Source organism: Pseudovibrio flavus, assembly GCF_009711345.1.
Taxonomy (GTDB): Bacteria; Pseudomonadota; Alphaproteobacteria; order Rhizobiales; family Stappiaceae; genus Pseudovibrio; species Pseudovibrio flavus.
Map to the genome: position 1 here is coordinate 110,000 of NZ_SMMA01000058.1, position 57,671 is coordinate 167,670.

Genomic DNA, 57,671 nt, shown 5'->3' on the forward strand with positions numbered 1-57,671 from the left:
TAGGCTGACGTGCAACTGGATGAAAGATTAGGAGCGTCTGTAAGTCAGGATGCCGGATCAGGTCCGGCATGACACCCGTTGCTGGTACTAGAGGAGTTGTAGTCACCACGCCGCTTCTTTTTCAGCATTTAGGAATAAGCCCCACTGTCATACCGGACAAGCGCAGCGATGATCCGGTATCCAGAAACGTTGTAGTTTCGGGTGACAGAGTGCCTTGCCCTTCAGGCCCTCCCCCAAACAAAAAAGCGGGCCCGAAGACCCGCTTTCCAATCTCTAACGAGACGCTTTTAGTCGACTTTGCGGACCGCGCCTTTATCAGCACTGGTGGTCAGCGCTGCGTAGGCTTTCAGAGCCGTTGTGACCTTGCGGGTGCGCTTCTCAACCGGTTTCCAAGCGTCTTTGCCCTTGGCTTCCATCTTTGCACGGCGCTCTGCGAGAACCTCATCAGAAACGTCTACGTTGATGGTACGGTTTGGAATGTCGATCTTGATGATATCACCTTCTTCAACCAGCGCGATTGCGCCGCCTTCAGCAGCTTCAGGGGAAGCATGGCCGATGGAAAGACCAGAGGTACCACCAGAGAAGCGGCCATCGGTGAACAGCGCACAGGCTTTACCGAGGCCCTTGGACTTCAGGTAGCTGGTTGGGTAGAGCATTTCCTGCATACCCGGACCACCGCGAGGACCTTCATAGCGGATAAGAACCACGTCACCTGCTTCGATCTTGCCGGTAAGAATTGCAGAAACCGAAGAATCCTGAGACTCAAAGATGCGGGCACGACCGGTGAAGGTGAGGATGCTGTCATCCACGCCTGCGGTTTTTACGATACAGCCGTTTTCAGCGATGTTACCGAACAGAACCGCCAAGCCGCCGTCCTGAGAGTACGCATGTTCTTTAGCGCGGGTAACACCGGTTTTACGGTCATCATCCACGCCTTCAGCATAGCGGCTGTCTTGGGAGAATGCTGTCTGTGTTGGAACTCCGCCCGGCGCTGCGGAGAAGAACTTGCGCACTGCCTCGCTGTCGGTGCGCATGATGTCCCAGCGCTCCAGAGCGTTGCCGAGCGTACCGGAATGGATGGACGGAACGGAGGTATCAAGTAGGCCAGCACGGTCCAGCTCACCCAAAATACCGAGGATACCACCAGCGCGGTGCACGTCTTCCATATGTACGTTCGGTACAGATGGGGCGACCTTACACAGGCATGGGGTGTTGCGTGACAGACGGTCGATGTCTGCCATAGTGAAGTCGATTTCGCCTTCCTGCGCAGCAGCCAGCAAGTGCAGAACGGTGTTGGTGGAACCGCCCATGGCGATATCCATGGTCATTGCGTTTTCAAAGGCTGCTTTGTTTGCCACGTTGCGCGGCAGAACGCTCTCGTCTTCCTGCTCGTAGTAGCGCTTGGCCAAATCTACGATGAGATGGCCAGCTTCCACGAACAAGCCCTTGCGGTCTGCATGGGTTGCCAGAACGGAGCCGTTGCCCGGCAGAGCAAGGCCCAGCGCTTCCATCAAGCAGTTCATAGAGTTTGCGGTGAACATACCAGAGCAAGAACCGCAGGTAGGGCATGCGCTGCGCTCGATAGCGGCAACGTCTTCGTCCGATACGTTATCGTCTGCTGCGGAAACCATTGCATCAACAAGGTCAAGCTTGCGGGTTTCGCCGTTCGCCAGAACAACCTTGCCAGCTTCCATCGGGCCGCCGGATACGAAAACAACAGGAATGTTGAGGCGCATTGCAGCCATAAACATACCCGGAGTGATCTTATCGCAGTTAGAGATACAGACCAGTGCGTCAGCGCAGTGAGCGTTGACCATGTACTCTACGCTGTCTGCGATGATCTCGCGGGATGGCAGGGAGTACAGCATACCATCGTGGCCCATGGCGATACCGTCGTCCACGGCGATGGTGTTGAATTCTTTAGCAACGCCGCCCGCTTTTTCCACTTCGCGTGCCACGAGCTGACCAAGATCCTTAAGGTGTACGTGACCCGGCACAAACTGGGTGAAAGAGTTGGAAATTGCGATAATCGGCTTACCGAAGTCTCCATCCTTCATACCGGTGGCACGCCAGAGACCACGGGCACCGGCCATGTTACGGCCGTGGGTGGAAGTACGCGAACGATACTGTGGCATTTGTTTCCTCAAAAATGTTGGCGACGATGCTTGCTGTCAGTCTACACCCATTCTTATCGGGGGACGCAGCGCAATTTTTTCCAGAGTACACCAGTTTAATCAAAAGGTGTACCCGCCAGTACGCCTATATTTGTGTAATGAATTGAGGAAACCTCTCTAGATGAACGGACCAAGCTCAAGCTTCTCGTTTTTGGAGAAGCGAGCGAAGCGGAAACGGCTCATATTGTAGCCGGTCTCACGGCCTTCCATCATGTCAGCCAGTACACGCCCTGCCCCCGGACCGAAGCCGAAACCGTGACCGGAAAAGCCAGTTGCGATGAAGAAGCCCTTCACCTTGGAGACCTCATCCATCACCGGCACCATGTCCGGCATGGAATCAATCATACCCGCCCATGTTTCTTTCAGCTTGGTACCAGCAAGCTGCGGGAAGCGGTCTGGAAGGCGCTTTTCCATTTGCTCGATCGCTTTGCGGTTTGGCTCTGGGTTGAGCACACGCATTTGTTCAAACGGAGAAATTTCGGAACCCGACCAGCTGCGCTTAGTGCCAAATGCATCAGGAAAGCCCTTTGGCTGCAACGGATTCAACGTCACATCGCCCATAGTGACCTTGTAGGTCGGTAGCCATGTGAAGAGGTACTTGAAACTGTCCTTGCCGAGATAGTGGTTGTGAATGTCGGTCACGGCCACAGTGTACCCGCCATCTTCTCGGCGGCGGAACGCAAAGTTGCTGTCGGCAGCGTTGCCGGAAAAGATATCTGGCACCGCTTCGGTTGCAGCAACCGTTGCCCGCACGTTGAGCTGAGGAATGCCAAGGCCGAGGTTTGCCGCAAAGAGGGAAGACCAAGCCCCGCCTGCCAGCAGAATGCGGTTTGCCTTCACAGCGCCCTGCTCTGTCACAACACCTGTTACTGCGCCATTGGTGATCTCAACTGTACGCACAGCGCAGTTTTCGACCACCTTCACGCCCATTCGTTGGGCAGCGCGGGCAATGGCTGGCACGACCACCCATGGCTCTGCACGGCCATCAGAAGGGGTAACCATACCACTTCTCCAGCGGCCGGGTTTCCCCGGAATTTGCTCCAGTATCTCGCCTGCCGTCAGCAAGCGCGTGTCAAGCTGATGCTCCCTAGCAAGCTTCATAAAGGCTTCGTGGGCCTGCACGTCTTCATCGCTTTCGGCAAGGTAGTAGACGCCATGCTGACGGAAGCCCAGATCCTCACCGATTTCCTCGGTGATCTCACGCCACAAGCGGTTGGACTCGATGGCGATTGGAAGCTCGGCTGCGTCTCGTCCCTGCTGGCGTACCCAGCCCCAGTTACGGCTGGACTGTTCCCCTGCAACGCGTCCCTTTTCGCAGACAGTTACCTTCACGCCCTTCTTGGCGAGATAGTAAGCCGTGCAGATACCAATCACACCGCCGCCGATGATTACAACGTCAGTTTCTTGCGGAAGCGTATCAAAGAACTGCTGCGGGGTTGCAGCGCTGTAGGTAACCATGGAACATCCAATCGAAAGTGCAGCAACAAGACCGAGAGCCCGCACGGGTAACCCACGCGAGCTCCAATTTTTAAAAATCAGTGCTAACGATTATCGCGGAGCAAGGCGGATCGCGCCGTCAAGGCGGATCACTTCACCGTTCAGCATTGTGTTTTCGCAGATGGATTCAACCAGCTGTGCGTAGTCGTCGCCAGTACCCAAACGGGACGGGAACGGAACTGCTGCAGCGAGGGAATCCTGGACTTCCTGCGGCATGCCGGAAAGCATCGGGGTATGGAAGATACCCGGCGCGATGGTCATGATGCGGATGCCGTTTTTGGAAAGATCGCGTGCGATTGGCAGGGTCATGCCAACAATACCGCCCTTGGATGCAGAGTATGCAGCCTGACCGATCTGGCCGTCATAAGCAGCAACGGAAGCGGTGTTGATGATAACGCCGCGCTCACCGTCTTCGTTGGCCGCTTCAAGCGCGCTCATACGGGTTGCAACATTGGCGATACAGCGGAAGCTACCGACGAGGTTGATATCGATAACCTTCTGGAACATTTCTAGCGAATGCGGGGCACCACGGGATGTGGTTTTTGCCGCTGGAGCGATGCCTGCACAGTTGACCAGAATGCGGGTTGGACCATGCGCCGCTTCTGCTGCATCAAGACCTGCAACAACGCTTTCGTCGCTGGCTACGTCAACCTTCTGGAACAGACCGCCGATCTGCTCTGCAACAGTGTATCCGGCATCTTCGTTTACGTCGAAAATAGTGACCTTAACACCAGCCGCAGCAAGGCGCTTTGCAGTTGCTGCACCAAGGCCAGAAGACCCACCGGTAACGACAGCGGCAATAGATGTGTCGAGCTTCAAAGGCTCCTCCCAAGTTTTCCGTAGTATGTACGCTAACGCGTCTCTACGTGTTTATGCTAGGGTCACAAGCTCTACTGTCCCGCCGATTCCTGCAATACTTTCCGCATTAGACTTAAGCACAGAGGCTTGCAGCCCCTGCCCGCTGGCTAGAGAAAACGTTGCGTCATCGGTTAAAACTTTGGTTCCAAACCATTTATTGGCGTTCTCAAATTTCGCGGCCCTGTTTACAGCATCACCGATAACTGTGAATTCAAGACGCTCTCCAGCGCCCACAACACCCACTGTTACATTGCCTGCAGCCACACCGCAGCCGATGCGCATTGGAACCGGCCACCCTTCAGCCCGCAGCTTTGGTTGAAGCTGCTCAATGGACTTTGCAAGCTTTAGCGCTGCATTGATGGCATCTGCTGCAAAGGTTTCCGAGGGCTCGATAGCGCCAAAGGTCGCCAGAATGCCGTCGCCCAAGAACTTGTCGATCTTGCCGCCATGGGCGCGGATGACAGAGACAGCGGCATCCTGATAGCAGTTCAGTACCGCCATGGTCTGCTCGGGCGTTAGGTCTTGGGAAGTACTGGTAAAGCTGCGCACGTCCACAAAGAGAATTGCCGCCATGCGGCTTTCACCCTGCCCCGCCTGAAGTTCCTCACCCGCTTCCACGATAGAGCTAGCAACCTCGGGCACGAAAAAGCGGCTCAAGTCTTCAACAGCCGCCTGCTCCTTTACGGCAGAGAAGAACATACGCCGACCTCTAAGAAGGGCAAGCGACAGCAGGAGCGTGACGGAGATGATGATAATCAGCTTGTCCAGCTCTGCCCCGATAAGAACGGAGTTGCTGGTGAGGTACTCAACATAGTTCCTTGTAATCAGCATTCCGCCCATGTCGGAGAGCATGGCGTAAACCACAAGCGCCAGCCATCCAGCCGCCCCAAGCAGGCCGGTTAGCAGAACGTAGCGCGGGTCAAAGCGCAGTGCTCGCAGGGAAATGAACAAGAACACATACATCAAGGTCGGAGCCTTGAGATAGAATGTCGGGTGCTGGCCGTACTGGATATGGAAAGAGAAGATAAGCCCCACAAGTAAGGCCACGTCCACGAACACAGAGATGACCAGATACCAAGCCGGAAGGCGTGTTTTGAACGAAACAGCAATTCGCACGATGGTGAAGAGCATATAGCCGCCAATGGCATAAGGCACGAAGTTGAACCCTTGCGCGCCCTCTGCTCTTGGAGCAAGCGCATAAAGCAGCGCGAAAAACAGGATAACACCAAGCTGAACCATGCCGATCAGCCGTTCGGCATCCCCTTCACGCTGCTCGATCTCGTCTCTCACACGCTGGGGCAGATCTTCAACGCGAACATTAGGCCCAAGGATGCGGCCCAAGAATGACGTTGGTTTTTGCGGAGTACTTTGGGGATGCGCAGCGGTATTGGCCAACACATGCTTTTGCTGGTCTTCTACAGAGCCGTGATCAAAGCTTTGTTCATCATAATTCTTCTGGTCAGAAGCCTTTCCAGCGGCTCTTCCAGATAACGAACCATTTGATGTTTGCGGCTTTTGGCGCATGCAAGCATGTCCTCCAAACGGCTAGGAACGCTGCCTGCGAGGTGCAATGCAGTGCTCTGTGCTGACCTGAGAGTACATCAGCGGAACGCACGGTCTGTTCACTCTTGCGTTAAAAGCTGAAGGTCATGCCTTCATAGGCTACTTCCGCGTTGTGGTGCCGTGCTTTTGCCTGCTTGAGGATTGCGTCCAGTTCATCATCACTCCTGCAAGGATCGTGATGGAAAATAACCGGCACTTTTACGTTTGCCCTCGTACAGGTCTCGATTACGTGTTCCCAGCTGGAATGGCCATATCCTATGAAATGGCGATATTCTGCGTTGGTGTACATTCCGTCGTAGAACACAACGTCCGCGCCTTCGATGAATGCCTCGATGGCGTCGTCGTAGTTTTTGTGACCCATCTCGTGATCTGTGATGATGCACGTGGCATGGCCATCATACTCGAAGCGATAACCGCAAGCACCATCTGGATGGTTGAGCGCGATTGTTTTTATGGTCAGTCCGCCTTTTTTTACGATCTCGTCGCCTGCTGAAAACTGTTTGAACTGTATGGCTTTCAAACGGTTGGCAGTAACGGGAAAGACCGGCGGCGACATGATACGGCAAATAGCATCACGCAGGCCGTCAGGGTCTTTAAACTGGCCGGACCATGCATCAATCTGAAAACGGGGATCATAAGCTGGTTTGAAAAAGGGAAGACCGCAAATATGGTCTAGATGGGTGTGAGTGAACATCATATCGATATGTCTGCAAGGCCGCTGGATTACAGCATCCCCCAGTTTGCGGGCGCCCGACCCGCAATCGACAATCACATAGGAACCGCCGGCTTCGACCTCAAAGCAGGTCGTCTCGCCGCCATAGCGTATCGTGTCCTTTCCGGCAGCCGGAGTGGACCCTCTAACGCCCCAGACCCTTATGTGGAAGTCGCTCACTCCATACCCTTTCCCGCCTTAACTGGCTGCCGATTTGGCAGCGGCAAGGGCGCGTGTGGTTTTTTCTAGTCTCTCTGCAAGCGTACGCATGACCTCAAGAGACATTTCCGGAAACTCTTTCATTAGCTTGATGAAGTCGTCTTTGGCGATGGTGAGGACGTCCACGATACCAGAAGCGCGCAAGGTTGCGGTACGCGGTACGTCACAAAGAATGGATATTTCACCAACAATTGCATGTTCTCCAACCACTGCCAGCTTTTCGCCATCTACAAGCACATCCGCCTGACCGGAGAGGATGACAAACGCGCTGTCGCCTGTATCTCCCTGACTACATAATTCCTCGCCGTCCTGATACTCGACGCGCTGGCTCATAAACGCCAGCAGGCGCAGTTTGCTTCCATCTATGCCGTGGAACAGCGGTACCTTTTTTAAAGCAGCGACTTCTGCATCAATGCTCACTGGTTTCTCCCGGGATCCAGCCCAAGACCCTCGTCTTCCTGTTACTATGTTTAGTCGGCAGATGATTGTAATTGATCAGCATTACTTCGCGTCTACCTGCCTCCCGTGCTCTAGAGTGACCACACTGTCAAACTCGCTCGCAATTGCCTCATTGGCTGTGCCAAACAACACTGTTTTGCCTTCCAGCGCCTTGAAGAGAGTTGCCCGCATGGCAATATCTGCCTCCGAAAGGCCCGATACAGTCTCATCAAAGACCGTAAGTTTGGCATTTTTCAAAATAGCCCGTGCGACACACAGCCGCCGTCTCTGCGTGCTCGACAACCGAGAGCCTGCGACCCCGACATGATAATCCAGCCCCGAATGGCGGATCGGGCGGCGCAGCTTCAGCTCGTAGACATGCTCGCGGATTACCTCGTCAATGCGTTGGCGGGCATCATGCCTATCCAGCCTTACGCGGCCAAAGAGGAGATTATCCTCGATGGTGAGTGAGGGAATGTAGTGGTGCGGGTCAAAGAAAATGAAACGCCCGTCACCTGTGTCTGCAAATTCTCGAAACTGCTTTCGTGCCTCAATAACCTTGGCCCGCAAATCATCATCCATGATACCCAGACGATGGCGAGTGGGGACAAGTCTGAAAGCCAGCGCGATCAATGCGGAGCGATCTTCGTCCTCAAGCTGCTTTATCTTATCAGCATTTTCGCATCGACGCACAATCTCTTCATAATCAGGCAGTTCGTCCATAGTCATGATGGAATTGTTGCCAAGGAAGTCGATGTCTCCCTTAACGCTTGCAAGCAACTCGACCATGGTTTTAGCAATGCGAAGACCAACCATGGCGAGGCCATTGTCCATACCGCTTTTTTCAAGGAAGTCCTTGACCTCAGGGTCCTCCGGTATCTTGTCGGTCGTGAGCTTGTGATCGCTCGGCACGGCGAAGAACAGGTTCTCAGCCAAACTTGCAGAATTGTTATAGGCCTCCGGGTTCCACAGCTCAACGAGGCTTCTGAGTTTCGGATCAGACTGGATTTTTTCCGCTAGCGCCTCTCTTGCGGACAGAACCCTGTCCATTAGCTCATCATTTTCAGGCTCCAGAATGGATTGGAGACCGAGCCGGTAGAGGTCTTTTGAAAGCCCGACAAGTTCGATCACTTCAAGCAAGCGCTCTTCAAGTTCAGCTTCGCTCTCAACGCCAGCCGCCTTTAGGTCATCCCAGTCGGCCATTGTGTCATCAAGCGGATTGGCCGTCATCTCGGCCTCATAGACCCAGCGATCTCTCGCCTTTTTGGCCTCACCCTCATAATTGAACGGGATTAGCGGGCGATGGCGCAAACCGTACATGAGATTGTCGCGGATCGTTCCTGTCCAGACATGGACCAGCGATCCCACATAGGAGATCTGACGGCCAAGCGTGGCCTCACAAAGATGGTCCAGATTGTGATCGCCAATCAGAACGCGGCCTGATGTAGGCGAGAGAAGCCCGCAGGCCATTTGCAGGATTTCCGCGCGTCCCGACCCATCCGGCCCAACGAACACAACGCGGCTACCATCTGCAATATCCAGCGAAACGCCCTGTACATCCTGTCCTGCTGCACCACCGGAAAACGACAGGGATTCCAGTTTCATATCACCTTCAAGATCAACACTGTCATCTGAGGTGATGCGCTCGACCGGATAGATATCGGGCGGATCGAAGTTCTCGACCACCGTTTGGTACTTCACCTGCACGTCTGCGGTCTGCTGATAGTAGGCAAGCAGCTCTTTCCAAGGGCCTGCAAGGTCTTTGTAGGCTGCGATAACAGCCAGCAATGCGCCCAGCGACAGGTTACCGGCAATCGCAAGATATCCGCCGATCAGATAGAAAAAGAACGGCGTGAGCTGGTTCATGAAGTTATTGAGAAACTTGATGAAGTACTTGCGATTATAGATGTCGAAACGAATGGTGAAGTTTTTGTAGAGCCGGTCGGATAGGTCTGCACTGTGCCATGCGCTCGCATCGTTGGCATGGATTTCGGAGATCCCGCTGATGGTCTCGCCAACCCTGTCCGAGATCGTGCGCACATTGCGAACACGCTCGCGGGAAAGCATTACGACCTTCTTTTGCAGCTTGGGAATTATATAGCCCTGCACCGGATAGGAGGCGACAGCGGCAAGCCCTAACAGCGGGTCCTGCATGAAGATAAACCCAAGCTGCACGATAAGCATACCGCCTTGATAAGCAGGCAAGGCAATCGCTTCGCCAATATAGCCGCCCACATCCTCCACTTCCGCCGTAATCATCGGAATGATCTCGCCGGAGCTGACCTTTTTGAAGTGGGGCAACCGAAAACGTAGAACGCGCTGGTAGAGGTCAAACCGCAAACGGCGGAGCATCCGCTCTCCCAGCCGTCCTTTGTAGACATTCAAAACCAGTTTGATGCCGTTACTGATAACCACCAGAACGAGGAACATCATACAAAGGAAGACGAGGTAATCGATCTGATCGAACTCGATGCCGAAGATAATAACCGGAAAGTCGCTGCCTTGAATGGCCTCGTTGGTAATCTGCTTCGGCAAATCCAGCAGAATGTAATTCACCGGATAAGACAGGCAGGTAATAAGCAAAATAATGATCTGGTATTTGGCGGAGTTGCGCCAAATAAACCGGAATAGACTTTTTTCCATTTTTATCCGGTCTCTGGGTTACCCCACGCTTTTTAGCGGGTGGGCAACGAGCCACGTGCACTGTTTTGGAGAAAAGCTACCCTAGTTTCCCTTAAATATTGGAAACGCCGAAATTCAATATTACGAGTAATGTCAATTGCACCTTAACTCCGACCCGATGTATTGTTGGCGAACTACCTTTTTTGTTCACGTATAGTGCCGTAGAGTTATCGACAGACGGAGAAAACAACAACAACCGGCAGCGCAAGGTGTGCATGGTAAACTCCCCACCAAAGATCCTGATTTATAGTCACGATACTTTCGGACTTGGCCATTTGCGCAGGTGCCGCGCTATTGCCCAGTCACTTGTTGGCTCGTTTTCGCAGCTCTCTGTTCTTATCCTCTCCGGCTCTCCGATAATCGGTAGCTACGAGTTTCGCTCACGGGTGGACTTTGTGCGTATTCCTGGTGTTATCAAGCTGCGCAGTGGTGATTACACCTCTCTGTCGCTTCACCTGAATATTGATCACACCATTGCTATTCGGGCATCGATCATCGAGCACACCGCCAAGGTGTTTAACCCCGATATCTTCATCGTCGATAAAGAGCCGCTTGGCCTTCGCGGCGAGGTCCTTCCAACGCTTGAGCACTTGGCGCAAACGGATTGCCGCGTTGTTCTTGGTCTTCGCGATGTGATGGATGATCCTCAGGTTCTAAGGCAGGAATGGACACGCAAAAACGCCTTCCCGGCGCTGGAAGAGCTCTATGACGAGCTTTGGGTTTATGGCCCTGAGTTCATCAACAACCCGCTAGACGGGCTTGGTCTCAGCCAGTCAGTTTATGACAAAACCCTGTTTACCGGTTATCTGCGCCGCTCTATTCCCCGTGCTCCTCAACCCTACCAGCCTCCGTTTGATGGAGCACCCTATATTCTGGTAACACCGGGCGGCGGCGGCGATGGTATCGAGCTCGTAGACTGGGTCATCAGAGCCTATGAAGCGCAGACGCGCCCTCTCTTCCCTGCCCTTATTGTTCTGGGTCCATTTATGCCCATGGCCGAGGCAGAAGCATTTGCTGAAAGAGCAAGCCAGCTTCGTGATGTTGAGGTGATGCGCTTTACGCCGCAAATCGAACCTTTAATGGACGGCGCAACGGCCATTGTCGGCATGGGCGGCTACAACACCTTCTGCGAGGTTCTATCCTTCGACAAACCCGCTCTCCTTGTTCCGCGTATCATCCCGAGGCGCGAACAGGCGATCCGCGCCGAGCAAGCAGAGCGCTACGGGCTGGTGAGAATGTTGCCCATCAACTCATACCCGCAGGTCGATCTGATGATTGATGCGCTGGCGCACCTTCCTTTTGCTGCTCCTCCTTCCAAAGCGCACAGTTCTTCGGTGCTTGGCGGGCTGGATGTGATCAGCAACAGGGTGAGTGAAGTGCTGGGCGCGCCGGCGCGCGCCACCCCCGACACCGCGCAGAGCGAGGATAACTGCCTTTCAGAGGCCCTCATGTTTCGGAGAGCATCGGAGTAGCCATGGGCCGTCTTGCCGTACTCATGAAGGGATACCCGCGCCTTTCTGAAACCTTCATTGCCCAAGAAATTTTGGGTCTTCAGGAGCGCGGGCTGGAGCAGGTCATTTACGCGATGCGCAAGCCGTATGACCCTTACATTCACCCTGTTCACCGCAGAATTACAGCCCCCGTTGTGTATCTGCCGGAATACCTGAAGGATGATCCTGACCGAGTAAAAAAGGCGAGAGACTGGGCCAAGTCCCTACCCCATTATGAGCAGGTAAGGTCTGCCTTTCTGAAAGATCTTGAGCGGGATCGGACCGCTTGTCGTCATCGCAGATGGGGACAAGCCTGCGTGATGGCCTATGAGTTACCGGAGGATATCTCGTGGATCCACTCGCACTACCTGCACACCCCGTGCACTGTGGCCCGTTATGCGGCAATGCTTGCTCAAAAACCGTGGTCATTTTCCGCTCATGCCAAGGATATCTGGACCTCCGACCCTAACGACCTTGTGGGAAAATTGAATGATGCCCAGTGGGGCGTGACTTGCACAAAGGCGAACCTCGACTATCTATCCACGCTTTGCAAAGACCCAAGCAAGCTATCGCTGGTCTATCACGGCCTTGATACTACTGACTTTTCATCGGGTTCCAAACGCTACAACAACGCGAGTAGCGAGGGTGTTACGCTCGTATCCGTCGGGCGTCTGGTGGAGAAAAAGGGCTACGACCTTCTGTTAGATGCGCTTGCTCAGCTTCCCTCTTCATGTAACTGGCAGCTCAACCACATTGGCGCTGGGGAGCTAAGTGACAAGCTAAAAGCAAAAGCAGTTAAGCTTGGTATCGCACAGAGGATAAACTGGCTTGGAGCCCAGCCTCGCACTGAAGTTATTCGCAGGCTCAGTGAAGGGGATATCTTCGTGCTCCCTTGCCGGATTGCCCGTTCCGGTGACCGCGATGGATTGCCCAATGTATTGATGGAAGCACAGGTCATGGGGCTTGCTTGCGTATCCACGCGAGTTTCTGCAATTCCAGAGCTGATAACGGATGAAGAGACTGGGTTACTTGTTGAGCCCAATGACGCGCCTGCTCTTAGCGAGGCTATTGCCCGTCTCGCTTCTGATAAGTCCCTTCGCCAGAAGCTTGGTGAGGCTGGAGCCGAGCGCGTTAAAACGAAATTCCAAAGCGAGCATGGCATAGACCAGCTTTCCTCCAAATTTGCGGAGGTTCTTTAAGCCATGCAGATCGCCTTTCTCTCACCAATGAAGCCGTTAACGAGCCCTGTGCCATCCGGTGACCGCACTATGGGTCGGCTTATTGTGCGTGCGCTTTCAGAAGGTGGCCACACGGTTGAGATTGCGAGCACATTTCGCAGTTGGAGTGCCGAAGGCGGCGACGAGCATTTCAAAGCGCTTGAGAATAGCGCACGACTGGAGGCGCATCGTCTCATCCAAAACTGGAAGGCGCGGCGGTACCGGCCGGATGTGATGCTGACCTATCACCTTTACCACAAGGCTCCTGACTGGATTGGCCCGATCATCGCGGAATATTATGGCTGCCCTTACATTATTGTTGAGGCCAGCCGTGCCCCAAAGCACAAAGACGGTGAGTGGGCGCTAGGGTTTGCAGCGGCGGATGCAGCGCTTGCCAAGGCTGACCGTGTTGTTGCTGTTCATAAGGCAGATGCGCAGTGCCTTGAAGATGTTGTCCCCGCCCGCAAGCTGTCGATTATCTCGCCGTTTGTCGATGCCCAGAAATACAGCCCAGATGCAGGTGATGGCGACAGCCAACCGAAGAGTGACGCGCTCAGGCTGCTATGCGTGGCGATGATGCGACCGGGCGATAAAATGCGCTCCTACACGCTTCTGGCAGAAGCGCTGCAAACCATGAAAGACCTGAATTGGCACCTCACCATAATTGGTGATGGCGACAATGCAGGCACAGTGCACCGGCTATTTGAGGGTTTACCGGTTTCATTCAAGGGAACCGTGCGTTCAGCGGAAATGCCTAAGGTGTATTGTAGCCATGACATCATGGTGTGGCCTGCAATCAGAGAAGCCTTTGGCTTTGCCTTGCTGGAAGCGCAGTCCTGCGGGGTTCCCGTAGTGGCTGGCGATAGTCTTGGCGTGCCGGATATCATCGCCCACAAGGAAACCGGTCTTCTTTCAAAAGAAGGGAGCGTGGAGCCGTTCGCTAAAAACCTCCGCAAGCTTTGCGAGAATACAGAGCAACGTGAGCAGATGGGGAAAGCTGCGCGGGAAAAGGTTCTGAGTGTGCATTCTTTGGAGCACGCAAAGGTTCAGCTCAACGATCTATTAGAGAGCGCATTGGCCGAGCGGATGCAACGGGGAGAAAGCGGGGGATCAGCTCTTTGATGAGAGCGTTTATTCACGTTCAGCATTTGCTGGGCACGGGGCATACAGTACGCGCTTGCCTTATCGGTCAGGCCCTTGCCAGAAAGGGCGTAGAGGTAACACTTGCTTGCGGCAACACTCCGCCGCCAACACTCGATTGCTCCGGACTTATCGTCCACCAGCTTCCTCCGGTCCGTTCAAAAACCGTCGTTTTTGATGAATTGATCGATGAAAACGGAAAGACGATTGATGAAAACTGGTGGCAAAGAAGGTGCAAGGAAACCGAAGAGCTGTTTTTGTCAAAGCCCTTCGATCTGCTGCTAACCGAGACCTTTCCATTCGGGCGCCGGGCCTTCACGCGCGAACTTACGCCCCTATTGGAGCTTGCAAGGACACAGAAAAAGCCTCCGCTTATTGCATGCAGCATACGAGATATTCTCGTGCGCAAGGATAAGCTTGCCAAAGAGCAATGGATGGCGGAAATGGCGCGGCGCTACTATGACCTCGTTCTTGTTCACTCTGACCCTTCGCTTATCGAGCTGAAAGACAGCTTCCCCTTCTATGATGAAATCCGCAGTCTCGTTTCCTACACTGGCTTTGTGAGCACAGGTCGTAAAACGAACCTGACCACGACGAATGAACGGGGAGAAATCATCGTTTCGTGCGGTGGCGGAGCTGTTGGTTTGCACCTTTTGGAAAACGCGTCCCAAGCAGCCAAGCTGGCAATGAATGACGGTCTGCCGAACTGGCGACTGCTGGTTGGGCACGATATTAATGAAGAGGCATTTGAAAGACTTAAGGCGCAGGCAACCCCAAACACCACCATTGAACGGGCACGACCTGACTTTCCTGCACTTTTGGAGCGAGCTGCCCTTTCCATATCACAAGCAGGGTACAACACGGTCATTGATATCCTTCGCGCCAATCAGCGCTGCATTCTGGTACCGTTTGCTCAAGGCGTTGAAAGTGAACAGACCCAGCGAGCCTGTTCCCTTGAACAACGCGGCAGAGCGATTGTTTTGGAGGAAGCAACTCTTACGCCGGAAGCGCTTTTGTCAGCCGTGAAGCAAGGTCTTCATCGAAGCCTGCCCAACTTATCTGTTAGCCTTGATGGCGCTAAACGAAGCGCGGATATCCTGCTCAACCGCATGGAGGCACGGCGCTTTCCATGAAGGCAGATAAACAAGCGTTTTTGAGCTTTCTACAAGAGCAGTTGGATTGGTTTGGGGAGAGAAACTGCACGCTCTCCTTTTGGCTACGGGATGATGATGCCGCTTTAGTAAAGCCCAAGCTTGAGCAGCTTTGTACACTAACTGCTCACCACAACATTCCCTTGTGCCTTGCTGTTATTCCCAAGCAGGTTGGAGAGGAATTGCCTGCGTATTTGAAAGCATTTCCTCAGGTCAGCGTTGCCCAGCATGGGTGGCAGCATATCAACCACCAGCAAAAGTCCATCGGCGAAAAAGCTGCCGAGTTCGGCACAAGGAGAGATATTCCCGATGCGCTTGGTGAGCTTGAAAAGGGGCGAGCGAAGTTGGAGGCTCTTTTCGCGGAGACCTTTCTGCCCTTTCTCGTTCCGCCGTGGAATAGAATTGATAGTGCTTTGGCTCAGCAACTGCCAAAGGTCAGCATTACCGGAATTTCCACCTTCAACTGGACTGCTGCCCGCTACCCAGCCCTTTTGCAGGTGCAATCTCACATCGATATCATCAAGTGGAAGAAACAAAAGCGGTTCATCGGCTGGCAAGCTGCGCAGGACCGTTTTGCCTTACAGATGGCAAGGCGAAAAGCCAGCCCCTTTGAGCCTATCGGCATACTAACCCATCACCTTGACCATGATGATGGGTGTTGGGGATTCTTGGAGGCTCTGTTTGCAGCGACGAATGATCATCCGGCAGCCAGATGGCAGTCACTTAAAGAGCTGGCTTACCGCAACCTTAGTGACTAATCGGCGTAATCAGGCGTAGTCGCCAAGCGACATCCTTTTGATGGGAGTAGAGTTGGTAATCATCCAGCACCCTCCACTTTTCAGGATCGTCCGTTGCGTTCCACAGTCCGGCGATCAGGCGGTTAGCGCCGGACTCTGTTCTATTGGGGGCATACATGGAAAGCGCCATAACACCGCCGCGTTTTAGAAAAGGCCGATAGCGGGAGACGACAGCCGCAGGGTCACTTGCAAAGTGCAACACCTCGTTGAAGATGATGGCGCTATAGGTCTCCTCACCCTCTGGGGTGAAGGTATGCATGTCTGCGGCGCGAAGGCTGGCAACATCGCTATCAACACTGGCAAGCTCAAGGGCGGCTGGTGCAAGGTCTACGCCCATATAGCGCCTAAGGCCCATGGGTGCGAGCCGCTCATAAAGCAGCCCCTCTCCGCACCCAACATCCAACACGCTTTCGAGGTTGCCTGTTAGGCTCAGCCACATTCCGATGATGCCGTATCGCCCGCTTTCCGGCAGATCACGCAGAAAAGCCCAACGGCCACTCCGGTACTCGCTGTTCCATCCTGTGGCATCACTTGCGTTGGTCATAAAGCCTCCATCTGCTGCATCGGCCAGTAGCCTATCATTTGTATGGGTCCGCCGCGTCCCGTAAACCATCACCAAGGAAATTAAAGGCCAGTACGACGATGATGATCGGAATGACCGGCGCCATGAGCCAAGGATAGATCGTCACAACGGAAATATTCTGCGCTTCATTAAGCAGAACGCCCCATGAGACGGCGGGTCTGCGAAGTCCCAGATTGAGGAACGATAGAGCCGTCTCGCCAAGGATCATGCTTGGAATAGAAAGCGATGCGGACGCTATCAAGTGACTGGTAAAGCCGGGAAGCAGATGCTTGGTTATGATGCGCCGAGGTTTAGCGCCCATCATAACAGCTGCTTGCGCGTATTCTTCTTCTCGCAAAGAAAGCAGTTTGGAGCGCACGGCACGAGCAAGCCCTGGCCAATCCAACAGCCCGAGGATGATCGTCAGGCCGAAATATATCCATACCGGAGACCATGTTACCGGCAGTGCGGCGGAAAGCGCCATCCATAAAGGCAGCTCCGGTAACGAGCGCATAATCTCGATAACACGCTGTATGAGGCTGTCGATTATGCCGCCGAAATAACCGGCCAACCCGCCGAGCAAGATGCCAAGGCTCATGGAGATAATGATGCCAATGATGCCAATGGTGAGCGATAGCCGTGCGCCGTAGATGATGCCCGAGAAGAGGTCACGGCCTAGCCTGTCCGTTCCCACCAGAAAGAACGTGCCATCTTTAGCAGGGCAAACAAGATGGAAGCGAGCGGGAATGAAGCCCCAGAAGTCGTAGGGCTCGCCTTTACAGAGGAACCGTAGTGGCTGCACTTCTGACTTATCGACTTCATAAACCCAGCGCATTTGGGCCAAGTCCACCTGCGCCTTTAAGCCGTAAACGAACGGCCCTACCCACTTGCCTCCATCGAACAGGTGGACCGCCTGCGGTGGTGCATAAAGAAAATTGCTTTGCCTTTGCGAAGGTTTGTAGGGCGCGATGACCTCGGCAAAGGGAACGCATAAGTAAAACAGGATGAGTATGACAGCCGACCACTTTGCAAGGCGATGGCGGCGGAACTTCCACCACATGATCTTCCACTGCGAAGCAAGAAAGTACCGCTCCTGTTCCTCTGTCAGCCGCTCCACGGATGTAGGGTCAAACGGATCGTTATTGACGTAATGCTCAGGCTCTTGGGGCGTTTCGTGCCGCTCGTTGCTCATTTGCGCTCCCTCCCGCCAAGCCTGATCCTTGGATCAAGGAATGCCAGCAAAACATCCGAAACCAGCATTCCTATGAGTGTTAGGATGGAAACAAACAGCAGAATAAAGGCAGAGAGAAACTGATCTTGTGATTGCAGTGCCGAGAGCAGAATAGGCCCAACCGTTGGCAGGTTAAGCACGACAGATACGATAATGGAGCCGGAAACAAGCGTTGGAATGAGGTTTCCAATATCCGCGATGAACGGATTGAGAGCCATTCGAAGGGGGTACTTCACCAGCAGCGCACTTTCTCGCATACCCTTGGCTCTAGCTGTCACCACATACTGCTTGTGCAGTTCATCAAGAAGATTTGCCCGCAAGCGTCGGATCATGGCTGCTGTACCAGCGGTGCCGATTACAATCGTCGGCACAATCATGTGAGCTAGAACAGACAAAGCCTTGTCGATGCTCCATGGCTCACCAATGTATTTGGGATCCATCAAGCCGCCGATGGATAGGTCAAACCAGACATTGGCGACATACATAAGCACCAGACCAAGCAGGAAGTTGGGCGTTGCAAGACCAATGTACCCCAGCAGCGTAAAGCCATAGTCCCCCCACGAGTACTGACGCGTTGCCGAGTAAATACCTATTGGGAACGACACCAGATAAACGAAGAGGATGGCGGCGGTATTGATGAGCACTGTTAGCAGAAGCGTTGGGCCAACAACCTCCTCCACCGGCCTGTCGAACTCGAACGACCAACCCCAATTGCCTTGCAATAAGCCATCAAACCCGTGAGGTCCGGGCCACAAACCGACCCATATTGCGTAGCGCTCTAAAAACGGGCGATCGAGCGCAAACTCGCGCCTTAAGAAATCCAGCTTGGCAATGGAGGCCGTTTCGCCAGTCGCCTTTAGCATTGAGATCTGGTTGGAAATATAATCTCCCTCAGGCAGCTCAATGATAAAGAACGTCAGGAAGCTGATGACCAGAAGTGTCGGTATCATCCCCAAAAAGCGAAGGCCTAGATACTTGATCATCTTGCTGCCTCCCTATTCGGCGGGGGCGGGCCATCCGGTCTTCCAGGTGTTGGTGGCGGACCACCATGAGGCTTGGCATGTTTTTCAGGGCGGTCAAAGTAGAAGGCGTCCATACGGTGCATCCCGAACTGCGCGCCGGGGTCCCAGCCGTAGACGGCCTGCAGAGGAACATTTTTTAGGCCTTTGACGACCACAGGCTGGCGAACTTCAGAGACCAGACCAATGTGAATGGTCTCTTGCGCATGGATTTTCAGGATCTCTTCCCAAATATCCGCGCGGTCTTCTTCTGAGCCACTTACAAGCCAGTCATCATAGAGCTGGAGTAGACTGATCGCCGGTGCCCAGTCGGGCTTTTCTCCTGATTTACCTCCGGTTTCGTAATACTCGCCCCATAGTGACCAAGAGAGGAAATCTCCGCGTGCTGGAACGAAATCAGTGGGCGGCATATTGGCCGTAGGCAAGCCGTTTTCAAAGCCGGTCCAAACGGACATAACCAATGCACCGGAGAGAGCGCGGTTGCGCATAATGTCCCGCTGGCTTGGTTTGACATAGATTTTTATGCCAATCTCCTGCCATGTCTCACCAACCAGAGCCATCGCATCAATCTCTTCCTGACTTTCGCCGGAGACCTCGACGATGATCTCCAACGGCCTTCCATCAGGCAGCATGCGCGTTCCATTGGGCGTGCGCTTATCAAGACCGATCTCATCTAGAAGCGCGTTTGCTTTTTTAGGATCATACTCGGCAAACAGGTTTTGGTAGGACGGTTTATAGAGGGGGGATGCGCTCAGCACCGTATCATTGCCCGGTTTTGCCAAACCGAAATAAAGCACTTTGTTGATTAGCTGCCGATCAATTCCCAGCGACAAAGCGTGACGAAAACGGGTATCGCGCATGAGAGCGCGCCAGACTGGGTCTTTCACTGTCAGATTGGGAAGGATCGAAATTTGTGAGCCCTTGGAGATGTACCAAAGATCCGTAATATAATTCTCTGGCCCCTCGCCCTGCTTCAGAACCGCGATATCAGAAAAGCTGAGGCCGCGAGCTTGAAGGTCTGTCTCGCCAGCTAACGCCTTTGCAGCAATGAGTTTGCTATCAACCACCGTCATAACGACCTTGCCGATATATGGGAGCTGCTGGCCTTCACTATCCATACGGTGAAAGAAGAAGTTGCGCTTTAGAACGAAGCGGCGGGCATCACCAAATGGCGTTGGCATCCATGGCTGCAGAGTTGGAAGCTCTGGATTTTGCGCATCGTACATATCATCCAGTTTATTGAAGAGCGAAGCCCAGCTTCTAGCCTTGTGCTCTTTCATTTTGCGGCGGATGAGCGGTTGGTCTCCAAACTCCTTGTGGTACCTTTTCAAGTAGTGAGCTGGGCGGTAGATGAAGGGTGGACGAGCCTTGGCAAGTTCCGGCAGAAACTGCGGGTTTGGCTTATCCCAAGTGAAGCGCATTTTTGTGGGGCTGATGACTTCGAATTCCGGCGGTAACCCGCCTGCGAGCATAAAGGCGGGCATGCCGAGTGGGTTAAGCTCGACATTGCCGACGACATCTTCAAACCAGAAGCGGAAGTCCTCTGTGGTGAAGGGATGTCCATCGGACCAGCGGTGCCCCTCTCTCAGTGTGATCGTAATGACTTTGTCGGAAGCGCTTTCCACGTCCAGCGCGATGTCAGGCACGAGCTGCAAGCTTTCATCATAACCAATGATCCTCGCGTAGCCCCAAACGTTGATCAAGCGCACATCTTTCGCCCGCCCGATGAGCGTTTCCAGCGTTCCGCCATGACGGCCTACGCTACGCCCTATCGCCGGTAGATCCGTTACCAAAGGCTGCTTGGGAATACGCTCGGCAATTGGCGGCATACCTTTGGGAAGGCCCGGCGTTTCCTTAAGTTTCATTGCCGTGGCTGAGCCAAAGCTCGTAAGCAACATCAAAAATGCAAGCGCTACATATCTCATCATGGCACCAACCCCGGTGCGCAAACGAAGTGATCTGGTGCGATCTGAACGAGCTTGGGAGCGCTGCCCTCCGGTATCCGGTAGGGTTCAGGCCACAGGAACGGGTTGGACGTGCCCTTCATGTCGGGGCTGGAGAAATCCAGAGGGTGGTCAAGGTTCGGCTCGGGCACCGCCCGCAGCAGCGCTTTGGTGTAGGGGTGGATGGGGTGCTCAATCACCTGCTCCGTTGGTCCCAACTCAACAAGCCGCCCTTTACACATAACGGCGATGCGATCCGCTATGTAATCAACGACTGCAAGGTTATGGGAGATGAAGACGTAGGTGAGACCGAGGTCGCGTTTTAAATCCTGAAGCAGATTTAGGATTTGCGCCTGTACCGACACATCGAGCGCAGAGGTTGGCTCGTCGCACAAGATAAGCTCTGGATTAAGCGCCAAGGCACGAGCAATGCCGATGCGCTGTCTTTGACCACCGGAGAACGAATGCGGATAGCGACGCAGGTAGCGCGGGTCCAGCCCAACCAGCTCCATCAGATCGCTTGCAAAGCGGCTGCGTTCCCATTTGCTGCCAATGCCGTGAATAACGAGCGGTTCCTGAAGGATATCGCTGACCGTCATTCTTGGGTTTAACGATGAAAACGGATCTTGAAAGATCATCTGCACGCTGCTGCGGTAGGCCAGCATATCCTTGCTGTCATAGCTTGCGATGTCTCTTAGGCCGATACCGCTGTTAAAGCTCACAGTTCCTGAATCCGGCTGGAAGGCTCTCAAGATCGCCTTGGCTACAGTCGTTTTGCCTGAACCAGATTCCCCTACGATGCCAAGGCACTCACCTTGGCGCACTTCCAAAGACACATCGTCCAGCGCCTTTACGGGTTCATAGCCGCTTCCAAACAGCCCTTGCTTGCGCGAGATAAAGGACTTTGAAACGCCCTCCAGCTTCAAGATCGGACCGTCCAACTGATCAGCATTGCGCGTATAGAGTTGGGAAAGCCCTTCGCCGTGGGGCTTGATAGGGCGCAGTGTTTCCAGCCGCTGCGTTTTCTCCATTCCAAACGTCGGGACGGCCTTTAGCAATGCCTGTAAGTATGGATGCTGCGGATCGTTAAACAGCTGCCGTGCGCTACCCTTTTCCATGACCCGTCCGTGATAGACGACGACCACCTCATCAGCCATATTCGCCACCACTCCAAAATCATGGGTGATCATGAGGAGTGACATTTTGAATTCCTGCTGCATCTCTTTGATGAGCTTTAGAATTTGCGCCTGAATGGTCACATCAAGCGCGGTGGTTGGTTCGTCAGCAATCAATATAGAAGGACGGCAAATCAGCGCCATGGCGATCATGGCTCGTTGGCGCAGACCTCCAGACAGTTCAAAGGGGTATGCGTTAAACCCGCGCGCTGGGTCAGGGAAATGAACCATCTTGAGCATCTGGAGCGTGAACTCCTTGGCTTCTCGCCGCCCGACATTGCGATGCAAGATTGCAGCTTCACTAATCTGGTCGCCAATCGTGTGAAGCGGCGAAAGCGATGTCATTGGTTCTTGGAAAATAATCGCAACGCGGTTGCCTCTGATGCGGCGCATACTGCGTCCGCTTGGGGAAAGGCCCGCAAGGTCGGTCATCTGACCGGGGTTTTGGCGATCATGCAAAAGGATGCTGCCCGATGCGATCTGCGCTTTGGGAGGCAGTAAGCCCATGATCGCTTGGGAGATGACTGTTTTGCCTGAACCAGACTCTCCGACAAGCGCAACACACTTGTTAGGCGGCACCGTAAAGGAGACGCGGTCAACCGCTCGAACATGTCCATCCGACATTTCGAAATCGACGCTCAGGTTCTCCACTGCCAGCGGGGCCACAAACTGTCCTCCCTTGTGTTGCCACGTAGGTTCAAGTTAGTGCCCCTGCTCCTAGAAATTGCTAAGAGCTGTGTTTCAAATGACTTGCAGCGCCACTGTTTTCGCTTTCAAGACTAAGGGAGGCTTAAAAGCAGCGTTTCAAATGCCCGACGCCTGACAGTATTACCAATGCCGCAGGGCATCGATACCGATTAACCAAGCCTCTACAGTATGCAGCTTCTGGTGCGATCTATGCAAATCAGTCAGGATTTACGAGCTGCCACAGGCATACCGGACGGTTTCTTCCCTTGAGTGCTACAGGGCCAAGCGAGATCATGTTGTCACGCTCTTTGATCTGCTCATAAGTCGTCTCGCTGATCACCACGGTGTTCTGGCGAGCCTCATTTTGCAGCCTGCTGGAATAACGCTGAATACGGTCACACACATTCACCGCATCGCCGAGGACGGTATAGTTCAAGCGGTCCGGTGCGCCGATGTTACCGACAACGACATCACCTGTATGGACAGCTACACGCACACGAGTTGGCATCTTGGCGCCTTGCTCATGCAGTTCGACAAGACGCGCATCAATGCGTCTTGCTGCTCTTACAGCCGCCTCGGCATGGTCCGGCATTTCATCCGGCGCGCCCCAGAATGCAAGAATGCCGTCACCCAAGTACTTATCGACTGTTCCGCCCTCTTCTTCGATGATCGTCACAAGCTCTGTAAGGTGCGCGTTGATGCGGGCCGTGAGTTCCTTTGCATCGAGCGTTTCAGCAAGAGTGGTAAAGCCGGTAATGTCCGTAAACATGATCGTCAGCTCGGTGTTTTTCGCAACACCACTGCCAGCCAAACCCAGCCTGATTAGCTTGCTACAGAGCTTGGTCGGCACGTAGTGATTGAGCGCATGGACGCCCTTAGCACCGGAGTTTACCGCCTGAACGATCTCGTCAATCTCGCGGAAGATGCTTCGGCGCATCGGTTTAAAGTCACCTAAACGCAAACTACCTATAGCATGGGAGCGCTCTTCCAGCTCTTTAAGCGGGCGCACAACACGGCTTGCAAAGAAGAAAGCGAGAATAATCGCCAAGATCACAACGCCCAAGGCTGTGAAGGCAGAGGCAGAGAGCCTTTTTAGTTCCTCCAGCTCGTTCGCAGAGCGATAGAGGCGGCCAATGACCCAAGCCTTTTTGCCAAACCCGTCAAGCTGGCGGAAGACAACGGAATAGTCGCGCCCTTCATGCTCGAGAAACATGTGGTGGTTACGATACCGATCCACTCCATCAGCAGCGGCAATGGTATCTTCGCCAACGCCCATCAGCACCTGACGGACATTGCTCGTTGTCATTGCGAGTAGATCGTCTTGGAAATGTGGCGTTTGGCCCAACGAAATATGTTTGACCGGAACTGAATCGCCGCCATAGAACGCAAGAATACGGCCATCATAATCAATTACAAAAGAAGCGGGGTTGCCGACCTCCCTCTTTTGAGCAAGCTGGTTGCTCATATCTCCCAAGGATGCGCCGGCTGTCAGCATCGCCACGATTTTATCTTCCAGATAAATCGGAACACCGACATGAGCGATCACCGTATCGTCCATAATGAACGGCTCACCCCAAAATACCCGCTGACTTCCGTCCCGCAGCTCGTCAAATACACGGGTCACAACTTCTGGAGACACATGTCGCTTGCTCATCACAAGCTGCTTGAAGTTACCCCGCTCCCAAACCTTGAACGTTCCATCAACCTCAAGAATACCAACGAGTGTCATGTGATTGTTGCCAACCAAGACACCATTGACGTGCTTAAGCAGTTTTTGACCGATGATATCGAGGTTATCCGCCTCGATAGTATCATTCAGATCTTCCATGGTACGGGCGACCGAGCCAAGGTAACTGCTGATCTCTTGGTTCATGCTTTCAATAGATTGGCGAGCAGACAAAGCCAGAAGAGAATGGGCACTTTGAAGGTTGGCGCTGATGTTCAGCCAGAGCACAAGCCCACCACTGAGCGCAACCAAGCTACCAAAGGTAAGCGCAATAACAGCTGCAAGTGGGAAGCGGCCTAGGTCTTTCAGTTTTTTGCGGGACATAAACGTTGGGTTTCGGGGAATTGGAGGTCGGGGTAATTTGTTATTACCCAGCCCCAAGAAGCCCAACAGTTCGGGAAACTACGATGCCGCAAGTTTTCTCAGGTTAAATTGCAGAGGAATTCCAATTTAACCGCATGGCAGTTTCAATTTATTCTTAACTACCCAAAGACTTGGGGCGCGGTGGCACATCTCTATCCAGTCTAAGTTTGCTATTTGCAAATTTAATTGGAGTTCTGAGGTAACCCTGCCCACCTTCTTCTGGATGGATGACCATTTCACGGTGTTTTGCCTGCGGATCATTTAGCGCCTGCTCAACAGTATTGATTGGTCCGGCAGGAACACCTTTTGCCTCCAATGCCTTTAGCAGCGCATCGCGCTCAAAGCCAAGCAGCGCCTCCTCCAGAATTGGAACCAGAATAGCCCTATTGGCAACTCGCGCGGGATTGGTAGCGTAGGCTTCATCTGCAGCAAGTTCTGGCAGTCCAATCACATCACAAAACTGCTTGAACTGGCCGTCGTTACCGACTGCAGCAATGAAGTGACCGTCCTTAACTGCGAACACCTGATAGGGAACGATATTTGGGTGCGCATTACCGAGGCGCTTAGGCGAGTTTCCGGTAGCCAGATAGTTCATAGCCTGATTGGCCAGTACGCCAAGCTGACAGTCAAACAAGGAGAGATCGACCCAGTCGCCCTCACCTGTCAGATTTCTTTTATGAAGCGCGGCTTGAATACCGATCACGCCGTAAAGACCGGTAAAGATGTCTGCAAAAGCAACACCAATCTTTTGCGGCTGTCCTTCAGGATCACCCGTTAGGTCCATAATGCCGCCCATGCCCTGAATGAGGAAGTCATAGCCAGCGCGGTGGGCATATGGTCCATCCTGACCGAAACCAGTCACAGAACAATAGATCAGCCGCGGATTGATCTTTTTCAGGCTTTCATAGTCCAGCCCGAATTTCTTCAGGCCGCCAACCTTAAAGTTCTCGATGAGAATATCGGCTTCTTTGATCAGTTCAAGGAGAGCTGCAAGGTCTTCCTCATTGGAGAAGTTACAGGCCACAGAGTCTTTACCCCTGTTACAGCTATGAAAATAGGCCGCCGTTGGCTTGTCGCTATCATCCTCGATAAAGGGAGGCCCCCATGTGCGCGTATCATCCCCTTGCGGGCTTTCCACCTTGATCACATCAGCTCCAAGATCGGCCAGCGTCTGCCCGATCCACGGTCCGGCAAGAATACGCGCCAGTTCAACGACCTTGATGCCCTGAAGTGGATACTGCACGAAATGCTCCCTTTGATTTTCTGATCAACAAGGCAGTGCTACCCTTTTTCGCGTAGGAGGTCGCCCGCTGATCTTTCATGACTTTGTTCCAAATCATCGGGAAACGCATAAAAAACGTATGGTTAGCAGTTCATAGCGGGCACAAGGTTGGCCGAAAGGTTCCCATAAAGGACAAAGCCGCCTACAAATCAAAGAAGTGACAAAGACACCATTTAGATTTGTACGCGTTCATTTTGCCGGAGACCTTTTACATGCGTTCAGAAACCGCTGTACCAGTCAAACTTTCAGAATACACCCCAACGCCTTATGCGATCAAAACGGTTGATCTGGACTTTAATCTGGCACCGGACAATACGATAGTTGTTGCCCGCAGCGCGATTGAACCAAGAGAAGGGACGAGCGCAGGCACGCCTCTTGTTTTAAATGGTGACGAGCTGACCTTTGTTTCTGCCAGCGTAAATGGTGAGGCTCTGGGCGAAGAGGCTTACGCAATTGGCGAGACTACCTTCACGCTAAAGACCCCGCCTGCCGAGCCGTTCACACTGGAGATCACCACCAAGCTGAGCCCTCAGGCCAACACAAAGCTGATGGGGCTTTATCGCTCAAGCGGGAACTACTGTACCCAGTGTGAAGCAGAAGGCTTCCGCCGCATTACCTATTTCTATGATCGCCCTGATGTGCTCGCCGTTTACACAACGCGTATCGAAGCCAACAAGCTGGATTGCCCTGTGCTGCTCGGCAACGGTAATCCGGTAGAGAGCGGCGATGTCGAAGGCACCGACAACCATTACGCTGTTTGGCATGATCCGCACCCAAAACCAGCTTACCTCTTTGCTCTTGTGGCCGGTAACCTTGGCTCTATCAGCGAGAAATACACCACCGCTTCCGGTAAGCCTGTTGATCTGAACATCTACGTTGAGCATGGCAATGAAGACCGCGCAGACTGGGCTATGGATAGCCTGATCCGTTCCATGCGCTGGGACGAGAAGGTCTTTGGCCGCGAGTATGACCTTGATGTCTTCAACATCGTTGCAGTTTCAGACTTCAACATGGGCGCGATGGAGAACAAGGGCCTCAACATCTTCAACGACAAGTACATCCTTGCCGACCCGGATACCGCGACCGACGCGGACTACGAGGGTATCGAGACAGTTGTAGCCCACGAGTACTTCCACAACTGGACAGGTAACCGCATCACCTGCCGCGACTGGTTCCAGCTATGCCTGAAAGAGGGCCTGACCGTATTCCGCGATCACGAGTTCTCCTCTGACGAGCGTTCTCGTCCGGTGAAGCGTATTGCTGACGTTCGCGTTCTCAAGAGCCACCAGTTCCCTGAGGATGCTGGCCCGCTCGCGCACCCTGTTCGCCCTGACGTCTATAAGGAAATCAGCAACTTCTACACCGCAACGGTTTATGAGAAAGGCTCCGAGCTTGTGAGCATGATCAAGACCATTTTGGGTGAAGACGGTTTCCGCAAAGGGATGGATCTCTACTTTGACCGTCACGATGGCGATGCGGCAACGATTGAGGACTTCATCAAGAGCTTTGAAGATGCGACCGGTGAGGACCTCAGCCAGTTCGCTCTTTGGTATTCCCAGTCAGGCACACCGGAACTGACAGTGGCGACCCACTATGATGATGCTGCGCAGACTTTCACTATGGAAGTAAGCCAGAAAACTCGCCCTACCCCAAATCAGGATAGCAAGAAGCCATTTGTTATTCCTGTACGCTTCGGCTTGGTTGGATCGGATGGCTCTGATCTTGCCTACGCAAAGGTGGAAGGCGCAGAGGTGCGCGGCAACGTCTTGTTGATCAAGGAAGACGCTCAGACTATCGTGTTCCATGGCGTTAGTGAAAAACCGGTTGCGTCCTTGCTGCGTGAGTTTTCTGCTCCAGTTACGCTTAAAAGCGATGTGACGCTTGATGAGCAGCTGTTCCTCATGGGCAGCGACAGCGATCCATTCAATCGCTGGCAAGCCGCCCAAACCGTCGCCACACACATGCTCATCCAGATGAGCGAAGGCAGTGAACCTGAAGGAACAAGCCGTTTTATTGCTGCGATTGGCAAGATTGCAGAAGACGATGCTCTTGATATGGCTTTCCGCGCCCTGTGCCTGCAGCTACCGACAGAGGGTGATATTGCGCGAGAACTGGGAAGCAATGTTGATCCCGAAGCGATTTACAAAGCCCGCCGGACGCTACGCCAGAAGATTGCAGAGACGCTCTTCGATAGGTTCCAGTCTCTTTATGCCCGCGTAGAACCTGCCAAACCATTTAGCCCTGATGCAGCATCAGCAGGTGCGCGTGCCCTGCGCAACAGCCTGCTGGGCTATTTGGCTGCCAGCGGAAAAGCCGACGGGGCACAGATCGCCCGCGACCATTTTGAAAGTGCCGACAACATGAGCGACCGCATCGCGGCCCTCAACTGTCTGGTCCACGAGCGTATCGACGGTTATCAACAGGCACTGGTTGCATTCTGCGATCGCCATCAGAAGACGCCTCTGGCAATCGATAAGTGGTTTGTCGTGCAAGCAACTGACACCTCCAGCGACACGTTGGAGCGGGTGAAAGAGCTGACGAACCACCCTGCCTTCTCCTGGAGCAACCCGAACAGGGTACGCTCATTGGTGGGCGCATTCGTGGCTGGCAACCAACGGTGCTTTAATGCCGCTGATGGTTCTGGTTATAATTACCTATCGGAAATTACCCTTAAAATAGATAGGGCTAACCCGCAGCTCGCCGCTCGCATGCTCAATGCATTCCGCTCATGGCGTGCGCTAGAGCCAACAAGACGGGCTCTCGCCGAGGAAGCTTTAAGGAAAATTTCCGCAGCGGAACAACCACTCTCTCCAGATGTTTCAGATATTACCGAGCGCTGCCTCCAGTAATTAGAAACATAATAAATTTGCTAATGGATTCAACGGCGGATCTAAACTTCGCCGTTAACCATTTTTTTGCCACAACCCTCTGGACAAGATGATTCGGATGGATTCAAATGAAGGTGATTCGGGCGACAAATTACGCTCGGACAATGCGGCAAATTTCGAAACATTTTCGGGGACAGACATGGCACGGGCCTTTTCTGAAGGTGCGGGCGCGCGACGATTCACACGCTCTTCCAAGCGTGTATCGGGCGCCGAAGCATTGACCGGACACATCCGTCTACTTGCGCAGCCTGCGTATCAGCGCTTGCTAACGACAGAGCCTTTACTGCGTAAGGCCATACCCATTTTGTGTTTTGTGTTCATTGCATGCCTTGCGGTGTTCCGCTCGCTGGAGCTTAGCTACAGCTACGAGCGCATCGGCCAGAAGGCACAGGATGATCTGACCCTAATTGCGACAGCCCTCACCGCTCAGCTAGATAAGCACGAAGCTAAGCTGCCGGAGGTTGGCTATCATACTGCTCTGCAGGCTGCGCTTTCCGAAAGCCTACCACCACGTGCGACTAGCCAGTCCCGCCAGATCGTAGTGACTGACCCGAACGGCAAGATTGTTGCCAGCGCGCCAACCAACCCGAACATCGAAGGCCTTTCGATCACCAGCTTGGTGGGCAACACCCAGCCGATGACGTTCTTTGGCAAACGCGCCGGTGTACTTAACATCAACGAGGGCACCACAAACGCTTCTCTTGCCACGATCCATCACCTCAATGGCCGCCTTGGCATGGTGGGCATCATTCAGCCGGAAGATGCTGTTTATGCAGCATGGCGTGCGCAAGTATCATCCAACGTGACCATCTTTATTGGTATCTCCGTTGTTCTCTTGGTGCTGATCTACGCTTTCTTTGCCCAAGCAACCCGCGCGGAACAAGCAGATGATATCTACGCTGCGACCCGCACCCGTATTGATGCCGCGCTAAATCGTGGTCGCTGCGGTCTGTTCGACTGGGACCTTTCCCGTGGCCGTATCTTCTGGTCTGCGTCCCTCTTTGAGATGCTGGGCATGAAGGCGCGAAACGACATCATCGGTTTTTCCGAGATTTCTTCGCTGACCCACCCAGATGACATCAACCTCTATGAGCTTGCCGAAAAGCTGCTTTCTACAGGTGAGACGACCGTCGACCAGCAGTTTAGAATGCGCCATACCGACGGTTCATGGGTCTGGCTTCGTGCCCGCGCTGAAGTGCAGTTCGATGAAGGCACCAACGAGCCACACCTGATCGGCATTTGCATCGACGTCACAGAGCAGAAGCAGCTGGCGGAAAAGAGCCGCACAGCAGACCTTCGCCTTCGCGATGCAATCGAGACTATCTCCGAAGCGTTCGTTCTCTGGGACTCTGAGAATCGTCTGGTGATGTGCAACACCAACTATCGCCGGCTGCACACGCTTCCAGATCACGTCGTGCAGGTTGGCACCCCTTACACCACCGTTATGGCCGCAGCACGCCAGACCATCATCAAGACAACGACTATTGGCAATGAAGGTGATGACGAGCAGCAAGGCTATGAGGCCGAGCTGGAAGATGGTAGCTGGCTGCAGATTTCCGAGCGCCGGACCAAGGATGGCGGCTTCGTATCCGTGGGCACAGACATCACTACCTTGAAGCTCCACGAAGGCCAGCTTCTGGAAAGTGAAAAGCGCTTGATGGCAACCGTTGCCGACCTGCGGCAGTCACGCCAGAAGCTGGAAATGCAGGCGCAGCAGCTTGTAGAGCTTGCAGAGAAGTACGCAGAAGAAAAGACCCGCGCGGAAGATGCAAACCAAGCGAAGTCCGAGTTCCTTGCAAACATCTCTCACGAGCTTCGTACGCCGCTTAATGCGATCATCGGTTTCTCAGAGATCATGAACGAGGGCATGTTCGGCGACCTTGGTTCTGACAAGTACAAAGAATATTGCCACGACATCCATAGCAGCGGCACCTATCTTCTCAACGTGATCAATGACATTCTCGATATGTCCAAGATCGAAGCTGGTCGTCTTGAGCTTGCTGTTGAAACTGTCGAGATGGACAAGCTCGTCGCTGATGCAAGCCGTATTATTTCCGCCAACGCTGCAGAGAAGAACATCAGCATCTCCATTGATGCGGTTCCTGCAATCGCTGTTGATGCAGACCGCCGCGCCGTTAAACAGGTACTACTGAACCTGTTGGCAAACGCTGTGAAGTTTACGCCAGACCACGGCAAGGTATGGGTGAAGGGCCAGCGCAAAGGCACGAATATCGAGCTTACGATTGCAGATAACGGCATCGGCATTTCCAAGAAGGATATCGACCGTCTTGCCAAGCCATTCGTACAGGTAGAAAACCAGTTTACGAAGACCCACAAGGGTTCCGGCCTTGGTCTTGCCATTGCCCGCTCGTTGAGTGAACTGCACGGCGGTAAGATGGATTTGAAGTCGGAAGTTGGCAAAGGTACACAGGTGACGATCACCCTGCCTCTAAAGGCTGCAAAAGGCGCCCGCTATACAGCACCAACCCGCCTTGCAAGCTAAACGACCTAAAACTGACATTTAAAAAGCCCGCCTCGTTTGAGGCGGGCTTTTTCGTTATTCAGACATAATCTGGTCGATGCGTTTTAAGCATCCGTCGCGACAGCCTCAACTGGTCCGATCAGATCTTCAAAGACGGCACGAACATCGCTCTGATGGTCTTCCAGACGCTGTACAACACGTGAGAAGTCAGGCTCACCGCTTGCCGCTATCAATTGATCCAGCAAACCCTTTGGCGCTTCCTCAGGATTGAAGTTTTCACTTAAAGTCAGCTTGAGGATCTGCATCAGCGCTTCATAGAGTTGGAGCGCAGGAACCAGCACATCTGTATGACTATGGGAAAGAACACCGGCATCACGGGCTGCGAGTAGCGCTTTTTCAGTTTTCTGGTTCAGGATAGAGGTGTGCTCATGGCCGTATGCCAGTTGCAGGAACTGCGCCATGAACTCGATATCAACCAAGCCACCCGGGCGCTGTTTGATCTGCCACGGTGTCTGCGTCGGTTTTTCTTTCTGAATGCGCGCACGCATATCGCGCACATCATCCTTCAGCTTTGCAAGGTCGCGCTTTTCAGTCAGCACACCGGAAATACCTGCTTCAAGCTCGTGCTTGAATGCATCATCGGTGCAGGCAATAACACGCGCACGTGTCAGAGCCATATGCTCCCAAGTCCACGCCTCGCTCTTCTGGTAGGAAAGGAACGAAGAAAAGCGTGTCGCAAGTGGGCCGGAGTTACCTGAAGGACGCAGGCGGAAGTCTACCTCGTAAAGAACACCTTCGGCTGTTGGAGCCGTAAGAGCTGTCACCAAGCGCTGCGTTAGACGAGCGAAGTACTGCGTTGGCGCTATAGGACGGCGACCATCGCTCTGGTAAGCATCCTCCGGCACCTCGTAGAGCAGGATCAAATCGAGATCGGAAGCGCAGGTGATTTCCTGCCCGCCCAATTTACCCATTGCCAGAAGCGCAAGCTTGGCTCCCGGCACCTTGCCGTGCGCTTCTTCCAATTCGCTCTGTACGCAGCCCAGAACCTGTTCCAGAACGCTTTCAGCTAGGAAGGACAAGCACTCGCCCATCTGAAGTGGTGTTATAGAGCCAGTTAGCAGACGCAAGCCCAGAAGGAACTGCTGCTCCTGAACGAAGATGCGAGCAACATCCAGCACCTCTTCGTAGTGAAGCGCTTGCGATAGGGTTGTTTGAAGAGCGGAGTAAATCTCGTTCTGATCGGGCACATCACCAAAGAAAGCCGGCTCAAGTACAGCATCCAGCACATGAACGCGGCGGGAAACGATCTCCGCCATGCGTGGAGACACGCCCATAACGGTCACCAGCAAGTTCAACAGGTGCGGGTTGGAGCGCAGAAGGCCAAAGAGCTGGATGCCAGCTGGCAAGCGAGACAGGAACGCATCAAACGTAAGAAGCGCTTGGTCAGCGTTTTCCGTTTTTGCAAGCGCATCAACGAGCACTGGATGCAGCTCTGTGAGGCGTTCCCTAGACTTGGCGGTGCGTACAGCCGGATAGCGGCCGTAGTGCCATTGACGAACGATACGGATAGCCTCTGAAGGACGTTTGAACCCGAGGCTAGAAAGCGTTGCCACTGTTCCTGGATCATCATCATCGCCAGTGAAGACAAGATTGCCGAGCGTACTGGTGAGATCCGGTTCATTTTCGAACAGGCCCGAGTAGTGGCGCTGCACAATCTGGAACTGCTCTCTAATGGCGTCAGCAAAGTCCTGACGATCTTTGATGCCCATCAGGTGATAGACGCGAGCGAGCGCATCCTCATCACTCGGCAAAATGTGGGTCTGCTCATCGTTGATCATCTGGATGCGGTGTTCAACGTTGCGCAGATAGCGGTAAGCGGTTTCCAGCTCCCGCTCTACTTTGCTGTCGATCCAGTTGTGTTCAACAAGGTCGCGCAGTGTTGCGAGCGTACGGCGGTTCCGTAGAGCAGGATTTCGTCCGCCTGCAATCAACTGCTGGGTTTGAGCAAAAAACTCGATTTCGCGAATACCGCCACGGCCCAACTTCACGTTATGACCGGCAACCCGAATGCGGGAGAAGCCCTTGTGAGCATGGATCTGACGTTTGATAGAGTGAACATCTGAGATCGCGGCATAGTCGAGGTATTTGCGCCAAACGAAGGGGCGGATTTCTTTAAGGAACTGCTCGCCCGCTTCAATGTCGCCTGCGCATGGACGCGCCTTAATCAGCGCCGCACGCTCCCAGTTCTGGCCCATGCTTTCGTAATAGACCAATGCCGCCGGAACAGAGATAGCGAGCGGTGTCGCGCCCGGGTCTGGTCGCAAGCGAAGGTCAGTGCGGAAAACATAGCCATCGCCGGTGCGCTCGTTCATCAACTTCACAAGGCGGCGGGTAAGGCGCACAAATTCGACGGAAACTTCACTTGGGTCCGTTAGCTTGCAGCGATCAGGCTCATAGAAAACGATGAGATCGATATCGGAGGAATAGTTCAGCTCAAACGCGCCGTACTTACCCATTGCCAGAATGAAGTAACCAGCATCTTTTTCCGGCGCGGTAGGGTCCGTTGCCTTGAACTTGCCGCGGCGCTCCAGATCCTGAAGGCAGAAGCGAAGACATGCAGTAAGCGCGGCATCAGCAAAGTTGGAGATGGCGCCTGTCACATCTTCCAGCACCCAGTAGCCGCTGATATCAGCAATTGCAGTGGTGAGCGCCACCTTTTGCTTTGCCTCGCGAAGCCGCGTCATCAATTCGGCTTCGCTCTCTGGAATGTTTGAGAGCACGCCCTCAATGATGTTCTTCAACGCTTCAGCTGGAGAAGATTCCAAGGCGTCCAGAAGGTACTCGGGGCGTCTGTGGGCGATCTCACGCAGGAAAGGTGAATTCTCGAAAACGCCTTCCAAGAACGGCTTCACCTTTGCATCAGCGGCAATGGCGACGTTCCAGCGCTCCAGAACCTCGCGCCGTTCTGCGCGGCTGGCCATATCATCCAGAAAGCTGCTGGCTCGCTCTGGATTGGTAATGACGGGAAGAATAGCGATGTTATGCAACAGCGGCCCGCAATCAGTGAAAACGTGCGGCGTGTCTACACTCTGCCTATTCATGCCCGCTACTCCCTCTAGTTGTTATCAGAAGTTCTTGCCACACACCCCGGTAATTTCAAAGTCGCTTTCAATCCGGGCTCCCCGCTTTCCAGTAGAAGCTGTCCTGAGTGAAGGGAAATCACTGCCTTTACGAGGGAAAGTCCCAACCCTGAGCCCGCTTCGTTTCTACTTTGATCAAGACGAACAAAGCGGTCACATACCCGCTCGCGATCCTCCGATGGAATACCCTTACCATTATCTTGAACGCTCAAAACGGCAGTATCTCCATCGCGGTAGACCGCAACATCGATCTTCGCCGGTTGGCTCTCGTCTTCGGGACGACCATACTTCAACGCGTTTTCGATAAGGTTGGCGAGCGCCTGCGAGAGCAGTTCCCGATCCCCTTCAATGTAAACTTCCGGTTCGATTTTTGCGGTAAAGGCCACCTCGTCCATTTCTGCGACCGGTTCATACAATTCGCAGATATCCTCGGCCACATGAGACAGACTGATACGCTGGTGCTTGACCCCTGATGAACCCGCTTCCACCCGCGCGATACGCAGCAGGGCGTTGAAGGTGTTTATTAGCTCGTCGGTCTCCACCAGCGTCTCTTCAAGAGCATGGCGGTTTTCTTCCTCTGTTCCCTTCTGACGAAGGGCAGCCTCAACCCTGCCCCGCATGCGCGTAAGAGGTGTTTTAAGGTCATGGGCAATGTTGTCGGAGACCTCTTTAAGTCCGCGCATAAGCTCTTCAATACGGTCGAGCATATTGTTGAGGTTGATCGCCAGTCGGTCGAACTCATCGCCAGTGCCGGTCACTTTGAGACGGTCTGACAAATCACCATGCATGAGCTTCTGGCTTGTCATGCTGATGTCATCAATACGCTTCAACACGCGGCGGTTCACGAAGAACCAAGTTACAGCAGCAACGACTATCATCACGATCAGCCACCATCGCAGCGCTTGTCCTAGCAGCTCATGCAGGTGGGTTTGCTCTTCCAGATCACGGCCAACGAGTAGGCGGAAATTGCCCGGCAACTCAAAGATACGAACGGCAGCGCTATACTCTTTCTTGCGGTCTTTTTCACTGGCATCGCGGGCTGCTATGCGCTTGTAATGAACGAACTGGATGCCACCATCAGCTTCTGCCAGAAACTTTGTCGGCAGGTGGGATATGTTGCCTGTGATGTAGTTTCCGGCAAAGTCAACAAGCAGATAAAGGTTGGCATCGGGCCTGCGCACCCTATCCTCGATGGACTGCACAAGGCCGTTTATACCGGTAAGAGCATAGCGCTCAGACAAGCCTTTAGTCTCTGCATCAACCGTCTGTATGACCTGCTGGCTCATTAAGGCATTTGTGTTTTGTGAGATAAACACAAACAGAAACACAGAGAGTGCTGTGAACGAGCAAATGTAGATGAGCGCCAGCCGAAATACGGTGGTGCGTAGAAGTCTAGTGAGCGCTGTCACGGATCGTATACCCTGCCCCGCGGATGGTTTGTAGAAGCTGGGTTTCAAACCCCTTATCGATCTTCGCACGCAACCTGGAAATATGTACGTCGATCACATTGGTCTGCGGATCGAAGTGATAGTCCCAAACGTTCTCCAGCAGCATCGTACGGGTTACGACCTGCCCAGCATTACGCATCAAATACTCAAGCAAGCGAAACTCGCGAGGCTGCAGCACGATCTCCTGCCCTGCCCGTGTAACTGTGTGGGCCAGACGGTCCAGCTCCAAGTCACCGACACGAAGGTGGGTTTCAACCGCGTTTGGCGCTTTGCGCCTTCCAAGAGCTTCAACGCGTGCTAGCAGCTCTGAAAACGCGTAGGGCTTGGACAAATAGTCATCACCACCCGCACGCAGGCCGGTTACACGATCATCGACTTGGGAAAGCGCGGAGAGGATTAGTACAGGCGTGTGGTTACCGGTAGCGCGAAGTTCTTCAATAACAGAAAGACCGTCACGCTTTGGCAGCATGCGGTCGATTACCATTACGTCCCATTCCTGAGAAATTGCCATATCAAGGCCCGCTTCCCCATCACCTGCAACATCGGCCGTATGACCCGCCTCGTTCAGGGCTTTGAGAAGATATTGAGCGGCCTCCAGATCATCTTCGATCACAAGGATTTTCATGGAAATTTCCTTTTATGGCTTCCTAACGGAATTCAAATTTACAGCAGGATAGGAAACAGATGGAAAACAAAAAAGGCGGTAGGATGGACCTACCACCATTTTCTTTGCTGCGCAGTAATCGGGGGGGCCTAAAATTAACAGGGCAGCAAATAAAACAGGAGCGTCGGGACACCACAACGTGGCAGTAAGGTGTCCCGACGTTTTATGGCGCTCACTTTGAAACCAGAACTGAGAAGTGTAAGGGGATCACTTCGCCAGAGTGTGAGCGCTTAAGCTCGTTTGAGCCTTATGCTTCCTCAAAAGGAATGGCGACAAACATGGTGTTGCCATTGTTTTCTACGCGCAGGAGAACGGCTTTACGGCCCTGCTCCTTGGCGCTTTCAACCTGCTCGGCAACTTCCTCAGGGGTGGTCACGTTTTTGCTTGCCACCTGAGTGATGATGCTGCCTTTACGCAGACCTTTTTCAGCGGCTGGGCTGTCCGGCTCTACGCTCATGACAACAACGCCGTCGCTTTCAATGCCCTGCGAAGATGCAGTTGCGAGCTCGATGCCGAGGCTTTCCACCAGAGCTGTGCCAGTTGCTTTGCCGGATTTCTTCTCGGCACTTGCAGCTTTCTGCTCCTCAGGAATGTTGCCAAGTTTCACGTCAACGGTTTCAACTTCGCCGTCGCGCCAGAACTTCACTTCAACAGTGGTGTTTGGCGAGTAACCAGCAATAGTTTTGGCCAGTTCACGTGGGCCTTTGATAGCCTTACCGTCCACCTCGAGGATGATATCACCGGATTTCAGACCAGCTTCCTGAGCAGGAGTGTCTTTCTGAGCTTCGGCGATCAGCGTGCCGTCCTTGCTTTCAAGGCCAAGAGATTCAGCAATGTCTTCGGTTACAGGCTGGATCTGAACACCAAGCCAACCGCGGGTAACAGTACCGTCTTCCTTCAGGTCCTCGATAATCTTCTTGGTGGTTGCAGCAGGAATTGCAAAGGCGATACCTACGTTGCCGCCACTTGGGCTGATGATTGCAGAGTTAACGCCAATCACTTCGCCGCGAATATTAAATGCAGGACCTCCGGAGTTACCACGGTTTACAGATGCATCGATCTGAATGAAATCGTCATAAAGACCTGCACCGATGTCACGGCCGCGAGCAGAAACGATACCGGCAGTAACTGTACCGCCAAGGCCGAAAGGGTTACCTACAGCAACAACCCACTCACCAACCATTGGTGCGTCTTCCGCAAAGTCTACGTAAGTGAAGTCTTTGTCGCTATCGACCTTCAGGAGTGCAAGGTCAGAACGCTCGTCAGCACCTACGAGTGTTGCGTCATACTCTTCACCGTCCTGCGTGATGATGGTGAATTCAGTACCGTCGCCTACAACGTGCTCGTTGGTTACAACATAGCCGTCAGAGGAGATGAAGAAGCCGGAACCCTGAGACTGACCATAGCGCTTAGGGGCTTTGCGCTGCTCGCCCTCACCGTTGCCGCCCTGAGAGCCGAAGCCGTCAAAGAATCGCTTGAGAGGGTGGTCCTCTGGGATATCGCGGAACATTGGGGGAATGGAACCGCTCATGCTGGAAGGCTGAATTTCAGAACGTACGCGCACGCTAACAACAGCTGGCTGAACTGCTTCTACAACCGGCGCAAAGTTTGCCATTGCAGGAGCCTCTACACGTACAGGCTCGGCCAGTACAGGTGCTGGCGCGAAGGTAAGCGGAGCGATAAGTGCACCTGTAACACCCAGAGCCATTGCTCCGGCGAGAAGGCGGCTCTTGGACTTAGCGCGCTGACCAGCCTTAGTGTTAAGGGCAATAATATTGCTCTCGTTGTTCATTCAAGTATCTCCATCATCAAACTGGGATGTAGCGGACGGAATGGCCGCTCCTAGAATTCCTTATTGATGACGACACTACCTTTCAGAACATTACAAAGACCTATCTGCCAGATTAAAGATTTGTAATATTGGCATTAAACGGCGTTTGCTCACATATAGCGGGAGCTCCACGCAGCTATTACCCTTGCCGCATAAGCTGCATCGCGAGAACGTTTAAGCAGGTGATCTGCATCATCGAGTGAAATGAAGCTCTTTGGATGCTTGGCCGCCTCGAAAATTCTGGCTGCGTTTTCAACGCCCACTGTAGCATCAATTGGGGAGTGCATTACCAGAAGCGCTTTTTTAAGAGAGGCAAGACCCGCTTCGACATTTTGGGCTTCAAGGTCTGCAATAAACTGCTCTTTGATTACGAAGGGCCGCGCTTCCAGAATAACTTCCGCCTGCCCCTTCTCCCGTATTTCATCAAGCGAGCCGTCGAACGTATGTACCACATGGGCCGCATTGCTTGGCGAACCTATCGTGACAACGGCTTTCACCTCTGGAATTCGCGAAGCAACTGCGAGCACTGCCGTGCCGCCAAGGGAATGACCTATTAAAAGCGAGGGTGCTTCCATATTCTGGCGCATATAGTCTGCAGCCAATTCCAGATCATTCAGGTTGGAAGAGAAGTTGGTTGCCGCAAACTCACCCTCACTTGCCCCAAGCCCAGTAAAATCGAACCGCAGTACAGCGATACCTTCCTTGGTCAGAGCTCTGGCGATTTCACGAGCTGCAGCGATGTCTTTGGAGCAAGTAAAGCAATGGGCGAATAGAGCGCATGCCTTTGGCTCACCCTCTGGCTTATCGAGAAGAGCCGCCAACTCGAACCCTTGAGAGCCTTTGAACGATAGCTTTTGCGCTGCCTGATAGGTCATGGGGCACCTTTTTTATTGAAAGGTTATCTTTGGCCCCACCCTAACAAGGTTTAATGAACTGCCCCGTTCACAAATCAATCAAGTTTGAGAGAATGATTTCCTGCTGCCTATTCATCCTTCAGCAGCTCTTCCAGCTCTTTCTTTTCAGCATCAGAAAGCGGGATCGGCCCTGACTTTTCCTTGTCAGGCCCCAAGCTGCGCTGTTTCCGAATATTTCTGAAAATAACAAAGCCGCCGATCAACAGCACCAATGGCCCACCGATCCAAAGCAAAAGCGTGTGAGAGGCGATGCGCGGCTTAAGCAGTACAAACTCTCCATAGCGATCTACTAGATAGTCCAGCACCTGCTTGTCGCTGTCGCCAGCTTGCAAGCGCTCACGAACGAGAAGACGCAGATCCTTTGCAAGATCTGCATTAGAGTCGTCAATGGACTGGTTCTGACAAACAACGCAGCGGATTTCCAACGACAGATCACGCGCTCGCTGTTCCAGCTTAGGGTCTTTGAGGACCTCGTCTGGGTTCACTGCAAGGGCTGGGCCCGATGCAGCAAACATAACCATGAGCGCAAGAGCTGATATCAGCTTCTTCATTGCCTTACTCCGCTGGGGCCGGTTGTGAGTGCCTGTTGCTCTTACGGGCAGGCTTTGGAGCACCCACACGAAGGCGACGATCAGTCAAAGCAATAAACCCGCCCAAAGACATAATCAAACACCCAATCCAGATAAGTGTGATCAACGGTTTCATGTAAAGACGCGTGACCAGACCACCATCATCTGTGTTATCGCCAATAGCGAAGTAGACCTGCGAGAACCCGAAAGTCGCAATAGCTGTCTCCGTCATCGGTGTACCCGATGCATTGTAAACACGCTTGGAAGGCTCCAGAACTCTCACTACGTTGCCACCATCGCGCATGGTGTAGCGCGCGACGCGTTCCACGTAGTTTGGACCGCGCTGATCCCAGCTGCCGTCGTAGGTCACATGATAGCCGGACTTTTCAACCGTATCACCTGGATGCATAACCAGCACTGTTTCACTCTCGAACGCGGAAACAGTCACGATACCAAGAGCTGTCAAGCCAACACCAAGATGGCCAAGTGCCGTTGACCAAACTGTACGCGGCATACCCTTTAAGCGGTTAAAGCCACCTGCCAAGCCAACGCGGCGAATGTTCATGCGGTCGATGATTTCGAAGACCGACCCGATGATTGCCCACGTCGCAAATCCAAAACCGATGATGACGAGAACACCTGAGCCAGCATAGAACCACGCAAGGCCAATGGTCGCGATCACACACAGCACAAAAGCTGCAACGAGCCGCTGAGTGACCGCCCACAAATCACCGCGCTTCCAAGCGAGAAGCTGCCCAAATGGCATCACGAGCAGCACCGGCATCATGAGTGGGCCGAACGTGAGATTGAAGAATGGCGCACCAACTGAAATTTTAGTGCCTGTCGCCGCTTCCAGAACCAGCGGATAAAGGGTTCCAAACATGACGATGGCAGTTGCGGTTGTCAGGAACAGATTGTTCAGAACCAACGCCCCCTCGCGGCTCACTGGCGCAAAAATACCGCCCTGCTTTAACAGCGGAGCGCGCCATGCAAACAGCGAGAACGATCCGCCGATGAACACCATCAAAATGGTAAGAATGTATAGACCGCGGGTTGGATCAACCGCGAAGGCGTGAACCGACGTCAAAACACCCGAGCGGACGAGGAACGTGCCAAGTAAGGATAGCGAGAAGGTTACAATGGCAAGGAAAACAGTCCAGACCTTCAGCGCGTTACGCTTTTCCATCACGATTGCTGTGTGAAGGAGAGCTGTACCTGTGAGCCACGGCATGAAGGACGCGTTTTCAACCGGATCCCAGAACCACCAGCCACCCCAGCCGAGTTCGTAGTAGGCCCAGTAAGAGCCCATAGCGATGCCAAGGGTAAGAAAGATCCAAGAAACCAGAACCCAAGGGCGCACCCAACGCGCCCATGCTGCATCAATACGGCCAAGAATAAGAGCTGCTACTGCAAAGGCGAAGACGATAGAAAAGCCTACATAGCCAACGTAGAGAAGCGGTGGGTGGATAGCCAAGCCAATGTCTTGCAACATCGGGTTAAGGTCACTGCCCTGAAGCGGAGGCTGATTAATGCGTAGGAACGGGTTGGACGTGAAGATTACGAACGCAAGAAAGGCCGCGCTGACCCATGCCTGAGCGCTAAGTGCTGTTGCTTTGAGTGCATTGGGAATATTCTTGCTGAACATTGCCACCAGCGCACCGAACAACACAAGGATAAGCACCCACAGAAGGATAGATCCCTCGTGGTTGCCCCAGACCCCTGAAATCTTGAAGATAAGAGGCTTATCGGTGTGTGAGTTCTGGAAGACATTCATGACCGAGAAGTCAGAGGTCAAATAAGCCCAAGTCAGACAGAAGAAGGACAAAAGAACGAGCAGGAACATAGCTATGGCCAATGGCGATGCCATTGCCATCATGCGACTATCTCCGCGCACAGCGCCCCAGACCGGAAAGACAGACTGGATGAGCGAGGCGACGAGCGCCAACACCAGTGCAAAGTGTCCGAATTCAACAATCATTGTGGCTCCATACTTCCTTGGCCATACTCTGCGCGTCTACTGGTTAGTTTGACTGCTTCAAAGTCTCGTCATCGTAAACGTGGTCTTGCTCTTTGAGAGCCTCATAGACCTCTTTTGGCATGTAGTTTTCATCGTGCTTTGCAAGAACCTGATCAGCGCGGAACACACCGCCCTCATCAACAAAGCCCTCTGCTACGATGCCTTGGCCTTCTCTAAACAAATCCGGCAGGATACCCACGTAAACAACTTTGATATCGGCGCCGCCATCTTCCACTTTAAAGGAAACGCTGCCGCTATCTGAAGTCTCAACGGAATCCATAGAAACCAAGCCGCCTAGCCGGATACGCTGGCCAACGTCGATCTGGTTGGCTGCAATGTCGCTAGGGCTTTGAAAAAACGCGATCTTATCGTCCAGCGCGTAAAGGATTAGCCCTGTCGCAACTGCAATCACTACACCAGCCAAGCCAATCAAAGTCAGGCGCCGCTGTTTTCTCGTCATCTCGGATCTTTCTATTCACCGGTTTACGTTGGTTTGGGTGTCTTGGCTCTCTTTAGCCAGAGCTCACTGTTAATTTGCCAGACCCAACTGCGTTGATAGCTCGTTGAATACCTTGAGTGCAGCTGCATCTGCCGCAAACGCTTGCTTGGCATTTTCAAGGGACTTCACTGCCGCTTCCTTGTTCCCCATTACGCTTTGAGAGCGAATGAGACGGCTCCATTCTTCCACGGTGCCTCCATCGTCTACTAGACGCTGTGCCAGGCTATCGACCATGGAGCTGATCATCGCTTCCCGGTCTGCCTTGGTCATCTGGGAAGCAGCTTCAACATCTTCCTTAGACGGACCAGAGGTTGCTGGAGGCTGAGGAGCCAAAATCGGCGTATTGTTGTCGAGCAGAGCGGCGCGCTCACCCTTAGCGGCCTGAACCCAAGGTTCATTTTCAGCGCCTTCTGCGATGAGCTTATTCCAAGCTTCAACGGCTTCCTGCTTTTTGCCTGCTTGGCCAAGTGCCATTGCCATATAGAAGCGCGGTTTGATCTGCTCAGGCTCTTCTGCAAGCACTGCCTGTAAAAGTGCGACCGAACTTGCATCTACAATGCCATCGTTTGCAAAGATACGCGCTTCAGCCAGAGACATCTGGGCACCAGAACTTGGACCACTGATTTTCAAGACACGCTCAAACGCATCTACCGCTTTGTCGAAAGCACCCATGCGCATGTAGACTGGACCGATAACGGACCACCCCTGCGCATCATCTGGATTACGGCGCAAGTGATCTTCAGTACGCGAAATAAGCTCTACGAAGTTAGTTTGGTCTGGCATGTTTGCAAGGCGCTTAGCCAACGGCTGATCTGCGTAGCCTGGTGCGCCCACGCCCATATAGATACCAATAGCCAAGAGGGGCAAACCAACTACAACGGACAGCTTTGCAAGTTTTAACGGAAGAGAGCCAGTAGCCTCTTCTTCATCGCGTGAATTCTCACGGTGTGCTTCCAAAAGCCTGCGTGAAATCTCGATGCGAGCGGCTTCAGCCATAGACGGATCGATGGTGCCGCGGGCAAGGTCACGTTCGACCTCTTTAAGCTGTTGCTTGAAAACAGCTTCATCGTTTCGCTCGCGGGCAGTATCGGTTTTGCCCCGCCAAAGCGGAACCAAAACGGCGATTGCAACCACCAAGCTGAGCAGAGCAAGAATAATCCAGAATGTCATAGGTGTGATTATAGACTAGTTCCAAGGTAAAACGGCAACTGTGCCGCATGCGTCCAGCTGTCGCACATCTACAGGAAACCCACTACATTCTTCAAGAGGCAACAGCTGTTACAGAACCAACCTGAGATTGCTTTATGGCCACATTTCTCCGTTTTCTCAACAGCGCGGTATATTCTGACCCAAAGTAAGCTTGCGCCAGATAGATGGATGCATCCAATCGCATCACATTGTCGTGATGCCCCTCAACAGAGCCGTGGACAATCTCGTGAATGGCCCCTTCAACGCCCTTCGTAAAGAGCGCCTCGATCTGGGCCTCTAGTTTATCCAGCTGGCCATTCATACCCAGCAGGTCAGCGAAGTGCCTTGTATATCCCACAATTGTCAGCGTGCGCAGACACTTTTTTTGAAGCGCCTTGGTATCTTTGTGCTGATCTTTTTCGCTCTTGCACAACAGCAGTTCTAGTTGTGTGGGCAAAGCTGAGAAATCACTAACCAACTGTTTCGAGACGCTCTTTTTAATGTCCGATAGACGTGTCTTCCAAGTCCGAACGGTCTCAAGGTCTGCGGCAACATCAAAGGCCTCCAACTGATCGAGAGCGGCCCTCAAGGCTTCTGGATAGGCGATCTCACCGAACAGTTCCTCTCTCCAATGGGAAGCATCTACGAGCGACACTTCAACCCTAGCAATAGCTACAGATACGAAAGAGGCATAGGGCGTTGAAGCGATGCTGCGCATATCATCGGTTTTGGCGAGTGCCTTGGCCAATGCAACAACCTCATCAACGCCTGAAAAATGAAGATGAGACAACAGCATTGCGACGTGCGGTGTGACATCGGTCTGCTGATCTATAAATTCGCGAAGAGGCTCAAGCTGCGTTTTTTCTTCAAGGTCGACTACTGCTTTGGGTAGAGCACCCAAATCAGACAGGAGTTTCTCAAGCTCATTCGCCCGCTCAAGCACGAGCCGCAGGTCTCCAAAGTATTCGAGATTTTGCTCACCGCCGAGCTTACGCCTCAGTTTCTTTCGTTCTGGGGAGGTTGATGCCTCTTCAGCGATTGAAACCAAAGCCGCTAGAACTTCTGCACGCAGCCCCTCAATTAACGAAGAATTTTCCTCGTTGCGCTCATCTTCCTCGCCATTCAGCCAGCTCTCAGAAAGCTCGGGCCTACTATCTTCAAGCAACTGCCAAAACAGAGGCAGGAATGCTCTGGGAACCATCCCTGCTTGGGGAACGGTTGGCGGAACGTTTACAAGAAACGGATGTAGCGGGCTGAGAATGCTTCGCTTGACGGATGACCCGCGCTTTGTGGGCATGATCGGGACGCTGGTTCCGCGCAAAAGGCCCTGCGCAAGCGACAGGATGAGAGGCGCATCAGGAACGCTCTGGCCTTTAAGCGCTGCGGCCTCAATAGAGCCAACCAGCATCTTCAACGCCCTTGGAGATAACGCTCCGAGAAAGCTCCCGAGTTTTTGAGCCTTTAATGCTGTCGCAACCATATCCACCCCGACAAATCAGATAGCCTGATAAGTTATCGGTAAATATGCTTAATCAATTGTTATTGAATATCATTCAGGTGAAGTTTGGTCGCTCAGGCGGGTTAGCCTAAAAGTGCCCACTCCTTGCCTTCCTTACAGGCAGCACCTTTGAAGGTTTTCATATAATCACGAAGATAGATGATGTGCTTGTAATCGCGGCAGGCTTTTTCATTGATGTAATAGACAGGACCGCTGGTAACGACGCCGCGAATACCCGAGCTACGGTTTCTCCAGTTAACCGAGGCGCCGTCCTCAAAGCCTTCCAGTGCATTAGCTTGCGCCTGAATAGCACTTTTGGAATCGTGGCTAGCAAGCACCGTCAGCAATTCATCACTGAGGGCATCGTCTATTGCCGCATGGGCTGCCGTAGGCTGAGCGCTTTCAGAGGACCAAAAACCGATAGAAGAGCGTTTGTCTACACCGGCATCACCAGATGTTGAGCAAGCAGCAAGCAACAACACAGTTCCCACTGTCGTCAATGTACTGAAAAGCTTCATCTTATCTGCCTCGTGATACCCAAGTTACGCTCAATTCCGTGCAGTTGTCGGTTTCTGGTTTAGCCTCCCAACCTCTTGCCAAAAAACGCCGTGACATATGCCAGCAACTTCTTCAGGAAAACATCCCCGAAAAGCTGCTTTGTATTACTACCATTACCTTAGGACTAAAAGGTCGCAATATGTTGATCTACTTAGCAGCTGCCGAAATTGAAGGAAGTTCCAAGATCGCACCCAAACCACCCATCGGGGAATCGGCCAAAGAGAACTTTCCGCCGTAAACCTCTGCAATATCTACAACAATTGATAGACCGAGCCCTGATCCAGGCACGCTTTCATCCAGCCTGCGACCCCTTTTAAGGGACTTTTCCTTCTGTTCAGCGCTCAAACCCGGCCCATCATCGAGGATTTCGAGCAGTAAAAGCTCCCGTCCACCCTCTTCGCCCTCAGTGCTTTTACCCTCTATCGTGACATTTCCATCACACCATTTACAGGCGTTATCCAGAAGGTTACCGACCATTTCCTCCAGATCGTGCTGCTCACCTCTAAAAGTCAGGCCAGAATCGATTTTCACCACGATGTCGAGATCTTTGTCGCGATGGATTTTCTCCATGGCATTGGCAAGCCGGCGAACCACCGGTTCAACCTCACAAGAAACACCGATGACGCGGCGCTGTGCTGCCATACGCGCCTGCTCCAGATAGTGATTGATCTGGTTGCGCATCATATCGGTCTGTTCCATCACCTTGCGGGCAAGCGGATCGTCTCGAACGTTTGCTTCATTGGTAATCACAGACAAAGGTGTTTTTAGGCCATGGGCGAGGTTGCCCACCTGCGTTCTGGCTCTCTCGACGATTTCATGGTTGGACTTGATGAGCGCATTTAGCTCCACCGCGAGCGGCTTAAGCTCTTTCGGCATGTCTTCGTCGATGTTATCGGCCTCACCACGCCTCACATTTGATAAGGATTGGGCCAGACGGTTAACCGGCAAAAGTCCGTATCGGACCTGCAAAATGATGGCCCCAATTAGGCCGAAGCCCAGTGCCATGAGGGTAAGGCCAGCTACACGCGCAAACCCTGCGGTACGCTCTGTAACTTCCTTCGTGCTTCCAGCAACTGCAATCACATAGCTTTTGCCGCCGCTAAACTCGATCCGGCGCATTACGAGCCGAAGCTCTTGCCCGCCCGGCCCCACTATAAACTTCGGGTGCTTCCCATTTTTAGGAAGTTGCGGCAGGTTCAGCTGATCACCAAACAAAGAAAGACTATCGAAAACAACAGATTGGTTCTGCTGTCCATCTCTTATAGTCCAATACCAGCCGGATACAGGTAGCTCAAAACGCGCTTCACCCAAATTGGATGGACGGCGCGGAGGCCCTGGGAGGTCACGGGCCATAGACTGGATGATCGCAGTCATATGCACGTTCAACTGATCATCGAGCGCTTGCAGGCTTGCGCCCCGAAACAGCGCAACAAGAATCCAGCCAGCCACGAACAGCGTGACCATGGACCAAATGGCAGCTACAAGAATTAAGCGCCATGAAAGAGGAAGGCGTCCCTCACCCCAGAGACGCCAGCTTTTTGCGATTTTCTTTGTATCAGGCATTTTCTTCTTGGACGCGGTATCCAAGACCTCGCACTGTTTCAATCAGGTTTCCGCCAAATTTCTTTCTGAGGCGGCCAATGAACACTTCAATCGTGTTTGAATCGCGGTCAAAGTCCTGATCGTAGAGGTGCTCAACAAGTTCAGTTCGAGAAACGATGCGCCCCTTGTGGTGCATCAAATAGGAAAGCAGACGGAACTCGTGACTGGTGAGCTTCACGGCCTGTCCGGCCAGTGTCACCTTACCTGCGCGAACGTCTAGAACGACATCGCCAATAACAATTTCGTTTGAGGCAAGGCCAGCTGCGCGGCGAACCAGCGCGCGAACCCGTGCCAACACTTCTTCCATATGGAAAGGCTTGGCAACATAGTCATCAGCGCCTGCATCAATACCAGCGACTTTATCACTCCAACGATCACGGGCAGTGAGAATGAGGACCGGCATATTGCGGTTGCTGCGACGCCACCGTTCAAGCACGCTCAGACCGTCCATCTGCGGCAGACCAATATCCAGCACAACTGCATCATATGGCTCGGTATCGCCGAGAAAGTGACCTTCCTCGCCATCGAATGCCTTATCGACAACGTATCCTGCCTCTTCCAACGCCTGACAAAGCTGGCGATTAAGATCCAGATCGTCCTCTACAACAAGTATCCGCATGGTTGCCTGCCTCCCTGAAACTTTATCTCGTCGCCCGACCGGACTTCGCGTCTACGGTTACGTTCTGCACCTTGCCGTTCTTAAGAACCTTGAGAACGTATACAAGCCCGCGCCCTCTTTGACACAGCTGAGCAGAAACAATTTGGCCGCCACCGACATTCAACGACCCCAATGGACGGGCCTGACCGCTGTTAACAGCTTGGCGGGTTTGCTGCGGAGACAAGCAGCTGGCCGATGCGACGGCAACATCGGCTGTAACCAGCCCAAGCGCCAAAAGCACGGCCACACATCCTGATAGAAATCGTTTTTTCGTCATACTCTGGCTTGTATCGCAAATTGCCTGAACCACAAATGAACACCACTTTCACAAGTGCGCTCCAATAGTTGGTTATAGGATGTTTATGGTGTGGTGATAAATAATTCCTTCCCCCAAAACTGGCGAAAGCTGACAAAGATGCACATCAAATGCGTGTGCCAAGGCTCCAAAATCATCTAATTGTTGTTGCCGCGTGTAGAGCGCACCTGTTTCTCTAGGTTCAAATACGCGAACCGGCTGCGCTCCTAAACCCAATTTTAGGCGGTACTGTTCTTCCGTTTCATGCAGCGGAACATCTGCCAAGGCCCAGCTATCTCCGCCGAACCTTGTTCTGCGTTTCCAAACAAAGTGGATATCGTCGTTTGAAAGACGGACGGCTTTAATATGGACAGGAGCAATAGGTTTCAGCGCTAACGCATTAAGGGTGTGGGTTCTACTCACCGCTTGCAGACTATCTACTCCAAAGCCTGAAGGAACCGCTTTTAGAGTGACCGGTAAGTCGAGAGCATCCAATGGGAGAGGCAAATCGACGAGCGCGTCGTTCAGCATCAAAAAGCGACTGCCCGCTTGATGAGCAGTCGAAGCGTGTCCCTCTGTGCCAAGCTGCCCGCGCAAAAGGCCAGAGAGGCGATAGGTACTCTCTCCGATTAGCTCCGCATTTCTAAACTGAAGCACTTCGTAGCCGTTCTCATCTGTTCCCACAGCACACAGATTACCGCCAGCTAAAACTTCTTCCTTCGAGAGGCTTTCCAAGCTGCCTTGGGCGATCTCGACGTCAAAATGAGTTCCTTCATCCCACCGCCACACTGGCCCTGAAGGTAGGTCTGCCTTCAGCGTCCCCATAAGCGCCGGTTTGTCGCAGGATGCCACGAGGGTCAGGCTCTGACTGGCCCCAACCATGAAAACATCAACCCGCCCGGCCCAAGGCTGACTGGCAACGGCAATGACCGGCGCTCCGCTTTGCGCAATAGATTCGCGAAAGGCTGGAAGATTGGCAATAACAACTTCCGGCGGCCCAACCCGCTGTGTTTGTTGGGCCGTCGAGCGGCTGGTTTGAGAGGCGGTTTGGATCATCTGCGTGATAGCCAGAGCATCCAGACGTTCAGCCTCAATAGAAAGAACATCGCCGCTTTCCATCTCGACAATGCGGAAATCACCGCCAGCTGCACCATTGGGCATCACGTCCTCTTGCAGGTGCACAACATCACCGACCTGAAGCGTCGCGTTCGTTCCCGCCAGTGAGAAAAACGCACGTTCGCGCGCCTGCCAAAGCTGCTGGAGACGAGCGCCTAGTAAGGTACTCGCTGTATTTTTTGAAAGACACAGGCTTGGGCTCAAGGTTGCTGTTCGCCCGCTTTGTGTTTGGGTGTTGCGTGATGAGATAGAATAGGGTGCAAAGTCCGCAAGTGGATCAAAAGCATCCAGGCGCAGCTCACACGGCAAAGCTCCATCCTCCTGACGAAGTAACCTCACCGGCCCTTCAGAGTTTTTGTCCTCCACCACCTGCCCCAGTCCGATGCTCATGGCTATGGGTGTGTTTGCGGTAATGGCGGGCGACAAAAATCGGATGTGTTCGCCTTGATCAGCAACAAGCAGACCATAAACAGGGGCGATACTTTCCACCGCCTCTCTAAAGGACGACGGACGGGCGATGACAAACCCGTCGACGTGACCGGTCACTTCCCCGAGTTTCAGCCGGTCTAACGGAATATCAAAGTCAGTAGCGAGTTGACCGATGAGTCCTTTAACGCTGCACGAACCCAGACGCCCCTGTAGCCAATGACCGAACTGCCAGTTTTCAGCATCACCCCAAACTTCAGTTGCACTGGGGAAAGCAGGAAACGGCCGTGCATCCCAAGTCCAAACGAAGATGTTGGAACTTGCGATCATCGGGCCGCCATAGAGAGGCGAGACAGGATTAGGCCCCGCATCGCCTTCGCTATGGGCCTCACCCCAGTGGCTCAAAGTTGCCTCTAGTGACCTTCGCTGAATGAGATCATCACGCTGGCCGTTGGAGAACCACGGAAAACGGCTCTGAGAGGACTTAGGATCATAAAAGGTGTTAGGCTGGTTACCTGCATGGCTCACTGCTGGAAAGCCAAGTTCGGTAAACCAGATTGGTTTGGACTGAGGCACCCAAGCGGTTGCAAGCGTATCCTCAACACCACCGCGTCGTTCGTAGTGCTGGTTTTGCCACCAGCTCACCAGATCCTTTTGCCTAAAGACCCAAGGTTTGCCATAGGCCCCATCGGTTATGGGCGCTCTTGTCTTGTTTTGACGATCCGAATGGCTTGCATAATACCAGTCGAAATATTCACCGCCTGCAATGCCCTTTTGAAGCTCTGTAACATCGTAGAGCGTTGCTGGATCATCATCCGGGCGACTATCAGAAAGCGGCAGGTAGTTGTCGATACCAACAAAGTCGATTGCATCCTCTGCCCAAAGAGGATCGAGCGGAAAGCGAAGCTCGCCATCTGCTGGTTTAAAGCCCGCGTACTCTGTCCAGTCTGCGGCGTAGGATAGCTGACAGGTTGGCAAAATAGCCTTCACATCCTGAGCGATCTGACAAAGGGCAGAAACAAAAGGAAAGTTGCCTGTATCATCCTGAATGGTGGTTAAGCCAACAAGCTCGGTACCGATGAGAAACGCGTCAACTCCGCCAACATCCTTTGCAAGCTGGGCATAGTGCAGGATGAGGCGGCGATAATCCCACCTTGCCCCGTTGCCAACAAAGCTACCCACCTCGCTTCCAGCGGCTGCGGTACCATTACTTGAACCAGCTTGGCTGCGATGCAACGCGGACGTTATCTCTCCCCGCCACGGAAATGCAGATTGCTCGGTTCCTCCGTAAGGGTCAGGTAAACCGTTATTGGGAGCTATATCCATGAGCAGGAATGGATAAAGCATCACCTTCAGGCCACGCGATTTAAGGTCAGCTATCGCTTGCTGCACGCTTATATCGCTGGGGGTTCCGCCATAAGCGGCCTTACCTTCAATGTAGCTGACCACTTCGGCTTGGGAGCGATTGATACCCGCCACAGACCACTCAAGGGGTATCGTTTGCTTGCTGGCAGCAACAACCTTGGGCTTGATGGTACAATGCCCGCACCGAAGGTCATCACCGAACCAGCTCACAACCAGCGCGACGCTCTCCAGATTGGGACAGAGTGCTTGCAGTTCATCCAATGAGCGGGACCAATCAGAGCCCGCTGCGAACTGGTGCCGGTTGATCGTGGTGGTGCCGCGTTGGTTCGTTGCCAGCACTTCTTCTGATGCATATGCAAACTCACCCGCGCCGGGAATGATGGTGACTGCACGGATCATCTTTTCCAGCGGCTCAATGCTTCGGATGACTTCAACGGAGAACTGGGGAATGCGGTTTCCATAGGCACCAACCGGAAAGCGCTCAAAGACTAGATAGGCGGTGCCGCGATAGGCGGGCGCACTTCCCTGCACTGCTTCAATAAGAGGGTCCGGCAATTGGGCATAGTCTCCTTTGTAGAAACGCACCCCAACCTTTTCCTGATCCAGCTCCTTACCATCAGCCCATATTCTGCCAATGCCGCTAATAGGCCCCTCACATAGAGCAAGAGCCATATTGGCGTAGTAGCGATGGTTTTCAATGGTTGAAGAAGGGGCAGCTGATTTACCGCCTTGTTTTTCTTTGGTGATCTCTTCCTCAAAGCGTGTTGCCCAGATGATCTCGCCGGAAATGCGAGTACGGCCATACACGCGCGGAATGCCTCGTCCTTCTGCCGAGGTCTGTAGGTGCGCATCACCCAACCTGCCTTGGGAAAGGTTCTGGCTCTTACCAAACAAGGACTGATCGATAAATGATCCACCCATCGCGCCGACAGCGCGGCCTAGCATAGCGCCAACCGGACCACCAAGAGCACCGCCAACAGCGGAGCCGACATTTGAAAGGATCAGCGTTGCCATGGTTTTAGCTCCGGTGTTTTGGGAAAACGAAAGACAGCGGCAATGCGGCGGCGCCAACCCGTAACAAGGGCAGTTTCAACCACGCCAATCCGGTCATACGCATGAATAAAACGATCAGGGCCGCTCATGATGCCAAGGTGCTTGCATAGCCCTTTGGGATGCCAGCGAAAGACTATGACATCTCCTGCGTCCGGTTGAGCTGCTGGTGCTGAAGGCACCAGATAAGCTCTTGCTGCATCAAGCAATGTTTCAGTGCATCCCACCTCCGCCCAATGGGGCGAGTATGCGGGCAACGGTTCCGGCTCATCCCCATGGAGGCCGCGCCATACACCGCGAAGCAGGCCAAGACAGTCACAGCCCACCCCTTTCAAAGAGGCTCGATGACGATAAGGCGTGCCGAGCCATGGTCGGGTTACCTTCAAGACTGTTTGCGCAGACATGGTGTCTAGGGTGGCAGTGGTCGCGATTGTTGTCATGCTCAGCCCACCACCTTGCTGCCATTGTTTTGGCCGGAGATGCTATCGGGTCCAAAGAGCGCAAAATCATTGCCGGGCATGTGAGGGAACCCGCGAAAGTTCACCGTGTTTGAGAACTTGCTTGCACACGTGCCCCAAGACTTGTCGCAGCCTGCGATCAACGCAGCGGACTGCCCTTGCTGCAACTCAAACGGAGAAGGCAGCCAGAGGCTTATAAGATGTTTGCCACCCGCAAGGCGGCTAGAGGCGATCTGCAGTTTCGCTCCTGCACCTTCCCCGTCAATGATCTCAAGCAGACCTGATGCGAACCAATTGGCAGGCGCTTCCTGCGCATTGGAAACCACCACTTCAACTGCGTTGCTTTGTTTCTCAAAAACCTGCCCTACATAGCGGTTTGGAACAGCGCTCAGATCCACAGTGCATTGCCCATCCCCCAACAGAGCGCTGCATTGGTGGGAAAAAACACGGCCTTTGATATCGTCCATCTGCTGGCTAAGGCCGCGCAGTTCAGCGCGAAACGTTTCACCTTGCCTTACGACTTCACCAACCACAGCCCGCCTGATGAGAACATGCTGGCTTTCAGCAGATTGCCAATTGAACAGGTAGACCTCGACTTGCGCGTCATCCCAAAGACCGGCGGCAAGGTCTTTCTCTGCCAGTGCAAGGGAGGAGATCACTCCTGCTACTTCCTGAGAGCCTATCGCCATATCTGGCCCCATTTGCGCTGCACTTGGCAGAGCGCCCAGCGCGGGCTCGAAAGTCTGGCCAGCAAAAGTCACGGGGCAATCATGATCGGAGAACGCAAAGGTCACGCCGTCTGAACGGGTAAACACCCAGCCATAAGCGACTGTCTGCGCTTCTTGCTCAAGATGCTCAGCCAAAGGGGATGGAAGGGACCGCATGAAAGGCTCCTCAACTCGGAAAGATGATGAAATGTTAGGTGCTGCTGATCTCGATAAGCGGGATGGAGGGCAACTGCCCTGCCTCAAAGTGAGTGAGGCTCGCTTCCAGCTGATCACTCTCAAAACGCACAGGGGTATCGAACTCAAAACCGGCGGAAATAACCGTACCAGCCGCAGGTGGAGCGGAGAGAAATTGGACCTCGCCTGTCTCTGCGTTCAACGTGTAATCCGTACCCACAGTTTTCTGTGAGTTATTGATCGCTAGTTTTACGGAAGCTCCTACCGGTTTTCGTATGGTTCGTACGCTCTCATCAGGGTGAGTTCCATAGCGTTTTACCAGCTGAAAGCTTGAGGTACTGCCATCACCAGAGGCGATCACTACGTCTGTTGCGCTTATGATGCCACTTGCTCCAGCGGTGGAATGGTCAAACGGGTCTCTGAACCTGAAACCCTTAAGTGGCCCCTGCGTCTTTTCGAAAAACGCCAGCACCTGCTGCAAGTCCTTTAGCGAGCGAATGCCGGTTCCTGCATCATAACGTCTACGGGAAGCTGCCCACGAACTTGAACGGACCTCTCGCCCGTTCGCAAAAGTAAAAATACGAGTGCGCCGGACAGGTCCGCCACTTGCTCCAAAGCCGATGGAAACGGGGAAACGCTTTTCTACAAAGGTGCTCATGCCACTTGCTTTCTTTGACATGCCTCAAGGACGAAAAACCCATAAAAAATAATAGTGTAGAGGAATTCGCGCCTGTGTAGGCAGTTGTACCTACATGGGTTGGGCTAAGCCAATATTAGCCCTACGGAATACGTCGGTTCTTGAGTCCCTCCTCTTCAAGCCGGCGTCATAGCCCGCGCTGTCCCCGTCCGGCGGCGCGGGCAACCATATTCGCGATTTGCGTTTGCGAACGCTCGAAACTCCCAAGATCCTGCGCAACAACTGTAATGTTCACCGATGGTGTGTGTGCGCCTTGGCTTGTGGCAACGCCTAGCCGGCCGTCGCTTCCCCGTTGCAGGGGCAGTATTGCTTCCGCGCCCGCTTCTCCCATCAGACCAAGACCTCCGCCCGACATGGGAAAGTAAGTGGGTCGGCTTACAACGCCGCCTTTGGCAAAAGGCTGAACACTTTCAGCAGCTCCCCCTCCGATACCTCCAAGCAAGCCCGAGATTGCGCCGCTCATGACATCGGCAATGCCTTGTTGCACAGGCTGCAAGGCCGCCGTTAGCGCCGTCTTGGACAGCGACAAGGCAACCTCCGAGAATATGTCTTTCAGTTGGCGACCGTTCGTTACGGCTTGTGAGAGCGAACTTGTTAGCTGCTTGCTAAAGGATTTGGAGAGCGCCTCGATGGAGCGCATCGTGTTTTCCAACTCACGGGCTTTTTCTGCCTCGATGGGACTATCGTTTTCAAAATCAGGCACGGGAGCACTCCTGCTTGTCTGGGTATTGCTTCATGAGGTTTTGGAGAGCTTCACCAGTGAGTGGCGGCTGGCTTTGATTGCTGCCAATTATGCTCGCCAGCTCTTTCGGCGTTGCACCCCAGAAGTCGCGGGGCCGCCAACCCAATTTTCCCAAAAAGAGCTGCATTAGCTCTGACCATGGGAAAGGGTCACTCTCGGGCGTCCCGCCGCCTACGGGTGGTTGGAGCTTTCGGCTTCACCAACGACGCCGAACGTTTCACTCAGAAGTCGAGCGACAATTCTGGATAGACCCAATACGCCGTCCTTACAGTGCATTCGGGCTACCTCGTTATTCGAGACCTCGTGCCCTGCCCCTCTCAGCCCAGCAGCCAAGATGATCTGCATATCCTTTGCACTTAGCGAGCCAGCAGAGAACACACCTGCAAGTTCGCTCAAGTTTTTGCAGGCGAAAGCATCCTCCAGCTCAGCAAGAGCGCCAAGGTTGAGCACCAGCGTGTAGGATTTACCGTCCAGCTCAGCTTCAATTTCTCCGCGATACCGATTTGCCATCACACCACCTGCGGCGTGAAGGTGACAGGACCTGCCGACTCCAGTGCCAGTTCGTAGGTCAGCTCTCCGGCAAACTCACCGGCATACTCCAAGGCGGCAAGGTGGAAGAGACCCGATACTGTGCCGAATGACGGAATGATGATCTGCCATGGTCTATTCAGACCCGCAAAGAAGACTTCACGAACCAGCGCATCGGCATTGCTGTCTTTAAAGATACCGCTGCCACTAATACTGGCTGAGCGAACACCCGCTCCTTCCAGAATTTCACGCCAACCGCCAGCACTATCGGTTGTTGTTACATCCACACTGCGGGCATTGAGCGCGATCTTTTTGCTACGCAGGCCCGCAACGCTTTCAAAGGTGCCCAGATCGTTTCGATCCAGTTTGAGCAAGAGGTCTTTTCCCGCTTGAGCAGGCATGATGATGTCCTCCAAATGAGTGTGATTGGAACTGGCAAAGGATCAGGGGCCGACGGCTTTGAAACGAAGGCGGGTGCGGAAGGTTTTCCGGTCCTTAAGCAGATCACTTGATGCCCCTTCAAAAAGTACAAAGGCATTGCCTGCCTGCATTGGCAGAACCGCGTCTTGAAGCAGTTCCCTTGCAGTGCCGGCGAGTGTTTCGGCCTCATCGCGGCTTGGCGCTCTGGAGAAGAAAGAGAGCTCAAAGCGGACCGCCATCGTTGGTGTGGCATCACCGTCCAGCGGCTTTGCCTCCATTGCCAATACCGAGCCGTAGGGCAGAGCCACGCTGGCCGGAGCACCGTCATAAAGGCGGGGCGGCGAGCCAATACTTGCAGGCCATCCGGCCCCCGCTTTCAGCAGGTCTATAACCGCCCGCTTCACATCAAGAATGGTCACGGGTTTTCCTCCTTGCAAAGCAGCTTGGTGAAACGAGGGTCAGCGGGAAGCTGGCTGACTGCCAAAATGGTGAGGTTGAAGCCATCACTCTCCAACCGCCAGCCAGCTTCAACGCTCTCCAACCGGCGAATGATCACGCGATGGGTGGCGTCTTGCGCCTCCCTCTCGCTCTCAACGGTGCGGGCCAGCCGCCCTTCCGAGACATGCGCCCACACAAGCCCCTCATCCACCCAAGCGATCTGCTGTTCACCACCGCTTGCGTTGATGACATTCCGGCGCTTTAGAAAGAACGGTACCTTTAGGGATAACCGACCGCTCATAGGCGCAGGACCTTGTAGGGAGAAAGCGCGGCGTCGAAGCCATGAGGTATGAGGCCCGTAAGCAAACCGTCCTCCACATGGCTTCGTCGCTCGTACCAGAATGCGACCAGCATAAGCACTGCGGTGCGCAGGCTCTCCGGCACTTCTTCAGGAAGCGAACCATATCCGGCGATATAGTCCACCTCCACGCCCATCATTTCCCGAAGAGCGAATGGAACAGGTCCTTGAAGTTTAACGCGGGGCGGGTTGGATGCGGGGTCTGTGAGGATTTGTCCGGCCCCGATGACATGCTGCATGCCCGACGGATCGTAGAGGCTAAGTTCGACAAGGCTGGCCAGCGGTGCATGGGGAAGGCGGATGCAACGGTCTTGAGGAAGTTTATCAAGGTACAGTCTCCACTTCTGAGCAATGAGGGCACGCCCTGTTTTTTGCTCCACCTGTTGACGCGCTGCCTTAATCAACGTGGTGAGCAGGCCATCTTCATGGGTGTGTGAAAGGCGAAGATGCATATGGACGTCAGCAAGCGTTACCGGCTCTGTAGCCGGAGGGGTAAGCAGGAGCGTAGACATTGCGGCCCTCATTGAAGGTTGGATCAGATCAGGATGGGGAGAGGCGTTAATGCCTAGACAGCGGCTTTAAGCAGCTTGATCGCGTCAAAGTCCTGCACGCCGCCGCCAACACGCTTGGTGGTGTAGAACAGGACATTCGGCTTGCTGGAGTAAGGATCACGCAGGACACGAACGCCGAGACGGTCAACGATCAGGTAGCCACGCTTGAAGTCGCCAAAGGCGATTGGCGTACTGCTAGCAGCAAAGTCCGGCATGGTTTCCACTTCCACAATCGGATAACCCAGCAGGCTTGCATTACCGCCTGCCACAACAGGCGGCTGCCACAGGTAGTTGCCCTGCCCGTCTTTAAGCTTGCGAAGGGCCGCCTGCGTGTTGCGGTTCATCATGAACGTGCCGTTCTGGCGGTACCGAGCTTTGACGGCGTAGATCAGATCGATGAGAGCATCACCGGGGTTAGCGCTGGCAAAGGCACCGTTTGCTCC

Annotated in this window: 46 protein-coding genes and 1 pseudogene (1 of these 47 cut by a window edge); 7 read left to right on the forward strand and 40 right to left on the reverse strand. The window is 53.5% G+C overall.

What is annotated here, in order from left to right; all coding sequences use genetic code 11:
• Positions 1–287: 287 nt before the first annotated feature.
• From ilvD to E1162_RS07190, 7 genes are all read right to left on the reverse strand, one after another.
• On the reverse strand, positions 288–2,135 hold the full coding sequence (gene ilvD / locus E1162_RS07160; protein WP_155128750.1) for a dihydroxy-acid dehydratase: 1,848 nt from the start codon (positions 2,133–2,135) through the stop codon (positions 288–290).
• Positions 2,136–2,291: 156 nt separating this feature from the next.
• Positions 2,292–3,632: an NAD(P)/FAD-dependent oxidoreductase gene (locus tag E1162_RS07165; protein WP_155128752.1), complete on the reverse strand. Its 1,341-nt coding sequence runs from the start codon at positions 3,630–3,632 to the stop codon at positions 2,292–2,294.
• 90 nt (positions 3,633–3,722) lie between these two features.
• On the reverse strand, positions 3,723–4,490 hold the full coding sequence (locus E1162_RS07170; protein WP_155128754.1) for an SDR family NAD(P)-dependent oxidoreductase: 768 nt from the start codon (positions 4,488–4,490) through the stop codon (positions 3,723–3,725).
• A gap of 51 nt (positions 4,491–4,541) precedes the next feature.
• Positions 4,542–6,053, reverse strand: a complete 1,512-nt coding sequence (locus tag E1162_RS07175; RefSeq protein ID WP_155128756.1) for an adenylate/guanylate cyclase domain-containing protein — start codon at positions 6,051–6,053, stop codon at positions 4,542–4,544.
• A 109-nt stretch (positions 6,054–6,162) separates the two neighbouring features.
• Entirely contained in the window at positions 6,163–6,984 is an 822-nt protein-coding gene (locus tag E1162_RS07180; RefSeq protein ID WP_371311840.1) for an MBL fold metallo-hydrolase, read from the reverse strand.
• An 18-nt stretch (positions 6,985–7,002) separates the two neighbouring features.
• Positions 7,003–7,443: a cyclic nucleotide-binding domain-containing protein gene (locus tag E1162_RS07185; RefSeq protein WP_371311841.1), complete on the reverse strand. Its 441-nt coding sequence runs from the start codon at positions 7,441–7,443 to the stop codon at positions 7,003–7,005.
• A gap of 81 nt (positions 7,444–7,524) precedes the next feature.
• Positions 7,525–10,104 carry an ATP-binding cassette domain-containing protein gene (locus E1162_RS07190; RefSeq protein ID WP_155128758.1) on the reverse strand — a complete coding sequence of 860 codons (2,580 nt, stop codon included), beginning with the start codon at positions 10,102–10,104 and terminating at the stop codon, positions 7,525–7,527.
• Between the two features lie 254 nt (positions 10,105–10,358).
• On the opposite strand from E1162_RS07190, the gene E1162_RS07195 reads away from it, so the two are divergent.
• From E1162_RS07195 to E1162_RS07215, 5 genes are read left to right on the forward strand one after another with little or no spacing between them, the layout of a single operon-like run.
• The gene (locus E1162_RS07195) at positions 10,359–11,615 is read left to right on the forward strand and encodes a glycosyltransferase family protein (RefSeq protein ID WP_155128760.1); all 1,257 of its coding nucleotides are present in this window, start codon (positions 10,359–10,361) and stop codon (positions 11,613–11,615) included.
• Between the two features lie 2 nt (positions 11,616–11,617).
• Positions 11,618–12,832, forward strand: coding sequence for a glycosyltransferase family 4 protein (locus E1162_RS07200; RefSeq protein WP_155128762.1), 1,215 nt, complete (start codon positions 11,618–11,620; stop codon positions 12,830–12,832).
• A 3-nt stretch (positions 12,833–12,835) separates the two neighbouring features.
• A complete protein-coding gene (locus E1162_RS07205; RefSeq protein WP_155128764.1) occupies positions 12,836–13,972 on the forward strand; it encodes a glycosyltransferase family 4 protein in 1,137 nt (378 codons plus the stop codon).
• Positions 13,972–15,123, forward strand: a complete 1,152-nt coding sequence (locus tag E1162_RS07210) for a glycosyltransferase family protein (RefSeq protein ID WP_155128766.1) — start codon at positions 13,972–13,974, stop codon at positions 15,121–15,123. The genes E1162_RS07205 and E1162_RS07210 overlap by 1 nt, the downstream gene beginning before the upstream one ends.
• A complete protein-coding gene (locus E1162_RS07215) occupies positions 15,120–15,899 on the forward strand; it encodes a polysaccharide deacetylase family protein (RefSeq protein WP_257098728.1) in 780 nt (259 codons plus the stop codon). The genes E1162_RS07210 and E1162_RS07215 overlap by 4 nt, the downstream gene beginning before the upstream one ends.
• Here E1162_RS07215 and E1162_RS07220 read toward each other — a convergent pair.
• From E1162_RS07220 to E1162_RS07250, 7 genes are all read right to left on the reverse strand, one after another.
• The gene (locus tag E1162_RS07220; protein ID WP_155128768.1) at positions 15,889–16,482 is read right to left on the reverse strand and encodes a class I SAM-dependent methyltransferase; all 594 of its coding nucleotides are present in this window, start codon (positions 16,480–16,482) and stop codon (positions 15,889–15,891) included. The genes E1162_RS07215 and E1162_RS07220 overlap by 11 nt on opposite strands.
• 34 nt (positions 16,483–16,516) lie before the next feature.
• Positions 16,517–17,692, reverse strand: coding sequence for an ABC transporter permease (locus E1162_RS07225; protein ID WP_155128770.1), 1,176 nt, complete (start codon positions 17,690–17,692; stop codon positions 16,517–16,519).
• Complete coding sequence (locus E1162_RS07230) at positions 17,689–18,714, reverse strand: ABC transporter permease (protein ID WP_155128772.1); 1,026 nt, start codon at positions 18,712–18,714, stop codon at positions 17,689–17,691. The genes E1162_RS07225 and E1162_RS07230 overlap by 4 nt, the downstream gene beginning before the upstream one ends.
• The gene (locus E1162_RS07235) at positions 18,711–20,678 is read right to left on the reverse strand and encodes an ABC transporter substrate-binding protein (RefSeq protein ID WP_155128774.1); all 1,968 of its coding nucleotides are present in this window, start codon (positions 20,676–20,678) and stop codon (positions 18,711–18,713) included. The genes E1162_RS07230 and E1162_RS07235 overlap by 4 nt, the downstream gene beginning before the upstream one ends.
• Entirely contained in the window at positions 20,675–22,492 is a 1,818-nt protein-coding gene (locus E1162_RS07240; RefSeq protein ID WP_155128879.1) for an ABC transporter ATP-binding protein, read from the reverse strand. Before E1162_RS07240 ends, E1162_RS07235 begins: the two co-directional genes overlap by 4 nt.
• Before the next feature lie 280 nt (positions 22,493–22,772).
• Entirely contained in the window at positions 22,773–24,605 is a 1,833-nt protein-coding gene (locus tag E1162_RS07245; RefSeq protein WP_155128776.1) for an adenylate/guanylate cyclase domain-containing protein, read from the reverse strand.
• Between the two features lie 154 nt (positions 24,606–24,759).
• On the reverse strand, positions 24,760–25,887 hold the full coding sequence (locus E1162_RS07250) for a CaiB/BaiF CoA transferase family protein (protein ID WP_371311842.1): 1,128 nt from the start codon (positions 25,885–25,887) through the stop codon (positions 24,760–24,762).
• Positions 25,888–26,138: 251 nt separating this feature from the next.
• Here E1162_RS07250 and pepN point away from each other — a divergent pair, with 251 nt between their 5' ends.
• Both pepN and E1162_RS07260 read left to right on the forward strand, forming a co-directional pair.
• The gene (gene pepN / locus E1162_RS07255; RefSeq protein ID WP_155128778.1) at positions 26,139–28,775 is read left to right on the forward strand and encodes an aminopeptidase N; all 2,637 of its coding nucleotides are present in this window, start codon (positions 26,139–26,141) and stop codon (positions 28,773–28,775) included.
• A gap of 178 nt (positions 28,776–28,953) precedes the next feature.
• Positions 28,954–31,317, forward strand: coding sequence for a PAS domain-containing sensor histidine kinase (locus E1162_RS07260; protein WP_155128780.1), 2,364 nt, complete (start codon positions 28,954–28,956; stop codon positions 31,315–31,317).
• A gap of 83 nt (positions 31,318–31,400) precedes the next feature.
• On the opposite strand, the gene E1162_RS07265 is transcribed toward E1162_RS07260, so the two are convergent.
• The 26 genes and pseudogenes from E1162_RS07265 to E1162_RS07390 all read right to left on the reverse strand — a co-directional run.
• Positions 31,401–34,397: a bifunctional [glutamine synthetase] adenylyltransferase/[glutamine synthetase]-adenylyl-L-tyrosine phosphorylase gene (locus tag E1162_RS07265; RefSeq protein ID WP_155128782.1), complete on the reverse strand. Its 2,997-nt coding sequence runs from the start codon at positions 34,395–34,397 to the stop codon at positions 31,401–31,403.
• 14 nt (positions 34,398–34,411) lie between these two features.
• Positions 34,412–35,845: a sensor histidine kinase gene (locus E1162_RS07270; protein WP_371311843.1), complete on the reverse strand. Its 1,434-nt coding sequence runs from the start codon at positions 35,843–35,845 to the stop codon at positions 34,412–34,414.
• On the reverse strand, positions 35,829–36,509 hold the full coding sequence (locus E1162_RS07275; protein WP_155128786.1) for a response regulator transcription factor: 681 nt from the start codon (positions 36,507–36,509) through the stop codon (positions 35,829–35,831). The genes E1162_RS07270 and E1162_RS07275 overlap by 17 nt, the downstream gene beginning before the upstream one ends.
• Before the next feature lie 286 nt (positions 36,510–36,795).
• Complete coding sequence (locus E1162_RS07280; protein WP_155128788.1) at positions 36,796–38,340, reverse strand: Do family serine endopeptidase; 1,545 nt, start codon at positions 38,338–38,340, stop codon at positions 36,796–36,798.
• Positions 38,341–38,489: 149 nt separating this feature from the next.
• Positions 38,490–39,254 (reverse strand): alpha/beta hydrolase family protein, encoded by a 765-nt coding sequence (locus E1162_RS07285; protein WP_155128790.1) that lies wholly within the window; start codon positions 39,252–39,254, stop codon positions 38,490–38,492.
• A 107-nt stretch (positions 39,255–39,361) separates the two neighbouring features.
• Positions 39,362–39,844, reverse strand: coding sequence for a cytochrome c-type biogenesis protein (locus E1162_RS07290; protein WP_155128792.1), 483 nt, complete (start codon positions 39,842–39,844; stop codon positions 39,362–39,364).
• Positions 39,845–39,848: 4 nt separating this feature from the next.
• Positions 39,849–41,840: a heme lyase CcmF/NrfE family subunit gene (locus E1162_RS07295; protein WP_155128794.1), complete on the reverse strand. Its 1,992-nt coding sequence runs from the start codon at positions 41,838–41,840 to the stop codon at positions 39,849–39,851.
• Between the two features lie 43 nt (positions 41,841–41,883).
• Positions 41,884–42,339 carry a cytochrome c maturation protein CcmE gene (gene ccmE / locus E1162_RS07300; RefSeq protein WP_155128796.1) on the reverse strand — a complete coding sequence of 152 codons (456 nt, stop codon included), beginning with the start codon at positions 42,337–42,339 and terminating at the stop codon, positions 41,884–41,886.
• Between the two features lie 69 nt (positions 42,340–42,408).
• Positions 42,409–43,548: a c-type cytochrome biogenesis protein CcmI gene (gene ccmI, locus E1162_RS07305; RefSeq protein ID WP_155128798.1), complete on the reverse strand. Its 1,140-nt coding sequence runs from the start codon at positions 43,546–43,548 to the stop codon at positions 42,409–42,411.
• A 91-nt stretch (positions 43,549–43,639) separates the two neighbouring features.
• On the reverse strand, positions 43,640–45,046 hold the full coding sequence (locus E1162_RS07310; RefSeq protein WP_155128800.1) for a hypothetical protein: 1,407 nt from the start codon (positions 45,044–45,046) through the stop codon (positions 43,640–43,642).
• A gap of 101 nt (positions 45,047–45,147) precedes the next feature.
• The gene (locus tag E1162_RS07315; RefSeq protein WP_155128802.1) at positions 45,148–45,582 is read right to left on the reverse strand and encodes an RT0821/Lpp0805 family surface protein; all 435 of its coding nucleotides are present in this window, start codon (positions 45,580–45,582) and stop codon (positions 45,148–45,150) included.
• A gap of 187 nt (positions 45,583–45,769) precedes the next feature.
• Positions 45,770–47,185 (reverse strand): ATP-binding protein, encoded by a 1,416-nt coding sequence (locus E1162_RS07320; protein WP_155128804.1) that lies wholly within the window; start codon positions 47,183–47,185, stop codon positions 45,770–45,772.
• Positions 47,178–47,843, reverse strand: coding sequence for a response regulator transcription factor (locus tag E1162_RS07325; RefSeq protein WP_155128806.1), 666 nt, complete (start codon positions 47,841–47,843; stop codon positions 47,178–47,180). Before E1162_RS07325 ends, E1162_RS07320 begins: the two co-directional genes overlap by 8 nt.
• Before the next feature lie 22 nt (positions 47,844–47,865).
• A complete protein-coding gene (locus tag E1162_RS07330; protein ID WP_257098729.1) occupies positions 47,866–48,159 on the reverse strand; it encodes a PepSY domain-containing protein in 294 nt (97 codons plus the stop codon).
• 72 nt (positions 48,160–48,231) lie between these two features.
• The gene (locus tag E1162_RS07335) at positions 48,232–52,098 is read right to left on the reverse strand and encodes a baseplate multidomain protein megatron (RefSeq protein WP_155128808.1); all 3,867 of its coding nucleotides are present in this window, start codon (positions 52,096–52,098) and stop codon (positions 48,232–48,234) included.
• Complete coding sequence (locus E1162_RS07340) at positions 52,086–52,574, reverse strand: NlpC/P60 family protein (protein WP_371311844.1); 489 nt, start codon at positions 52,572–52,574, stop codon at positions 52,086–52,088. Before E1162_RS07340 ends, E1162_RS07335 begins: the two co-directional genes overlap by 13 nt.
• Positions 52,575–52,576: 2 nt before the next feature.
• Positions 52,577–53,476, reverse strand: coding sequence for a phage/gene transfer agent baseplate hub protein (locus E1162_RS07345; RefSeq protein ID WP_155128810.1), 900 nt, complete (start codon positions 53,474–53,476; stop codon positions 52,577–52,579).
• A gap of 34 nt (positions 53,477–53,510) precedes the next feature.
• Positions 53,511–54,152, reverse strand: a complete 642-nt coding sequence (locus E1162_RS07350) for a DUF2460 domain-containing protein (protein ID WP_155128812.1) — start codon at positions 54,150–54,152, stop codon at positions 53,511–53,513.
• A 166-nt stretch (positions 54,153–54,318) separates the two neighbouring features.
• A complete protein-coding gene (locus E1162_RS07355; RefSeq protein ID WP_371311845.1) occupies positions 54,319–54,894 on the reverse strand; it encodes a phage tail tape measure protein in 576 nt (191 codons plus the stop codon).
• Positions 54,887–55,066: pseudogene (locus E1162_RS19760) on the reverse strand (phage tail assembly chaperone); the annotation flags it as partial. The gene E1162_RS07355 and the pseudogene E1162_RS19760, both read right to left, overlap by 8 nt.
• A 38-nt stretch (positions 55,067–55,104) precedes the next feature.
• Positions 55,105–55,443 carry a gene transfer agent family protein gene (locus E1162_RS07365; protein WP_155128816.1) on the reverse strand — a complete coding sequence of 113 codons (339 nt, stop codon included), beginning with the start codon at positions 55,441–55,443 and terminating at the stop codon, positions 55,105–55,107.
• Complete coding sequence (locus E1162_RS07370) at positions 55,443–55,862, reverse strand: phage major tail protein, TP901-1 family (protein WP_155128818.1); 420 nt, start codon at positions 55,860–55,862, stop codon at positions 55,443–55,445. The genes E1162_RS07365 and E1162_RS07370 overlap by 1 nt, the downstream gene beginning before the upstream one ends.
• 42 nt (positions 55,863–55,904) lie before the next feature.
• Positions 55,905–56,300 carry a DUF3168 domain-containing protein gene (locus tag E1162_RS07375; RefSeq protein ID WP_371311846.1) on the reverse strand — a complete coding sequence of 132 codons (396 nt, stop codon included), beginning with the start codon at positions 56,298–56,300 and terminating at the stop codon, positions 55,905–55,907.
• A complete protein-coding gene (locus E1162_RS07380) occupies positions 56,297–56,620 on the reverse strand; it encodes a phage head closure protein (RefSeq protein ID WP_155128822.1) in 324 nt (107 codons plus the stop codon). Before E1162_RS07380 ends, E1162_RS07375 begins: the two co-directional genes overlap by 4 nt.
• Complete coding sequence (locus tag E1162_RS07385; RefSeq protein ID WP_257098730.1) at positions 56,617–57,189, reverse strand: head-tail connector protein; 573 nt, start codon at positions 57,187–57,189, stop codon at positions 56,617–56,619. The genes E1162_RS07380 and E1162_RS07385 overlap by 4 nt, the downstream gene beginning before the upstream one ends.
• 53 nt (positions 57,190–57,242) lie before the next feature.
• A protein-coding gene (locus E1162_RS07390; protein ID WP_155128826.1) for a phage major capsid protein crosses the window boundary here: on the reverse strand, positions 57,243–57,671 show its 3' end. The gene runs 879 nt beyond the window's last position; 429 of the gene's 1,308 nt are visible here — the last part of the coding sequence; its start codon lies off the right edge, out of view — the gene reads right to left on this strand; it ends in the stop codon at positions 57,243–57,245.

Excerpts from the sequence above, each read along its gene's own strand:
- ilvD (WP_155128750.1), bottom strand. The coding sequence starts at position 2,135 with ATGCCACAGTATCGTTCGCGTACTTCCACCCACGGCCGTAACATGGCC.
- E1162_RS07165 (WP_155128752.1), bottom strand. The coding sequence starts at position 3,632 with ATGGTTACCTACAGCGCTGCAACCCCGCAGCAGTTCTTTGATACGCTT.
- E1162_RS07175 (WP_155128756.1), bottom strand. The coding sequence starts at position 6,053 with ATGCGCCAAAAGCCGCAAACATCAAATGGTTCGTTATCTGGAAGAGCC.
- E1162_RS07190 (WP_155128758.1), bottom strand. The coding sequence starts at position 10,104 with ATGGAAAAAAGTCTATTCCGGTTTATTTGGCGCAACTCCGCCAAATAC.
- E1162_RS07195 (WP_155128760.1), top strand. The coding sequence starts at position 10,359 with ATGGTAAACTCCCCACCAAAGATCCTGATTTATAGTCACGATACTTTC.
- E1162_RS07200 (WP_155128762.1), top strand. The coding sequence starts at position 11,618 with ATGGGCCGTCTTGCCGTACTCATGAAGGGATACCCGCGCCTTTCTGAA.
- E1162_RS07205 (WP_155128764.1), top strand. The coding sequence starts at position 12,836 with ATGCAGATCGCCTTTCTCTCACCAATGAAGCCGTTAACGAGCCCTGTG.
- E1162_RS07210 (WP_155128766.1), top strand. The coding sequence starts at position 13,972 with ATGAGAGCGTTTATTCACGTTCAGCATTTGCTGGGCACGGGGCATACA.
- E1162_RS07215 (WP_257098728.1), top strand. The coding sequence starts at position 15,120 with ATGAAGGCAGATAAACAAGCGTTTTTGAGCTTTCTACAAGAGCAGTTG.
- E1162_RS07220 (WP_155128768.1), bottom strand. The coding sequence starts at position 16,482 with ATGACCAACGCAAGTGATGCCACAGGATGGAACAGCGAGTACCGGAGT.
- E1162_RS07225 (WP_155128770.1), bottom strand. The coding sequence starts at position 17,692 with ATGAGCAACGAGCGGCACGAAACGCCCCAAGAGCCTGAGCATTACGTC.
- E1162_RS07230 (WP_155128772.1), bottom strand. The coding sequence starts at position 18,714 with ATGATCAAGTATCTAGGCCTTCGCTTTTTGGGGATGATACCGACACTT.
- E1162_RS07235 (WP_155128774.1), bottom strand. The coding sequence starts at position 20,678 with ATGATGAGATATGTAGCGCTTGCATTTTTGATGTTGCTTACGAGCTTT.
- E1162_RS07240 (WP_155128879.1), bottom strand. The coding sequence starts at position 22,492 with ATGTCGGATGGACATGTTCGAGCGGTTGACCGCGTCTCCTTTACGGTG.
- E1162_RS07245 (WP_155128776.1), bottom strand. The coding sequence starts at position 24,605 with ATGTCCCGCAAAAAACTGAAAGACCTAGGCCGCTTCCCACTTGCAGCT.
- pepN (WP_155128778.1), top strand. The coding sequence starts at position 26,139 with ATGCGTTCAGAAACCGCTGTACCAGTCAAACTTTCAGAATACACCCCA.
- E1162_RS07260 (WP_155128780.1), top strand. The coding sequence starts at position 28,954 with ATGGCACGGGCCTTTTCTGAAGGTGCGGGCGCGCGACGATTCACACGC.
- E1162_RS07265 (WP_155128782.1), bottom strand. The coding sequence starts at position 34,397 with ATGAATAGGCAGAGTGTAGACACGCCGCACGTTTTCACTGATTGCGGG.
- E1162_RS07275 (WP_155128786.1), bottom strand. The coding sequence starts at position 36,509 with ATGAAAATCCTTGTGATCGAAGATGATCTGGAGGCCGCTCAATATCTT.
- E1162_RS07280 (WP_155128788.1), bottom strand. The coding sequence starts at position 38,340 with ATGAACAACGAGAGCAATATTATTGCCCTTAACACTAAGGCTGGTCAG.
- E1162_RS07285 (WP_155128790.1), bottom strand. The coding sequence starts at position 39,254 with ATGACCTATCAGGCAGCGCAAAAGCTATCGTTCAAAGGCTCTCAAGGG.
- E1162_RS07290 (WP_155128792.1), bottom strand. The coding sequence starts at position 39,844 with ATGAAGAAGCTGATATCAGCTCTTGCGCTCATGGTTATGTTTGCTGCA.
- E1162_RS07295 (WP_155128794.1), bottom strand. The coding sequence starts at position 41,840 with ATGATTGTTGAATTCGGACACTTTGCACTGGTGTTGGCGCTCGTCGCC.
- ccmE (WP_155128796.1), bottom strand. The coding sequence starts at position 42,339 with ATGACGAGAAAACAGCGGCGCCTGACTTTGATTGGCTTGGCTGGTGTA.
- ccmI (WP_155128798.1), bottom strand. The coding sequence starts at position 43,548 with ATGACATTCTGGATTATTCTTGCTCTGCTCAGCTTGGTGGTTGCAATC.
- E1162_RS07310 (WP_155128800.1), bottom strand. The coding sequence starts at position 45,046 with ATGGTTGCGACAGCATTAAAGGCTCAAAAACTCGGGAGCTTTCTCGGA.
- E1162_RS07315 (WP_155128802.1), bottom strand. The coding sequence starts at position 45,582 with ATGAAGCTTTTCAGTACATTGACGACAGTGGGAACTGTGTTGTTGCTT.
- E1162_RS07320 (WP_155128804.1), bottom strand. The coding sequence starts at position 47,185 with ATGCCTGATACAAAGAAAATCGCAAAAAGCTGGCGTCTCTGGGGTGAG.
- E1162_RS07325 (WP_155128806.1), bottom strand. The coding sequence starts at position 47,843 with ATGCGGATACTTGTTGTAGAGGACGATCTGGATCTTAATCGCCAGCTT.
- E1162_RS07330 (WP_257098729.1), bottom strand. The coding sequence starts at position 48,159 with ATGACGAAAAAACGATTTCTATCAGGATGTGTGGCCGTGCTTTTGGCG.
- E1162_RS07335 (WP_155128808.1), bottom strand. The coding sequence starts at position 52,098 with ATGGCAACGCTGATCCTTTCAAATGTCGGCTCCGCTGTTGGCGGTGCT.
- E1162_RS07340 (WP_371311844.1), bottom strand. The coding sequence starts at position 52,574 with ATGACAACAATCGCGACCACTGCCACCCTAGACACCATGTCTGCGCAA.
- E1162_RS07345 (WP_155128810.1), bottom strand. The coding sequence starts at position 53,476 with ATGCGGTCCCTTCCATCCCCTTTGGCTGAGCATCTTGAGCAAGAAGCG.
- E1162_RS07350 (WP_155128812.1), bottom strand. The coding sequence starts at position 54,152 with ATGAGCACCTTTGTAGAAAAGCGTTTCCCCGTTTCCATCGGCTTTGGA.
- E1162_RS07365 (WP_155128816.1), bottom strand. The coding sequence starts at position 55,443 with ATGGCAAATCGGTATCGCGGAGAAATTGAAGCTGAGCTGGACGGTAAA.
- E1162_RS07370 (WP_155128818.1), bottom strand. The coding sequence starts at position 55,862 with ATGCCTGCTCAAGCGGGAAAAGACCTCTTGCTCAAACTGGATCGAAAC.
- E1162_RS07380 (WP_155128822.1), bottom strand. The coding sequence starts at position 56,620 with ATGAGCGGTCGGTTATCCCTAAAGGTACCGTTCTTTCTAAAGCGCCGG.
- E1162_RS07385 (WP_257098730.1), bottom strand. The coding sequence starts at position 57,189 with ATGTCTACGCTCCTGCTTACCCCTCCGGCTACAGAGCCGGTAACGCTT.